Here is a 44,253-nt window from a genome sequence, read left to right as displayed (position 1 = left end):
ATTATCAGTTATACTAGTAGACATGGGTAAGGTCTCCTCTTCTTAGTTTTTGTCGTGATTAACTAAAGGGTAGGATAACCTTACCTTTCCTATTTATTCATCTTACACAGACTATTGTACGTCATCGACTTTAACTTAGCTTGGAAGCTGCCTTAATATCATACAGAAATCCCCCGCCTATCTTTTAGTGATGGGCGGGGGATTTCTGTATCAGGAGAGTGTATTTACTTATTCGCAAAAAATTCTTCTGCTTCTTCTAAATACTTCTCTTGATCAGGAGTTAAATCGTACTCCTCTTCAATTGCAGACACGGGACAAACTGCCTTGCATGCGCCGCAATCAATGCAAATATCAGGATCAATATAAAATTGCTTGATACCTTCTTCTATACAATCAACAGGGCAAACACTAACGCACTCCCCTGCTTTTTCACCTCTGCATGGATCAAGAATAACAAAAGCCATGGAAAGATAACCCCCTTACATGATAAACATGGTTCATCCTAAATGATAAGGGTTTTACAGAATGAAGTAAACTGTTTCAGCTCTATTTATGTGTATTTTTGATATATTTTATCGATTTTATATTTTCCTAGAGCCATATGAAAATGGAGATAGAAACGAAACTCTACCTCCATTTATCAAGTAAAACAAATCTATTTTATTTCGATGATTCCACTTTCTCCAGCTTTCATGTTTTCTTTTAGAAGTTCCACATACTGACCTTCTGCTAAATTAGTGAAAACAATTGGTGTGATAGTGGATGATGCATGCTCACCAATATAATCTAAATCAGCCTTTACCAGGGCTTGACCTGCTTTTACTTCTTCTCCTTCTTCCACAAGAATATCAAATCCTTCCCCTTTCAGGTTCACGGTATCAATTCCTATATGAATCAGGATTTCTTTACCGGCTTCGGATTGCAGGCCAATTGCATGCTTGGTAGGAAATACATTTATAATTTTTCCATTTACAGGGGCTACTACCAAACCATCTGTAGGCTCAATCGCAAAGCCATCTCCCATCATTTTCCCAGAAAATACTTGATCCGGAACTTCTGTAATTGGAAGTAACTTTCCGCTTAAAGGAGAAATAATCTCTTCAGCCATATCTGTAGGATGTTCTGTTTCCTGTACTTGTTCTGTTGTATTATTCAATTCCTGCTTATCTGTTGCTGGTCTTGGTGTCTTCCCAGATATAATATCTTGCATTTGTCCTTTAATAATTTCTGAGCGAGGTCCAAAGATTGCCTGAATATTATCGCCGACTTCTAAGACACCAGAAGCTCCCAGCTGCTTCAATTCGTCCTTATCTACGTCTTTAATCGAGTTTACAGAGACACGTAATCTGGTAATACAAGCATCTAGATGGGTAATATTTTCTTGTCCACCCATTGCTTCTAATACATGATATGCCAGATCGCTAGACTTTCCTTTTTCCTGACTGTCTTCTTCACTTGCTTCCTCACGACCTGGAGTCATCAAGTTAAACTTCTTAATAAAGAAGCGGAATAAGAAGTAGTACAGCACAGCAAAGATAAGCCCGAGTATAATCGTAATCCACCATGGTTCCTGGTTTGGCACTACTCCAAACAGCATAAAGTCAATCGCTCCACCAGAGAAGGTATAGCCGACATTTACGCTAAACCAAGTCATCAACACAAAGGAGAGTCCATCTAAAACAGCATGGATAAAGAATAAAAATGGTGATACAAATAAGAATGAGAACTCAAGCGGTTCTGTAATACCTGTTAAGAAAGAGGTTAATGCACCGGAAGCCAATAATCCGGCAACAAGTTTTTTTCTTTCCGGGCGTGCTGTATGATACATTGCAAGTGCTGCAGCAGGCAATCCAAACATCATAATTGGAAATTCTCCTGCCATAAAGTTACCTGCAGTAATCTCTACGCCATCTCTTAATTGTGCAAAGAAAATAGTCATATCTCCACGAATGATTTCCCCTGCAAGGTTGGTATAGGTACCAAATTCATACCAGAAAGGGGCATGGAAAATATGATGCAGTCCAAATGGAATGAGTAGACGTTTAACAAATCCAAATAAAAACACCGCAAAATACGTACCTTCTTCAATCAGCCAATACGAAGCACTGTTCATCACGCTTTGAATCGGCGGCCAGATAAACATTAATAAAAGGCCTGCAATAAAGGAAATACCTGCTGTCATAATCGGGACAAAGCGTTTTCCCGCAAAGAAACCTAAGAAGGATGGCATCTCAATATTATGAAATCGATTATAACTATAGGCGGCAATTAACCCGGCGATTATCCCGCCAAACACGCCTGTCTGCAAGGTTCCTATACCGAGCACACTTGCAAAACCAGGATCTTCCGAAATCATATCCGGTGTTACTTGCATAAATGAACCCATTACCTGATTCATAATTAAATAACCGACGAGTGCCGCAAGTCCGGCTGCTCCATCACCCGCCAAGCCTATCGCAACACCAATTGCAAAAATCAGTGGCAAGTTATCAAAAATAATTCCGCCAGCATCCTCCATTACTGTTGCAGTTAATTGAATCCAGTCTGCTTCAAGAAATGGAAGATAGCTAAGCATTGTGTCCTGCTGGGCAGCATTACCAAATGCAAGCAAAAGACCTGCTGCTGGTAAAAGCGCAACGGGCAGCATAAGAGCCTTACCAACTTTTTGGAGGACTCCAAATGCTTTCTTAAACATATAAAACACCTCTTTATTTGGCTAGCAGACAATAAAGAGATCCAATAAAAAAAGCATGAGCAAAGACAAGTAAATAGCTGCAGGTGCAGAATTTCTGTACCCTCTGCTATCAAAATGTCTCTCCTCATGCCTGATCGAATCAGTTACACGTTAAATAGTTAAATTATTATTTCTATTTTGATTTTGAGTGAACGTTTTCATATAGACGCTGCAAATGAATCGTCAAGTAGACAGATTCCGCATCAAAAATTGGTTTCTTTAAAGTCTGCTGCATAATTTTTATCAACTTCCATGCCAGATTATAACACACGGGATATTCTTCTTTCAATAGGGCTGCCATTTTTTTGGGTTCTTCTACCTTATCCCCGTTTAACACACGTTCGATAGCATAACGCAAATGACGAACAAAGCGCACATAATCCATCCCGTCTCTATCTAATTGAATACCGAGCCACTCTTCAATTACCTGCACTAAATTAGAAACAAGTCGTGAATACCGATTAATTTCATGTAATGCAGTGCCCTCCATTGCACTATGAATATGTAAAGCTATAAAACCAATCTCCCCTTCTGGTAACAGCACAGATAAAGAATGATTCATATAGTCTACAATTTCGGATGCAATTTCATATTCAAATGGATAGAGTACTTTTGTTTCTGACAAAAATGGATTACGAATTTCCAGCCCCTTCTGCAAGCGGGCAATTGCGAAAACAATATGGTCTGTTAAAGCAACCTGTGTATGCTCTGGAATAAACATATTTGTCCTGTTTTTAATCATTTCCATGGAGGTAACAATTGTTTGTAATGTATTATCATCGATATCATGAATGATTTTCTTATAATGTTCCTGTTCTTTTTTATCTCTTAAAACAAACAGTTTCTCTATCATTTCAGATTGAATAAGATCGTTTTTCTTTTTTCCGAATCCGATGCCTTTCCCGATAAGGATGACTTCTAGTTGATTATGATCTTTTGCAATGAGAACATTATTATTCAGTGATTTGATAACAGAAAAGGCGTCCATAGCTATCATCCCTTCTAACATTTACTGCACTTGTCCTTCTATTATATAGCACTTCACACAAACTGCAAAAGTTACACTTTAACGGGTTTTCAGCTGACAATTTGTTCTTCCATACTTCCAATAAAAGCAGACCCTCAGAAAGAAGTCCCCACCTTTCTTTAGGATGGGAACTTCGAGATTTTACTGATTTAATTTTAGTTTAAGAACGGTCCTTTAATTTTGCAAGAGCCTCTGCAAGCGCATTGTTTTTAAAATCATCTTGTTTTTTCATATATTTATTGACATCTTTTTTAGATACCTTTTGATTTTTTTCCTTCTCTTTTCTCTTTTGGAAAGTGGAGAGTTTTTCACGGTGACCGCAAGAGCACATAAACATTTGTCCTTCTCCCTCTCCACGGAGCTCTAAACGTTTATGACAATTGGGACAACGCGCATTGGTATATTTTGCGATATTCTTTTTACCGCCGCAGCTGCGGTCCTGACAAACAAGTTTTTTCCCGTGCTTGTTTTTAACTTCCAGCATCAGTTTTCCACATTTCGGACATTTTGTTCCTGTCATATTATCATGTTTAAATTTTTCTTCACTAGCTTTAATTTCTTGTACTGCCTGTTTGGTATAGGATTTTATTTCCTTTAAAAAGACTTCTTTCTTTAATTTACCATCAGCGATTTGCGCTAATTTTTGCTCCCATTCTGCGGTTAAAATTGGAGATCGGAGTTTTTCAGGTGCTAATTCTAATAGCTGTCTGCCAGTTGATGTCAGATAAATATATTTTCCTTTCAGCTCCATGTATTGGTTATTAAAAAGTTTTTCAATAATATCTGCACGCGTAGCAACTGTCCCAATGCCGCCAGACTGTTTGATTGTTTTTACAAGCTCTTGTTTATTCGTTTCCATATATTTGGTCGGGTTTTCCATTGCCTGCAAGAGACTTCCCTCTGTGAAACGTTCTGGAGGTGTTGTTTGCCCTTCCTTCAATGTATAGGTAAGCGACATTTCCTCCCCTTTCGTTACTTGAGGAACATTGGAACGAATGTCTTCTTCATCTTCTGCATGATGCTGATAAATTTCCTTCCAGCCTAAGGAAACTACTCGGTTTCCCTTTGCTTCAAACGTTTCTCCAGCTGCTTCTACTGTAATACTTGTCTGCTCGTATTCATACGGCTTAGAAAGAGCTCCTAAGAAACGCTGCACAATAAGCTGATAGATTTTCCGCTCTTGATTGGACAGCGCACTATAATCAACCGGTTCTTCCGTAGGGATAATGGCATGGTGGTCTGTTACTTTGCTGTTATCCACAATCGCTTTTGTAATACGTAAATCTTCTTTTAATATCTTATTGGCAGCTTTCGCATACTCATCCACACCACAAGCGTTGACGCGCTCTTTTAATGTAGATACCATATCCGTTGATAAATGCCTTGAGTCTGTTCTTGGATAGGTGACAAGCTTATGTTGTTCATATAATTTCTGCAAAACGGATAAGGTTTGCTTTCCGGAAAATTGATAAATACGGTTAGCATCTCGCTGTAAATCCGTTAAGTCATATAACGTCGGTGCGTGTTTTTTCTTATGCTTTTTATCGACATGGCTGACAAATGCTTTTTCCTTGGATACTTTTGCTTTTATTTTATCCGCTGTGTCTTTAGAAAAAATACGAGATTGATTCTTTTTATCCTTCCAGGTTACAGCAAAGCCACCCTTTGTTTTTCCCTGTAGCTGATAGTACGTCTTTGGCTTGAATTGGTTAATTTCTTGTTCACGCATCGCAATCATTTCAAGTGTTGGCGTCTGAACACGACCACTAGACAAAGACGCATTATGTTTGGTTGTTAATGCTCTTGTCGCATTTAATCCTACATACCAATCCGCTTCAGACCGCGCCACTGCAGACTGATAAAGATTCCAATACTGATTCCCAGGCTTTAAATTCCGAAAACCGTCCTTTATTGCTTTATCTGTAACAGAGCTGATCCATAGACGCTGAATTGGTTTCTTTACACGTGCTTTTTCAATAATCCATCTGGCAACGAGTTCTCCTTCTCTTCCTGCATCTGTGGCAATCACAATATCGCCCACGTCTTTTCGCAGCATTTGCTGCTTTACGGCTTGAAACTGCTTGCCAGTCTTTTTCATTACTACTAACTTCAAATGGTCAGGAAGCATCGGCAAATCTTCCATATTCCATGTCTTATATTTTGCGTCATAGGCCTCCGGATCTGCCAAGGTAACTAAATGGCCTAATGCCCAAGTTACAATATATTTTGTTCCCTCTTGATAGCCATTACCTTTTTTATGACACCCAAGAACTCTCGCTATATCCCTGCCTACAGACGGCTTTTCTGCTAATACCACTGTCTTACTCATTTATATCCCTCATTTAATCGATTTCTAGTCTGTTACTACTTTAACATATTTTCTTACAAAACGTTCGACATTACGTTCGGTTTCACCAAGACACACATCGCACCCATAAACATAGAATAACGTACACAAAAGTTATTGGAATGACATTGCTCCATGCTTTTAAGGAAGATCTTACTTGTACTTACTAGAAAGAGGATGTTACGTATGATATATACAGGTATGCTTTTACTCGTTATTGCAGTAAGTCTCGATGGATTTAGTGTAGGTATCACCTATGGAATGAGACAGATTAAAGTTCCCTTGCTCTCTTTATTTGTCATTATGTTTTGTTCCGGATTGATTGTCTTCCTGTCGATGGAAGTCGGGGACTTCTTGCGTTCTTTTATTTCTCCTCAAGGAGCCAGCATGCTTGGAGGAGGTATTCTGATCTTTTTAGGTTTCTTCTCCCTTTTTTCCATCTTTCGTTCAAAAGAATCGGAAACCGTAAAAAACAGGGAGCATTCCTCCTCCAGCTCCAATATTAAATTTAAGAATGTGAAAACGGTACTTTCGCGTCCTAAAGAAGCGGATTTAGATAAGTCTGGGATTATCTCTATTAATGAATCCATTCTATTAGGATTCGCACTGGCTCTGGATGCATTCGGCGCTGGGATTGGTGCTGCCATGCTCGGATATTCTCCGTTAATTACTGCTTTATTAACAGCTGGCATGAGCGGACTCTTTTTATACAGCGGAATCATGTTCGGGAATTATTTATGGAGAATACCGGCTTTACAGCGTTTATCCTTCTTGCCGGCCGTTTTCCTGATTACTTTAGGGTGCTGGAATATATTTAGCGGTTGATAAAACATTAAATGTTGCATGAGCGCAATCATTTTAATGAAAGAGAAAACAAATTCACCGTATAAACAGCTATATTATACGGTGAATTTTTCTCGTTAAATAATTTAAAACCTTTTTATTCAAAGAACCTAAAACTTCCTGTAAAGACAGATCCACTATGACAAACCAAATTTCCTTATCCTTTTTCATCTTTATACTATCTGACTGCCCTTAAGCGCCCATTCCATTCTACTCAATAGCATATTCCGGGTTAACTCCCCTGTTATATTAAATACCTGCAAATTGAATTGCGGTTCCTTCTGGTCTGAAAAATTTTTCCATTCCTCTGCTACGTACGCTAAATCAGCTGCCTTTATTAGAGCCACGTCTGTATCTTCTTCTGAAAATGCTTTTAACTTTTGAGCTTGCGCTACGGCATCTTTTGTATAATCATGTACTACAACCAAAAAAAGTGTGACCCTCCATTTATCTGAACGGATATATCTTAAAAACTGTTTAAAGTCTTTTTCAGGAAAAGTATACGGTTCTTCCGTACTTTTGTTGTCCCATAACATGACTTCTGTTGAACTAAATTGAACTTTCCCGTCAGCATGCCTTGTTCCTTCCATTTTCATTAAATCAAGACCCAATTTTAAATCAAATAAATATCGAGTAGCCTCTTCAAAATAATTATCTACCTGCACATCTTTTTCAATAATTTTATTAATACGAAGCGTTTTATAATCTCTTGCAGCTAATGACTCATAAAAATCATATAATCTTGCTCTTTCATCAGTTGGGTCAGAGGACATAGGAGTTGAGAGCGTTTCATAATAATCAATAATATTTTGGATTTTTTCTTTTTTGGTACCACTAATTTTCGCGCCTTCAAGGTTTCTTAAAATATCTGATAAATCTTTCGAACCAAATACCTTCAATGCTGTTGAGGGTAAAATATTATATTCTATAATCCGGTTAACCAATACTTCTTTTACACCACTTACACTAAAGTCTAGATGGTTTAAGATTTTTCTTAGCTGCGTAACATTGAGATCTGTTAACAGTGTTGCATAAACTTCATTTCTAAGTTCCCCGCCCATTTCATAACGTAAAATTCGGGCTATATCTTTAGGTATAATATAATAGGTTGTATCCTCCCTAAAACGAAGGATAAGTCCCCTTGTTTGTAAGTTTATCAATGAGCGACTAATCTGTTGGTGAGTATGCAAGTCATTACCTTTTCTCGGAAATCTGCCTATACGGCTTTCGAGTAAATAATGTTCTCTTTTGGAAAGATCTAATTCATTTCTTAACACATTCAAAATGTTTATTTCATGGGCATTCAGAGATTCATCTTTTATCCAAGCTTCTTCTAATACCGAACTGTAGATTCTCTTTGCATCCTTTGGAATGAATCGGTCAATATAATTATCATCCAACCCTTGTTTCAATATCTCTTTTTCCATATCTTCTACTTCTTTATAAAGTTCAGACTCACTTAAAAGATACCCTTCCTTCTCCATCAACGCCATTAAAATCATTTCATTAAGTAATGTCACATCCCGCGATTCATTGCTGAAATCTAAATAGCGTTTTACACGTTCTTTATTTTGAAATTCATCAATGTTTTTTAATATGACCTCTCTCATTCCCTCTTCCGTATCCATGTGTACATCCTTTAGAAAACTATCAACTATTCTTCCCAGGTAAAGCTTGGACATCTTTGGTAAAATATCTTGTAAGTACATTGATTTTCCAACCCCCACATTTAATATTATTTACAACGAAATCCAAAAACTCCACTTTATTAATCAAACCTTTGCAAAAACGGCCTTTCATTATACATAATCTTCTAAACATTTAGTTCATTTTTATAGAAATGCATTCCTCACGAAACATTTTGTAATGAGGAGATTTGAGGATTGAACATAATAGAGCTATTCTAGGTATAGTACAGAAAGTCATAATCATGACTTTGCATTTATAATTATCTAACAAGATGTAAATAAATTATTGGAATAAAAACAGCAAGGGGAATATAGTTAATGCAAACTTATAACTTGTTTTCGATGGGGATGAGTAACCGCAAAAGCTCTTCGGTGGGACGAGTAACCGCAGTCCCAGTCCCAGAGGAAAAACACGGATAACTCCTGGAGGAAAGCGTAGTGTTTTTCTAGAATTGCGATTTCTCGGCCCATCATAACCCGTCGCAGTGGTTGCCACCATCAATTTAAATCTAGTTTGTCAACTATTGATTTTGATGAAGAGCTATAATCTAAAACCTATTTATTCAAAGAACTTAAAATTTCCTGTAAAGACAGATCCGCCATCGAATTTAATTTTAAATGATAATTTTCAAAAGCTAAGGAAGCCGTAACTGGATTTGGGACAATAACTGTAGGAATATTTATTTCCTGTGCAGCAACAAGCCCATTTAAAGAATCCTCAAAAACAACCGCTTCATGAGGTTCAACCCCTAATTTTTCAAGAGCTTTTAAAAACAAGTCTGGTGCTGGTTTGACTTTCTCCACCATGTCCTTTGTTACGAAGAAGTCAAAATAAGAAAGCAGATTTAAATTTGTTAAATGGGTCGTTGCCCATGCGGTGTTGGAACTGGTTGCCAGAGCAATTTTTAGTCCCGCCTCTTTCGCATCTTTCAAATAATCTGAAACACCATCCCTGGCTTTTGCATTTTTTATATATCGGGTGTGGAGTTTGGCCGCTTCATTACGAATACCTTCTATATTCAGTTGACTTCCTAATTCCTTTTGCAAATAAAAATAAAGTTGTGTTTCATCCGATCCGACATACTTTACAAATTCCTCAAGCGGCAGATCAAATTGAAATTGGTCCCTCAGAACCTCTTTATAAGCATCAAACCAAGCCGTTTCTGTATCTAAAATAAGCCCGTCAAAATCAAAAATAACCGCTTTAATCATGGTTTTTCCCCTCCGATTTATAATCAAATTCGTTTTTACCCATCCTTAAGCAATAATATTTAATAAAATCGTAAGCGTAACTACACTAACAACCGTCGAGATAAACGTAATCGTTGATACCAGTTCTGGCTCCGTATCAAATTCAATGGCATACATTGTCGTTGTCGCTGCGGTCGGCATAGCTGAAATAATGATTAATACCGTTCCAATCAGCGGATCTACCGGAACAAGCCAGACGAACGTCGCTGTCAGGATTGGTGCCACAATCATCTTTAATGTAACGGAAGAAAGAACAACCTGCCAATCTATCTTCAACGCCGTTAATGAGCCTAACTGCATGCCGAGCATCACCATCATCACAGGAATTGCAGCATTCCCGACCATTTCTAAGGTAGAGTGTATATAATCTGGTATCGCAATGGGTTGCAGCGAAAATAAGAATGCTAGAATCGCTGCATAAGTTGTCGGCATTTTCAATACATTTTCCAGGGCTCTGCGTATTCCGCTTGTGCTTCTCGATGCATAATAAACACCGAAGAAATTATTCTGCAATGCTTGAATAACCATAATAAAAATGGCATATGGTGCAGCCGCACTGCCAATACTATACAAAACGACAGGAAGGCCATAGTTTCCTGAGTTCATAAAACCGGTTGAAAGAATCGCTGCACTTTCTTTATTCCCGTCCCAGCCAAAGATTTTCGCTAATATTTTATTAATAAATACCATTGCATAAAATAAGACAAACATGTAAATAAGAATAACTAAAAATCCTCGGTCAAACTCCGCATCATACAACGTGACAAATACAAGTGCCGGCGAAAGAATATATAAACAGACAGCAGACACGGATCTCACGTCTAAAACACGGATACGCTGCAAGATAAATCCAGCCGCAAATACAGCCATAATCGGCAAAATAACTTCAATAAACAGTAACATATGTAAATCACGCAGCTTTTTTCAATTAAATTAAGTGTATCATATTGTGTCAACTTTCTATCTATTTCCCAAAAGCCATTTTTAAATGGAAAGCGTAAGATAAAAGCTTGCTAACGTAGGAATTTGCCGTGGTCATTTTTATTAGAAACGCTGAACATCCTTAAAAGGTTGACATTTACGAAGAAATCATGCATACTAGAAAAGTTAATGAGTAACAGTTGTGATTTGGCATTCTGTAATGCTTTTTGAAAATGCTTATTCACACTGGCGCGACTAAGGGGTCGCAAGGATACAGCAGAAGGTTTGGGGCTGTATTGCTTAAGTTAGAAAAGTTTTTAGAAATTTTACCGCGGACAATTCCGTAAGCGTTATACGGATAAGACGGTTAGCATATCTAACTAACCGATTAAAATAAGCTAATAACCCAATTATTAGGGGAAGAATTGAGTTCTTCTCATGAAATGACGTTCAAAATAAAACTTTATTGAACTTCTGTTAAATTTTAATTATGATATCACGTGTTACTTTATTCATAAAGGGGTACTCTTTTAAGAGAGTATCCCTTTTCTAAATTATTTTGACTTTTGAAAGGAGTATTTTATATGCCGACAGATTTACCAATCGGTTCTATCATAACGATGACCGTTTTGCGAAAAATAGATACTGGATATGTGTTAACTGCTTATGGAGAGGAAGTTCTGCTGCATCATAATGAAACAGAAAAGCCATTAGAGCCAGAACAGTCTGTTGATGTTTTCCTTTATTTAAATAAAAAAGACCAAGTAAATGCTACTACATATTTGCCTTTTGTTACTACCGGATTGTATGACTGGGCGGAAGTTGTAGATGTAGTTCCCCATCTAGGTGTTTTTGTCAATATAGGCACGTCAAAGGATATTCTTGTCTCCAAAGATGCCTTGCCTTTATTCCAAGAAAGCTGGCCACATTCTGGAGATCGTCTGTATATTACTTTACAGTTAGATAAAAAGGGACGTCTTTTAGGTGTCCCAGCGTCTGAGAGTATTATCGCCAATAATGTTTTCGCAGCACCAGAACAGCTAAATCAGCAAACGGTCGTTGGCACAGTCTATTATACAAATAAAGAGGGTGCAGCTATCATAACAAGCGAAGGCTATCGCGGTTTTATTCATCGTACCGAAAGAAAAGAGGAACCTCGTATTGGACAGGTTGTTGAAGGACGAGTGATTGCTGTAAAGGAGGATGGCTCCATTAACGTTTCCTTGCGCCCATTAAAACAGGACAGTTTAACAGAAGATGCAAATGCTATTTTAAAGCATTTAAAGGAAAATGATGGCGTGATTCCTTTCCATGATAAGAGCGATCCGGAAGAAATTCGGGCAACATTTCAAATTAGTAAAGCAGCATTTAAACGTGCCTTAGGAACATTGCTGAAACAGGGGCAGGTAAAACAGGAAAATGAACAAATCATTAAAATAGATTAGCTAAAACTTATGTAAGAAAAAAGTAAAAGCAATGTCTGCGTATGAACAGGCATTGCTTTTACTTTTTATGCTTCTGCATTTTTGTAGGAGTCTAAAATTGCTGAGATAATGAATCCGATTGCAGCTGCAAACATACAAGCAATCCCGATTCCGCCAAATCCAGCCCCTCCAAAATCAACTTTTGGTGCGATTGGTGCTACAAGAATTAATAATATCCCCACAAGACCTAAGAATAGGTTTGGATAATAACCAGCATGGGATACTTTGGAAGTCATTTTAACTAGAAAAATACTGATTAGTGCTGTAATCGCTGTTAAAATAGCTCCAAATGTGATGACTGCTTCTACCATTTCTTCACCCCACCATTATTTAATTACGCTATTTTCAGTCTACAATCGAAATCTAAGAAAGTCAATATACATCCCACTGGCTCACTTAAGTAATTTTATAATTTGTTCACGTATTTTTCATTTTAAACGAGGACATTCTTACATCTTATAGAAAATAAACCACCAAATTGATAATAGAATCAAGGGAAGATTTCGTTATCTTTTGAATACTTTTTATCCTAAAAAACGTTATAATGATGAAGACGACTTCTTTCAGAGGATACCTGGATAAGTATGTTCTTTAGAGTAGTCATGACCAAATCCAATTTTTTAGGAGGTAAATCCATGCAAACATTTTCTGAATACGTTTATGAACGTCCAAACATGGCAGAAGTGAAAGAGACTTTTTATCAAAAATTGGAGCAATTTCAAAACGCAGCTTCGATCGATAAGGCAGTCGCTGCCATTGATGAAATTAATGCCATTCGAAACCGTCTTTCTACCATGTATAACCTTGTGTTTATCCGTGCTTCCATTGATACCCGTGATGAATTTTATCATAAAGAAAGAGACTTTTTTGATGAAAAATTACCAGAAATTCAAGAACTAGCTACATCTTTTTATAAAGAGCTATTGAAGTCTCCATTTGAATCGCAACTCCGGGATAAGTATGGTTCCCAATTATTTGATTTAGCAGCATGTGAGGTAAAAGCTTTTTCTAAGGAAATTATTCCACTGCTGCAGTTAGAAAATAAGTTAACATCTAATTATTCCAAATTAATTGCATCTGCGGATATCGAATTCCGGGGTAAATCCTATACTTTAGCACAACTTGGTCCTTTCGCAGAGGATCCGGATCGGCAAACTAGAAAAGAAGCATTGGAAGCTCGTCAAACCTTCTTTACGGAAAACAAAGAAAAACTGGATAGCCTCTATGATGATTTAGTAAAAACACGTCAGAAAATAGCTGAAAAGTTAGGCTATAAAAACTTTGTCGAGGTTGGTTATCTTCGTATGCAGCGAGTTGATTATAATGCCGAAATGGTTCAGCGTTTTCGGAAACAAGTAGAAGAAGTCATTGTACCAATTGCGACAAAACTTTATAAGAAACAAGAAAAACGAATTGGAGTTGATTCTCTAAAATTCTATGATGAGTCTTTTGTTTTCGCTTCAGGTAACGCAGCACCAAAAGGCAATCCAGATTGGATCATCGAAAATGGCAAGAAAATGTACGATGAATTATCCGCAGAAACCAGTGAATTTTTCCAGTTTATGCTAGACCGTAAGCTGCTTGATTTAGAGGCAAAGAAAGGAAAAGAAAGCGGCGGTTATTGCACGTATATTGAAGATTATCAGTCTCCATTTATTTTTTCTAATTTCAATGGAACGTCTGGAGATATTGACGTATTAACACACGAGGCAGGGCACGCCTTCCAAGCTTATTCCAGCCGTCATTTTTCTGTCCCAGAGTACTATTTTCCAACAAGCGAATCTGCAGAAATCCATTCAATGAGCATGGAATTCTTTACGTATCCTTGGATGGAAAATTTCTTTAAAGAGGACGTCGAAAAATATAAGTACGCTCATCTATCGGATGCTATTCAATTCCTTCCTTATGGGGTTGCTGTCGATGAATTTCAACATTTGGTCTATGAGAATCCAGACTGGACACCAGAAGAACGCAATCAAGCGTGGCGTCATTTAGAAAAGAAATACTTACCACACCGTGATTATGACGGCATAGAAGGCTTAGAATCAGGAGCTTTCTGGCAGAAGCAGGGGCATATCTATGAAGATCCCTTCTATTATATTGATTATACTCTTGCACAAGTTTGTGCCTTCCAGTTTTTGAAGAAATCACAGGAAAACCGGGAACAAGCATGGCAAGATTATATCGGCCTATGTAAACTCGGCGGTTCAAAGCCATTTCTGGAACTTGTTGAATCCGCTAAATTAAAATCACCTTTTGAAGAAGGAACGGTAGAATCAGCAGTCTCCTTCATCGAAGACTGGCTAGATAAAGTAGATGACCAAACACTTTGATATTAGCTGATAGATGATTGGGAGAAGTAGATTAAGATATGTTAATAGTTCAGCCTGGGGTTGGAGCGGAGTGGGCTCGGGGTGGAGCGGATTGAGCTCGGGTTGGAGCGGATTGAGCTCGGGTTGGAGCGGGTTTCGATTTTTTCGAGCGCTTCCTCCTGGATGTGGAGCGGATTTTTCTTCTTTCGAGCGCTTCAGCCTGGGGTTGGAGCGGATCGGTCTCATTTTGGAGCGGATTTTATTTCCCGAGCGGCTTAGCCTGGAGCTGGAGTTCTTCTTTTAAAATAGACTCCAGGTTATCTTTAACAAATTTTAAAACTAGCTCTTCATCTGTTAAAAAAAATCATTATTAGGTATACTAGTAGATATAGGTAAGGTCTCCTCTTCTTAGTTTTTGTAGTGATTAACTAAAGGGTAGGATAACCTTACCTTTCCTATTTATTCATCTTACACAGACTATTGTACGTCATCTTTTTTCTAGCGCTTTCCTTCCGGATCAGAGCGACTTTTCACTTTTCCGAGCGCTTCTACTTCGGATTGGAGCGAATTTCTCTTTTTTCGAGCGCTTCCCCTTTCTTCTTCCAACATCCCATCCTCTGCTAGGCTTTCTGAAAATAGTATGATAAAATAGCGTTAATTTTATTGGATTGAAGAAGGAGACTATCATGACTTATCGAGCACTATTTTTAGATATTGATGGAACGATTTTGCAACCGGATCATACTTACGCAGCTTCGACGAAAGAAGCCATTCAACAAGTAAAAGCAGCAGGTTTGGAAGTTTTTTTATGTACAGGCAGGCCTTTTGTGGATATTCAATATCTGACTTCAGATTTTGAAATTACATCTTCCATTACCTACAACGGAGCTTATGCTCTCTATCAAGACAATGTTATTTTTAATGCACCGATGAGGAAAGAAGACGTAGAAAATATGGTGGATATTGCGAATCAAAGTGAAAGCGAACTTGTCCTCTACACCACAGAGAATAATTACTTCACTTCATTAACAAGTCCACATGTTAAGCGTTTTAACGAGGTATTCGAACTCCATCAAAATAAACTATTTACATCGGATGTGGCGGATCAAATTGTTTCTGCTTCAGCTATAAATGTTGAAAAAGATCAAGTAAAAGACTTTGAAGTTACAGAGGATTTCCATCTCGCCAAAGTAAATGTTGCTCATGCCAGCGAATCCTACGATATTCTTCGGTCCTCTGTAAATAAAGGCGTGGCTATTCAACAAATGCTACATCATCTGGATATCGCTCCTTCTGAAGCAATTGCTTTTGGAGACGGGATGAATGACAAAGAAATGCTCAAGCTTGTTGGAACTGGCATTGCAATGGGAAATGCAGATCCAAGATTAGTGGAATATGCTGATTTTCAAACGACATCGGTAACGGAGTCAGGTATCTTTAATGGATTGAAAAAATTAGGTTTGGTAAAATAACGTATTTATAAACGAAAAAGCATGGGAACCTCCATGCTTTTTTGCTTATTTTATAGAGATATTCATTCACTCAGGCCGCATTTGCTCATATTCAGCCATAACTGCTTTTGTAATGGAATGATCTTTCTCCAATCCGCTAATTTCCACAAACGCTGCTTCTACTCCTGTTTCCTGAATCATTTCCTGGAGCTTCACAGCCTCTTCATCTGCTTTATTATGGAATTGTAAAGCAGATGCCATCGCTTTAGATAAGTACCTAGGGGCAGAGGATGTAAATTCAAAATACATTTTTGAAGGACGTACAAAGCGATCTTTTGGTCCAAGCTTGCGGATTGGACCTCTGGCTACCCGATTAACTTCATCAGAAATATGTGGATTTTGGAAGCGGCTGATGATTTTTTTTATATAGGCTGCGTGTGTTCCTTCATCAAATCCATAAGCTTCTACTAAAGCTTGCCCGGTCTCTTGTAATGTTCCATTTAACGCATCCAAAATTGCTTTATCCTGTAAAGATTCGACAATGGTGTCATAGCGATGATAGCTGCCTAAATATGCTGTTACTGCATGTCCTGTATTTACTGTGAACAACTTTCGTTCAATATATGGCCCGAGTTCATCTACATAGGTTATTCCTTTAATTTCAGGAATCTCTCCATGGATAAATGATTTCTCTACAACCCATTCATAATATGGTTCCACCGTGACATCCAACAGGTTCTTATTCGTTTGATTTGGTACAATTCTATCTACAGCAGCGTCCGGAAAACTAAACAAATCATCAAAGCCTTCCTGATTTAACTCGTCGATTTCTTGATAGACATATTCTTTTAATAAGGTACTGCCTCCAATCATATTTTCACAAGCAATAATCTGGAGGGGGGCTCGATTGGCATCGATTCTTTCAGCAAGTCCTTTTGCAATCGCTTTGGCGATGACTGGCAAGATATTCGGGCCGACCGCTGTTGTGATAATGTCGGCTTCCATGATTGCATTCGTTACAGCCTTAGGATCTTTGACACTATTGATACCTGAAATATGCTGTACGGTGATGGACTCAACGTTATCCGCTGCAAAATGAACCTGGTATGCTTTTTCTTGATTAATCGCACTAATAACCTCATCATTGACATCTACAAAGGTAACTTCATAGCCTGATTGATCTAATAAAAGACCGATAAAGCCTCTGCCGATGTTCCCTGCACCAAAATGAACAGCTTTCATTATCCATTCACCTCATTAAGAAGATCAATAATTTCCTCTTTTGATGATGCTTGTGTCAATTTCTCTACGTTCTCTTCTTCAGAGCAAATAATGGCAATTTGCGATAGAATTTCTAAGTGCTCATCCCCTTTTCCAGCAATACCAATTAGCAGCTTGACAATATTCCCGTCGCCAAAATCAACGCCATCTGGGACGGTTACGACAGAAAGACCCGTTTCTAAGACTTCATTTTTCGCATCTTCCGTGCCGTGTGGGATAGCTAATGAGTTCCCCATAAATGTCGATGCAATCTCTTCACGTTTCAGCATTTTATCAATGTATGAGTCTTTGACATATCCGTTATTTAATAAAATACCGCCGACATGACGAATTGCTTCCTCCTTGGATGAGACTTGTACACCTAATTCAATATTCTCTGTACTTAAAATTTCTTTTGCCATTATTATGCACTCCTTTGTAAAACTGTATATTAAAATGTAACGCTGCAGTTTCTTATACTGCAAATTCTGTCTCTCATCTCGAATTTTCCTCATTCGGCCAGACATCCAGACACTAATGGACGGTTTTCCATTTGATAAAACTTTTCATAAATAAATAATTGAAATTGTTTCGTCATAAATTGTTTGATCTCTTTTTCTGTTGCTTCTTGAAGTAATTGCAAATAACGATAATCTTGAATGATTAAACCGCTTAGATAACTTAAAATATCCAAAGCTTCTTTATACGCAGATTCTGGGGCCAGCATCATTAAAATACGTGTTACATCCATCTTCGTCCCGTCCATTCCTTGCAACGCTACCTTATTCGGTAATTGAAAAATAAGGAAGTTCGGACCTTTGATTGTATCTGACCTTGTATGAAATAGTGCAAGCCGCGAACCAGGAATTCCTAATCCGCCCTGTTCCTCTCTTTTTGTCAGTTTTTCTAGCAACACATTTTTATCCTCTGCGGTACCATTCAGCTGCAATTGATTACAAATTAACTCCAGAAAGCCAGTCTCTGTTTCTAACTCATATACTCTAAATCGATTTAAGACCTGTAAAATCACATCCGAATAGCGGTGCATCTCTTGAAGATTTACAAGGAAATCGCCTTCCATCATTTTATTGGTTTGAACAGATGATCTCGGCCGGGTCAAAGCAGCTTTTCTTAGTGCGGCCTTAACTTTTGCCGCTTCCTCTTCTGTTAGCATCGGTGAAATATGCACATAGCTTTGACCCAGATTCTCTAAGTGAACAGTGGAGACAACAACATCATATTCCAAAAGTTCTGCTTGATTTAAATCAAAAATAGATTGATGTTTTGCTATCTCTATTTCTGGAAATTTACGCTCCAACTTCGATGCCAGTATTTTGGATGTACCGATACCTGTAGAGCAAATAACAAGGACACGAAGCTCTCTGTGCTGTTCTGATTGGAGTATTGTTGCCGCAAAGTGCAGCACAATATAAGCAATTTCTTCCTCGGGAATCTTCAAATCCGGAAAAACAGTTGTCATACTCTCTTCAATCACTTCAAACAACTCAAGGTAATCACGCTTAATTTCCGCAAGCATCGGATTATGAATATTCATTTGCTGCTTTATACGATAGATAGCCGGTTTTAAATGGGTTGTTAAATCCGATAACAATTGATTATTTGCTGATAAATCAATATGGAGCTGCTCTGCTACCTTGCGAATAAGCTCTTTCGCCCGATGCGCCAAGTCCAAGCTCGTCTCCTCCAGCAAAAAGGACTGATTCTCTCTTAATTTCGCTCCCATTAAATGCATAGTAATGTAACCAATCTCATCCTCTGGAATATCTATTGAAAATGTGTCGCCCAGCTTTTTAATTAATCGGGCTGCTATTTGATACGCTTGTGTTCCCTGAATCTCTCGCATGTACGCTTCATCAAAATGAATCGTATCCCCTTTTTGCAGCCTTTCAATAGCAAGAGCTAAATGAACGACTAACCCGACGTAAGCGCTATCTGCCAGATGATAAGGAAGCTCTTCTCCAATTTCTTGAACTTGCTTCTCTATTTTTTCTAATTTTAACGGATCTACAAGTCTTAATAGCCGATCAGAAATGGTATCGTTTCTTGCCTTTTCTTCCTTATTTTTGCCTCGGATTTTCTCTACAAATTCAAATACATCAATATGCCGCGAAATTAAATTACTCAGCACGGCTCGTTTTCTTCCCTCATCACCTTGTATCTCCACGCCATACCCTTTTTTACGGATAAGTTCTAAACCGAATGAATGGATACGCTCCTCCATATCATCCAAATCCTGTGAAATAGTGGCTATTGTAACATTCAATTCACTGGCCAAGGTAAATAATTTAATGGGCTCACGGATCTGGATTAATGTATTTAATAAAATGGATTGTCTTTCCTCTTCTGATAATTCTACACCATCCAGTTGTGCGACCTTATTTTTTAACTGTTGCTTATTTTGTGCGTCCCCTTGAATCCTTATTCCAGAGCCTGCTTTTTTATGAAATGTCAAATGATACGTTGCTAATACATTTTCTAATTTTTTTAATTCACGGTGAATGGTTCTGGTACTAACGCTTAGTTTATCAGCTATTTGTTTTACTGTTTTCTCTTCCTCTGTCGATAGTAAAAAGCCTAGGATATGACGTTCACGACTAGTAAGATACATCCCCATTCACCTCCTTTAGTAAACAACAGCTTTCACTTAAATAGAGAAGGCTATTATCTTATATATACCTATACCAAATACATTAGTTTTTTAAACGTTCTACTAACTCATCATAATGCGGGCTATTTAAGAAATTATCTACGGAGATATGCTCAGCATCTGGACGTTTTGCTTGTGCACGTTCTGTTAATGCTTTTTGCGTAATAATGATATCTGCATCTTCGGGAATTTCGTTAATTGCTTTATTGGTCACATCGATATCAATGCCGCTCTTCTTAAACTTATTCTTTAAGAGCGAAGCACCCATCGCACTCGACCCCATTCCCGCATCACACGCAAAAATAATTTTATTAACTTCCGTCGCTTGTTGGGCAGGAGTTGTTTCTGCGCTCTTTTCTTCTACAAGTGAACTGCTTACACTGCTTCTCTTCCCTTTCATAGCTTCCATTTTTTCAGTAGAAGCCGCAAGATCCTCTTCTTTATTTTTTGAAGTTTTCAAGATAAAGGATGCGATAGCAAAGGAAACTGCAGTTGCTATAATAACACTTAGTATAACTCCAATATAACTGTTACCTGGCGTCATGGCCAAAACGGCGAAAATACTTCCAGGTGAAGCAGCTGCTCTCAGCCCTGCATCAAATAATTGCAGCGTGAAGATCCCAGACATCCCACCAAAAATCGCAGCGATAATTAATGTCGGCTTCATCAAAATGTAAGGGAAATAAATTTCATGGATCCCACCTAGAAATTGAATAATTGCTGCTCCTGGCGCAGATGATTTTGACACTCCTTTTCCAAAGATAGCAAAGGCAAGCAAAATTCCCAGACCCGGTCCTGGGTTCGCTTCCACGAGGAATAAGATTGATTTCCCTGTTTCTACCGCCTGATCCGCCCCAAGCGGTGTCAGTATCCCATGATTAATGGCGTTATTTAAAAACAGTGCTTTAGCGGGTTCAAGAATAATACTGGCTAATGGTAACAGGCCTGCAGTAATGATTGCTTCAACGCCTCTTGCCAAAGCATTTGTTAAACTGGAAACAAGTGGTCCAATTCCTGAAATAGCAATCATCGCAAGGATAGCTGCTAAAATTCCAGCAGAGAAATTATTATAAAGCATTTCAAAACCTTGACGAATTTTAGCTTGGAATAAATCATCAATTTTTTTCATAAGGTAACCAGCTAACGGCCCCATAATCATGGCACCAAGGAACATCGGCTGATCCGCACCGACAATAACCCCCATCGTTGCAGTGGCACCAACCACTCCTCCGCGAATATCATAGACAATTCGTCCACCAGTAAAACCAATTAGCAATGGTAACAAATACCGAATCATTGGATCGACTAATGCGGCCATGTTTTCATTTGGAATCCAGCCATCAGGAATAAATAATGCAGTAATAAGTCCCCAAGCGATAAATGCACCGATATTTGGCATAATCATGCCGCTCAAGTTACTGCCAAACTTTTGTATTTTTGCTCGGAATCCACTATTTTGTGGTGACATATGATTAAACCCCTTTCATTTTTCTATTTTCTGCTTACCCTCATTTTATTCTTCTCCCTATAGGAAAAACAACCTAATCAAAATGTAACTTTGTCATTGTAATGTTGCCAAAATAATATTTGCTTTTCATACATGTTCTTTTAGGAATCCTTCATGTATGAAGAAAGGTATCTAATAAAAAAAGAGACTTCTGCTAAACAAAGAAAATTACTTTTTCTTTAACAAAATGTCTCCTACTATTTTCATATCCTGTTTTTACATCTCACATTTAAAGGAAAAAGCCACCATACAGCATTGCTCCAGCGATAACAAAAGCAGGATGAACCTGTTTAATCTCAATTAAGTAAAAACTAACCAGAACAATGATGACTGTTTGCAAGAGGCCAATGCTTACATATGCTTCGGTCCAAAAATTCCATGCAATTACGCCAAGTAATACAGCAATAACAGGTTGAACAAATACCGTAAGCCTATGTACACGTGCAGACTTTTTATATTTAAGTAAAAATCCTCCTAATAAAATCATTAAAATTAAAGAAGGCGCAACCGTGGCAAAAACCCCAACAAAGGAACCTAGTACACCGCCTAACTCATAGCCGATATATCCTGCCATTTTTGTCGCAATCGGTCCTGGTAATGAATTTGCAAAAGCAAGCACTTCCCCAAACTCTTGAACAGACATCCAGCCGTAATTACCCACCACTTCATTTTCTACTAATGAAATGGATGCCGGACCACCGCCATAACCAAGGATACCAGGTATAAAGAAGGCAACAAAAATATCCCATAAAATCATCTGTGTTCACCTTCTTTTTCTTCTTTTTTAACAGGGAGAATTAATGCAATCAATAAAAGAGCTCCAATGACGATACCCGGATGAATATGCAAATAATTTAAGAGTACAAAAATAACAGCAAGCATAATAATCGCCGTCAACCACCCAAGTCCTTTTCCTGCCTTATATAAAAATTGCCAAGTCAGTACCGCCATCATCATGCCGACAACAGCAACGACTGCTGAAGTCATCCCTTTGACCCAATCAAATTCACGAACCTCAGATAATGTTCTTAATAAAATAATCACCATGATAACTGTTGGAAGAACTGAAGCGACTAATGCATTTATCATGCCCAGCCACCCGGATACACGATAGCCGATATATCCTGCCATTTTTGTTGCTATCGGTCCAGGAAGCGTATTACTAATTGCTAAAACGTCTATAAATTCTTCCTCATCCATCCACTTATATTTATCGACAGCTTCCTTTCGAACTAATGGAATCGAGGCTGGTCCACCACCAAAACCAAGCATTCCTACACGAAAGAAAGCAATAAAAATATCCCACTGCCTTTTCATTAAACCAAACAATCCTTCTCTGTTTCATTTTTTATACAATTCCAAAGCTATTTAGCTCAAACTGTATTTTTATATTATGCCCTTTTTATCTTAGAACAAAAGCACCGTTCCAAGTTTCAGAGCTCCAGTGCAGTCCCTCTCTTTCCCTATTTTAATAAATAGTACTTCAAGACACCGCCAGCTTCTATTCCATCCATACATTTCTTATAATATATATTCCTTTATTCTCTATTAGTCTATCATACTTATTCTATATTGTAAGTGAGTGGAAAGCGTTACGTATTTTCCAAATAAGGAGGATATACTCCCTCTGCTATGCTATCATCCAAGGCCTCTATAAAAAAGACCTTTCCTACCTGGTATGAGGAAAAGTCTCTTTAATAGATTTAATGACCAGCAAACAGAAGTCCCATTTGTGCCAATAAAGCACTGCAGATATAGGTTCCTGCAAATACAAATACAGCAACAATAGCAATTTTCCAAGATGTTTTTCGCAAATCAACAAGACGGTTTGCTACGGAAATCCCGGCAACAGTCAGGATCGGGGTCGTAATCGCAAGAAAGTCTACGGACTGAATTGCTTCAACGAAAAAATCGGAAATCAGACACAACGTTAAAGAGGTGATCGATACCCAGCCCAATATCGGAAAATCTCGGATGACCTTAATAGGAACCATTTTCATTAAATCAGCAATAATCACACCTAGAAAAGAAAATAACCACAGGATGCCTAAACCGATAAAGGTCATGGATGTAATTGGTGTCGAATCAGGATTTTTTAACAGTTTGATTTCCTGTGCAAATAATATAAAAGATACACTTAATAAAAGCACGAGCGCATAACGGATATAACGACGCATTGTTGGACTCATTTTTTGTCACCTCTAACGAAGAACTTGTACATAAACTGCTGTAACGGCGCAGCAAGAAATACCATCGTAAACGTACCTATGAAACTGGTTAACAATTGACTGGCGGAAGCATAGGCTAAAATCGTACTCTCCATTTCCGGGACCCTTGCTACGAGTGTTGCAGATGCAGCACTCATCATACTTCCAGAACCTACCCCGGATGCCATTGCAAGTGCTTCAACACGAATGCCGAAATCGAGCAAAACCGGTGCGAAAATACTAAAGAACATGGTACCAAATAATGTTCCAATCACATAAAGCGAGATGACTCCCCGCCCTTCTGGAGATTCTAGGGTGTACTTTTCGGAAATATAAGCGAGCTCGCCTTCCCGTCCTATTCCTAAAGTTGCCCCGATTGCTTCACGGCGCAAACCTATCAATATAGCAATAGGCAGTCCGATAAGAACTGTTCCTAGGTTACCAATCTCCTGAATGATAAATACCCAGCCGACCTGCAAAATTTCTTTAATCTGTGGAGCGACATCCGATCCATATCTAGCCATTAAAGGAAGCATAATAAAAATTAAATACTTACTCGCAAATTCAACATTCTTCTTACTATAGATCTTTTTCAAAATACCTTTTCGCAAGTATGGCAATCCAAGGAGCATCGCTATCGCAATGGCAAATACCAACGGAAGCATCGAAATTGTCATGGAACCAATCGTAAAGGATTGAATACCAATCAATTCAGCTGTTGCAATTACTGCTAAAACAAAAAGTAAAAAGTAAATAAAGTTTTTGACCATAATCTATTCCTCAATTCCTAAGTTAATGGGCTAATCAACAATTTCGTTAATTACCGAAAGATACTCCGAATAAGAACGCTTATATAATTTTTCCTTATTTATATTTCTATCTATGTTCTCCAATACTTCAGCAACGAATTGCGGGAAAATAGCATAGATAAATTCTGGATCAATATCAATAAAATCATCTCCATGAATTGTCCCAGTAAATCCACTGTAACCAATTTGAATACATGGAATCATATAAGACAAGTCACCAATATCCCCTGCTGCACTTATAAAGTTATTATTATATATTTCATCAATTTCTGAAAACTTATCAAAAACAGTTTGAACAAAGGTAGATAAATACCTATCTTGAATAAAAGGCAAATAGCCCATTTGTGTATGCGTCGTTACCTCCCCCTGTAAGGCAATTGCGCTCCCTTTTGCTGCATCATCTAGTTTCGAAGCAGCTTCTTTTAAATAATCTACTGTTTTTGTTCGGAGATCTGTTCCAACAGTAATTTGATTTGGAACAACATTAGTCGACATATCGGAACCCATTATAATTGGGTTCATGCGTACATGCTCCTTCTCTTCAAGTTGCTGCCTCATTAAACCGACTGCCGTGTTGAATACCGTTGACATGCTGTATGCGTTCTTGCTGGAAAACGGGTCAAACCCAGCATGTGCTGCTTTTCCTTTAAAGGTGTATTTTTTATATAAGAAACCAGCTAAATCGCAATTTATTTCTACTGTTCTTTTCTCAAATTCACCGCCGATTGCATGGACGCATATTCCTACGTCAATATCATCAAAAACGCCTAATTTCATTGCTTCCGGCTTTCCACCATAATGTGTAATCACACCTTGTTTCATCAACGAATCACGATAATCTAAATCTAAATATTCTTCTGCCGGAACAAAAATAAAGCTTATTTTATTCTTCCAGTTTTGATAGGATTTTGTTTTTGCATAATAACGATAGATAGCAAGTGCAATGGCTACTTGTGTATAGTGTCCACAGTTATGAGCAGCCCCTGTTTCTTTATCAGCATATATATGAGATGGAGCGTATACTGCATCAAGCTCTGCAATAAAAGCAATATGCGTGTCACCCGCTGCCGGTCCTAATGTTGTCTTAATTCCAGTGGTACTAAAATGCTCAATTTCAACATCTGGGTTGACTTCCTCCAAAAACTGAATGACATTCTCCTTTGTCCGATGCTCTTTGTAACCTAATTCCGGATGATAATAAATATCTTCTGCAAAGTCTTTTATGTACGGATATTGTTCTTTAAAAAACATCATTGCTCTTAAACGCTCCTTTTCAACGTACTAAAGTGTTAAAGCATGTCAATATCTTACCATTCGACAAATTTCACGTCAATACAGTTTTTTCTAATTTTTTTGATATTAACGCAAATTTTGATCTCTAGACAGAAAATAACGTAGGTGCCGGGATATATACCCAACTTCCTACGCCATTTTTACATCTATATTAACTTCATATCCTATTCACTAACTTAACTTTTATATCATACTTACGTAACCAATAATCAATCTGACAGGGATGCGCAATAATTTTGGACCTTGCATCAACTGACCATACCAGGGATCCTTAAATTCTTTCCCAGTCATCATCCTCTCCGGCAAACTATCCAGCCTCCCACTAGCCTACGCTATTTTGGACATATTCGTGACCAAAAAGGAGGTATTTTTGCGCAAACAAAAGACCACCTAAAACGATGGTCTTTCATTAACACTTATTTTTCTTTCATGCTGACTCCTTCTGGACTTCCGATAATTACGGAAGTTGCCATATTAATAAATAGTCCCGTTTCAACTACCCCAACGATTTTCTGTAACTTCTGGTCTAATTCAGCCGGATCCTTTATTTTTTCAAATGGACAATCAACAATATAGTTTCCATTGTCGGTCACAAGCGGTTTCCCTTCCTTTAATCGAAGTGCCGGAACACAGCCAAGCTTCTCTATTTCATATGCAGTTCGCTCCCAAGCAAATGGCAGGATTTCAACAGGTAAAGCATATGCGCCTAACTGCTCTACTAATTTGGACTGATCAACAATAATAATCAATTCTTTTGCAGCTTGGGCAATGATTTTTTCTCGAAATAAAGCTGCTCCTCCGCCTTTGATTAACTGGAAATCCGGATCCACCTCATCTGATCCGTCAATCGTCACATCCAGCTCCTTTGTTGTCGCAAAATCTGTAAGCGGAACACCAAATTCCTTTGCCCATTCCTCTGTCTGAATGGAGGATGGAATTCCTTCTATATGTATACCTTCTTTCTGGATTCTTTCCCCCAAAGCACGGACGAGCCAATATACCGTTGAACCGGAGCCTATGCCCACCTTCATTCCATCCTTAACTAATGATGCAGCCTTTTCACCGACAGCTTTTTTTAATTGATCTTGTGTGTTCATTATATTCCCCTCCAAATCATGGTTTTATTATAGCACGTGTTCAACGTTTGCAGTCCTGCGTAATTCAGATTGCAAGGTTCCCATTATGTATCCGCATCCATTATAGCGTAAATGAAGCGCTTTATAAATGGTTAGGTGAGTATCAAGCGGATAGATGAATTTCAAACAATTGAGGAAGTAAAACAATATTTGAAATAAATAAAGCACGGGATCTCCCGTGTTTTTTCATGTAAGTATACGATAAAGAACCCTATAAACAGCATGGTTAGATAGTTTTGGCCATGTCTAGTTTATAGGGTCCAGTTTAAAATAGTTTTTTGTTTAGATATTATATGAGAGACAACTGAAAAACCATAAGATTTTTAGTTGCTTTCAATGACAAGTCTCTTCATCTGATTAAGGTGTTACTGGTTCGTCCTGTGTTACGCCAACTTCATAACGATATAATTCTGAATCTTCTTGGCGAATATCCCAGTTTACTACACGTTTGTTAACTGGCACTAATTGTGAGCGGTAAACCGTCGGGAACACTGGTACCTGCTCTACCATATATTCCTGCCATTCACTATATACTTCTTTCCGGTATTCTAAATCCATCGCTTCTGGAGAAACTCCCTCTTCAAGAAGACGGGTATTTTCTTCATCTTCCCAACGAGTGTAGTTAAATATTACATTCGGTCCCCATAAACCAGTTGGATCAACGTCTGTTCCTACACTCCAAGCTCCTTGGTAAATATCAATATCCGGATCATCATTACCTTCATTTCCGACCCTGTCATAGAAATCATTAAATTCAATCAAACGACCATCTAGCTTTTCTACTTTGATACCAACTTGCTCCCAAGCCTGAATGTAGTAGTTTGCCAATGGTTCAGCCGTATCGCCGCCAGACATAGACGCAAAATTAAGCACTAATTCTTCGCCGTCCGGATTTTCGCGGATACCATCACCATCTACATCTTCATAACCAGCCTCATCTAAAATTTGATTTGCCTTATCTGGATCATAAGTTGGTGTTTCAATAGAGTCATCATGATAAATTTCATAGAAAGAAGGAATTAACGTTGTTGCATTCCAGCGTAGTCCATTATAAAACCGTTCTCCTACTGCATTATTATCTACTGCATACCACATTGCCCGGCGTAATTCAACATCGCCGACTTTAGAATTTTCTAAATCCATAGCAACTTTGTTATTCTCTTTATCCCATGTCCCCATTTTAAACCCGATATACGTATAAGATCTATCAATTCTTCCTAAAAACTCCACATTAGTCAGAGATTCTTCAACATCCGGGTATTGATCTGTTGGGAAAGAATGTACCATATCCACTTCACCAGTTTCAAGTGCCTGTGTAACTGTTTCAGGAGCGATTACTTTTAATGTCACCGAATCTAGATTAGGCTCACCTCTCCAGTAGTCTTCATTCTTTGTGTACGTTACAGACTCACCAGGAGTAATAGATTCTACTTTAAAAGGTCCAATGCCGATTGGATTCACACGTACTGCATCCGATGATGACATTTCAGCTACTGGAATATCCTCGAAAATATGCTTCGGTAATGCATATGTCCATATTCCTCCCGATAATAAAGAAGGAGTTGGTTGTTTAAAGGTCATTTTCAAAGTCTTCTCATCAATAATTTCTAATCCTTCAATACTATCCGCTTTACCATCATGATATTCTTCTACACCGACGATGGATGTGACATCTCCATAGCGAACCCCATCATAGTCCGGATCAGCGATTACTTCAATAGCAAACGCCCAATCCTCTGCAGTTACCGGTTCTCCATCATGCCAATTCACTTCATCCCGGATGGTAAAAGTAAATTCATTTCCTTCATCATTCATTTCCCAGGTAGCTGCACCATCTTGGGTATAAGTGAAAGTTTCATCCACACCCAAAAGCGCCTCATCAAACCAATCAATTACTTCCGAATCATATGCATCTGAATAAAAATTATAGTTCAATGTTCCAGCAAAAACTGTATCTGCGACAAGACCGAAGTTCAGATTACCGCCATCCATCGGTTCGCCTTCTTTTAACGGGCTGAAATCTGCTATATCATATATCTTACCATCTGCCTTCTCGGATTCAGATCCAGCGTCTTCACTTTCTCCATTTCCTTCATCACTTTTACTGTCGCCAGTATCATCAGAGCCGCTGCTACATGCTGCCAGCACAAGAAACAGCATCAGCATCATGATGAATAAAACCTTGTTAATAGTTGCTTTTCCCATCCTTATTACCTCCCCTTATAATATGTCTTTCTAACCGGCAAGGACTGCCGGTATATATACTCAACATCTACTCTGAATTAGCAGCAGATGAAAGTAATAAAATAGAGCGAAACTTTATTCAGCGTTTTTTTCATCCCCCACTGAATATTTGTTGAACAAATCAGGTCACTACTGGCTGATCTCTCATTTTTAATTTTTGAATCTTCTTTATTCTTGAAGTCGAGTCTTACAGCCAGTTGCACTGCGTTAAGCATTACCCACGCCGCTGCCGGGCATCAGCAGCTCTTCTTAATGCCTCCCCAACATTCCTCACAGAAAGCATCAATAATAAAATCAATATTGCTGCCGGTGCCCAAATCCACCAGCGAAATTCCAAAGTTTGAGGATTTCTGGCATAAGATAACAATGTGCCTAAGCTAGGGGTATCTTCCGGAAAACCGAATCCTAAAAAGGACAACCCTGATTCTAATCCAATATTTGATGCTAAATTTAATGTCATGGTTACAATAATTAATGATGTAATGTTTGGTAATACTTGTTTGAAAATGATATTAAAATTAGATGTTCCCAATGTTTTTGACGCCTGGGCATAATCTAGCTCTTTCTCCTGTAGCGCTTTTGAACGTATTAATCTGGCTATACCCATCCAGGAAAATGCCGCCATTATTAAAGAGAAACTGACAATACTATAATTGGAAGTCATAGATACAAAAACAATAATAATTAATAAGAACGGTAGAACCATAAAGAAATCAATGATACGCATCAGCGCATTGTCTACATGACCGCCGAAATATCCCGATACGACACCATAGGCTATTCCAAAAATTCCACTAATTAATGTAACTAAAATTCCAATTGCCAGGGAGTTACGTGTTCCAATAATCAATTGGCCGAATACATCCCGTCCTCCATAATCAGTTCCTAAAATAAATTGATCTGATGGCGGTGCATTAATTGCAAATAAATCTACAGTCACTATTTCAGCTTGGTCCAAAAACAAGGATAACCCAAATACAAACCCGGCGATTAATATCAAAAATATGAGCGAAATAAGTGCCAACTTGTCCCGTATTAATTCCCTCAAAAGAATACTAAGTGATGAAGGGCTCTTTTGCTCAACAATTTCAACTGTATCAGCTTCCATAAGTTATTCACCTCAGTTCCTGTCAAATTTCTATTTAATACGAATTCTTGGATCTACTATGCTTAAAATGATATCCGATAAAAGTGCGCCTAAAATACTCGCGGCGCCGAAAAGTAATACGAGAGATGTCACGACGCTAAAATCACGTTGCATTATTGATTCCAAGAAGAGAAGCCCCATTCCTGGATAGGAAAACACACTCTCTACAAATACTGTTCCTGATATTAACGAAGTGATTTCCCAGCCAAAGAAAGCAGCTATCGGCAATATGGAATTACGGAAAATATGCTTATTATACACACGATTTTCAGAAGCACCCTTTGCTCTTGCCGTAACAATAAAATCCTTTTGCTTCGTATCAACAATCTCACTTCTTAAATACTGAATAGTAGAAACCACGGATATTAAGGCAATAGATAAACCTGGTAGTAATGCATGATATAATTTGCTTATATAATATTCCATTGTTCCGGACTCTAACCCGGGAGCCACACTTCCACTCGTCGGAAACCATCCAAGCTGAAAACCAAATATCCAAAGCATGACAAGTGCAAAAATAAATATTGGGGTTGCAAAACCGAGATAGCTATAGCCTGTAATAACTGAGTCTAAAGGAGAATCATTATAGCGTCCGCTGACTATCCCCAAAGGAATTGCAATAATGTATGTAAATATTAGTGAAACGGCCGAAAGTAATATCGTGTTCATAACCCGTTCTGAAATTAGCGCAGTAACGTCCATTTTAAAACGGAACGACTGACCAAGATCACCTTGTACTAAACCACTTACCCAATCCGCATATTGTATATACCAGGGATTATTCAGACCCAAACGTTCCCGTTGCAAATCCAACGCTTCTGCAGTAATAGTCGGGTCTATTAGACCAGTTAGAGCGTCTCCCGGCATCATTTGCGCCATTATAAAAACGAGAACACTTAAAAAAACAAGTTGAGGAAATGTAATTAACAGTCTTCGAATTATAAATTTCCACATAAACGAATCAACCTTTCTCTGGCAAAGCAACTTTATGCGTATTAGAAATAGACTGAAGACCGAAAGCTAGCCCGTCACCATCGAAATAAGTATCATAGGACTCGCGGTATTCTTTTGCTACTTCTTGCCGAAATTTAAATTGCTTATCACGATTTTTAGGATCGATGTCTGGGATTGCTGCAATTAAACGTTTTGTGTAAATGTGCTGCGGATTTTCAAAAATATCCTTTGTACTGCCCTGCTCGACATATCTTCCCTTATACATAATGGAGATATTATCACACATATGTTTTACAACTCCTAAATCATGACTGATAAAGAGATAAGTTAGATTTAGTTCTTTTTGAATCTCCTGAAGAAAGTTCAGTACCTGTGCTTGCACGGATACATCCAATGCAGATACAGGCTCGTCTGCTATAATCAATTTTGGTTTTAAGGCAATAGCCCGTGCGACACCAATACGCTGCCTTTGCCCGCCAGAAAACTCATGAGGGTATTTGTAAATACTATCAGTACTGACATTAACAATGTCTAAAAGCTCTTGTACACGCTTCTTTTCCTCTTGCTTCGATAACTTTTCAAAGTTGCGCAACGGTTCGGCAACAATATCCAACACTCTTTTTCTCGGGTTTAGCGAGGAATAAGGGTCTTGAAAAATCATTTGTACGTCTTTTCGGAAATTTTTGTTTTTTGCTTTTTTATCCGTAATATCTTTACCCTCAAAGAAAATTTGTCCTGATGTCACTTCTTCTAATCCGATAATCGCCCGGCCCGTTGTCGATTTCCCAGAACCAGATTCACCTACCAGTCCATATGTCTTACCTTGTTCCAATTCAAAGGATACGCCATCAACTGCTTTTATATAGTCAACTGTTCGGTTAAATATGCCACCTTTAATTGGAAAGTATACTTGTAAATCCTTGACCTCAAGAAACGACATTTTCCTGTTCCTCCTTTTTATCCAGGAAGTAAAAATGCTTATGACATGTACATCTGACAAAGTGCCCAGACTCCACTTCATGTAAAGTTGGATTCTCCTCATGATAAGAAGCATCCACCCAAGGAATACGTTCTGCAAAACGACAGCCTGTTCTCGGGAGGTTTTTCAACGATGGTACAACGCCCTGAATCACATGAAGCCTGTCCTGTCCTTCTGTCGGTACCGAATTTAATAAGGATCTCGTATATGGATGAAGCGGATTTTCAAATAGTCTTTCTACGGTTGCAATTTCTACAATCTGACCAGCATACATAACAGCTACACGATCGGCCATTTCTGCAACTACACCTAAATCGTGGGTAATCAAAATAATTCCTGCATGGATTTTTTCTTTCAATTCACGGATTAAATCGAGAATTTGTGCTTGAATGGTTACATCCAAAGCAGTTGTTGGTTCATCGGCAATTAAAAGCTCAGGATCATTAGCTATCGCGATTGCAATAATAATACGCTGCCTCATTCCACCAGATAATTCATGGGGAAACTGCTCATAGACTCTTTCCGCTCTCGGAATGCCGACTAAATTAATCAGCTCTATAACCCGCTTTTTCCTGCCCTGCTGCCCAAGTCTCTTATTATGCAGAAACAAGGTCTCTTCAATTTGTCTGCCAATAGGCATTAATGGATTTAACGCAGTAAGCGGATCCTGGAAGATCATCGCCATCTCGTCTCCGCGTATTTTATTTAACTTTGATTTGGACATTTCGACAATATTACGGTTATTTAAGGAGATTTCTCCTTCTATCTTTGCTCTTGTGTGCAGTCGCATAATGGAAAACGCCAAAGCACTTTTTCCTGAGCCAGATTCTCCGACAATACCCAAAACTTCATTTTTATTTAGAGTAAGCGATACATCATCCACCGCTGCGTAATATTCATCCCCAATACGAAAAGATGTTGTTAGGTTTTTTATTTTTAAAAGTTCATTAGTCAAACCTACATCCCCCTATCCAATTGTTTTCTATCTCTAAGGTGCTATCAACGAAAATTAAAAATATAATTTAAAAACAGGTAACTAAAATTTTCATAATTTCTGAATATAATAACGGAACGCTACTAGTTCAATATAATATCGTATAATGCTATACTTCTTTTAAACGTGCTCTATGTATTAGATTATATAAAGAAAGGATTGTTGGTATTTTTCTGAAAATTTATCTTAAATAAAAAGCTAGATGATTACTTTAGCACAATAAAATTTATAATTTTCTTTTTCGCATCTCTAATGTTTCAAATTTATTTCAAAATACTAATCTCGAAACCTTATCGTAAACAAATCTTAATATACTTTGAAATTATAGTTGATAATATTAGTAAAATCAATAGGTTTTGACAAAAAATAAGATTGGCAATTATATGTACAATTGTCTATATGTTGTTAAAAACCTTTAAAATCAAGGGGTTATTCCAATAATTTACTACAATAAATATTTGAAATTATTTTTCATTTTAATTCTTTCTTTCATGTCGTCTTATCAAAAATATAAGTTTCTAGTTTCTTTGCTCACGGTTTATTAACAGTATTAAAATACGCTGCAAAGATACTTTTCCTTACTAGCAAAAAAACTTCATCCAGTAAAGGTATTCCCCTCACTGAATGAAGTTTCATTTTATCACAGCATGAGCGCCCGTAATTCCCCTTATTCGGTATTGCTAAATTTCTTAGGACAGGCAGGGGAAAACGGGCGCTTCATCTCCTGATTGGTTCAACTATGATATATCGGAAAAATCACCCGATATATCATAGTTTCACTTTATAAAGCGACGTATGATTTTACTTTTTTTGGTTTATACTTTTCGGATAACTCTTGAATTCGCTGCATGTTCCCGATATCGAGGTTTCCACCACTCACGATGACTCCGCAATGTCTAGAACGAAGCTGGTGATGATGTGCGAATAAGGCTGCCAGAGCAGCTGCCCCAGCTCCTTCCATCAATGTTTTATTCCGTTCAAGCATATAAATAATCGCTGCAGCAATTTGTTCATCACTTACTGTCAAAATATCATCTACATATTCTTGGATGATTGGCAATGTATGCTTTCCAGGTTCCTTTACGGCAATCCCTTCTGCAATCGTGTCGACATGCTTCCAAGTTTTCACTTGCTTGGTATGATAACTATCATAAATAGCTGCGGCTCCTTCAGCTTGCACACCAATCACACGAATGTTTCGATTGATATGTTTGGCTGCTACTGCAATTCCACTAATTAATCCGCCACCGCCAATTGGTACTAATATCGTATCCAAACGATCTTCTTGACGCAATAATTCCATTGCAATGGTACCTTGCCCAGCCATAATGTCATAATCATCAAATGGATGAATATAGGTTGCTCCCGTTTTCAGTTGATGCTCCAGTGATGCTTGATAAGCTTCTTGGAAACTCTCTCCTGTTAGAATAACCTCTGCACCGTAATTTCTCGTTGCATTTACCTTCGCAAGCGGTGTTCCTTCTGACATAAATATCGTTGCTCTTACGCCCAATTTCGAAGCAGCATGGGCAACTCCTTGAGCGTGGTTTCCAGCAGATGCCGTGAGTACACCATTTGCAAGTTCCCGCTCTGTCATTTGTGTCAGCTTGTAGCTTGCTCCCCGAAACTTAAATGCACCGGTTTTTTGCTGATTCTCCATCTTACAATACACATGTTTACCTACTAGCTCGTCTGTTGTATGCGATGTTAGCAGTGGTGTTTGATGAACAATTGGCTTTATTTTCTTCCATGCTTGATATACTTTTTCACCAGTTAAGCGATCCCCAAGTGAATCCACACTCCTTCAACCCTTCTGATTCTTTATAATTTTCTATCTATCTTTTAATTTTCTCATACTTTTCTGTATTTATCATCCTTAAGCACGTTTTTCTTCAAATGCACGAATCTTATCTTCTTCTAACAGCGTCAGTGCAATATCATCCCATCCATTCAGTAATTTTTCCTTATGGTAAGCTGGGATGTCGAATGAAACAACGTTGCCGTCTGCGTCTGTAATTTCTTGTTTTTCCAAATTAATATCTAGTGTTAAGCCCTGCTCTGCTTTTTTCATCCATTGCTGGACTTGCTCTTCATTCATTTTTATTAATAGTATGCCATTTTTTAACGAATTATTATAAAAAATATCTGCAAAGTCAGGCGCAATAATGACTTTAAACCCAAAGTCCTCTAGTGCCCATGGAGCATGCTCCCGAGATGATCCACATCCAAAATTATCGCCAGCTAATAAGACTGTAGCATTTTCATATTTTGGTTGATTTAAAACAAAATCATCACGTAAGTTTCCGTTATCATCAAAACGCCAATGTAAAAACACAAATTCTCCAAATCCTGTTCGTTCAATACGTTTTAAAAATTGCTTTGGAATAATCTGATCTGTATCTACGTTACTGCGGTTCAACGGAGCAGCAATTCCTTTATGCTGTTTAAATGGTTCCATGTCTGTTCCCCCTAACTTGGTACTCCTGCGTATTGTCTCACGTCTACAAAATGTCCTTCAATTGCCGCTGCAGCCGCCATTTCTGGACTAACCAAGTGTGTACGTGCTCCGTTCCCTTGTCTTCCTTCAAAGTTACGGTTTGAGGTAGATGCACATCTTCCGCCAGATGGAACAATATCATCATTCATTCCCAGGCACATACTGCAGCCTGAATTTCTCCACTCAAATCCAGCATCGATGAAAATTTTATCCAGTCCAATTTCTTCAGCTTGTTGTTTTACCAGAAATGATCCTGGTACGACAATCGCTTTTACACCTTCTTTTACCTTCTTGCCTTCTACAATTTTAGACGCTCTTTTTAAGTCGCTCAGGCGAGAATTGGTGCAGGAGCCGATAAAGACATGGTCAATTTCAATGGATGTTATCGGCTGATTTTCTTTTAAACCCATATAGCTTAACGCACGCTCTACTTCTTCAGGGTGCTCTGCTTCTTTAATGGTTGGTGTAGAAGCACTAACAGGTACACCCATTCCCGGATTTGTCCCCCACGTTACTTGCGGCTCAATTTCATCTGCATATATTGTAACTGTATGATCGTATTCTGCACCTTCGTCAGTAGCTAGGGCTAGCCATTCTTCTGCTAATGCATCAAATGCTTCACCTTTTGGAACCATTTCACGGCCGCGCAGGAATTCTACTGTCGTTTCGTCTGGACTAATCAGTCCGGCTCGTGCACCAGCTTCAATGGACATATTACAAATCGTCATTCTTTCTTCCATTGTCAATTTGCGAATAGCGTCTCCTGTATATTCCATCACATACCCAGTTCCAAAACGAACACCGAATTTCGCAATAATAGCAAGGATCAAATCCTTCGCTGTAACACCTAAGCCTAATTCACCGTCAACTTTTACGTTCAATGTTTTCGGTTTGTCTTGCCAAATCGTTTGTGTTGCTAACACGTGCTCTACTTCACTTGTTCCAATACCAAAGGCTAATGCTCCAAAAGCACCATGCGTGGATGTGTGACTATCTCCGCATACAATGGTTTTTCCTGGCTGTGTTAAACCTAATTGCGGTCCGATAACATGCACAATCCCCTGATCTGGGTGATACATATCTGCCAGCTTGACGCCAAAGTCTGCACAATTCTTTTTTAAAGCTTCCATTTGTTTCTTTGAAATTTCATCTTTTATATTTTCTCTATTAATAGTAGGAACGTTGTGATCCATTGTAGCAAAAGTAAGATCAGGACGTCTTACCTTCCGTCCATTCAATCTTAAACCTTCAAACGCCTGCGGAGACGTTACCTCATGAATAAGATGCTGATCAATATATAAAAGAGCAGGCTTTCCTTCCTCTTCTTTTACAACATGCTTATTCCAAATTTTTTCAAATACTGTCAAAGCCTTCCCCAATTGTTACACCTCCAAAACAATATCGCCGATACAAAAAGCCTTTAGCGGTGACTTTTTGAACATCTTCCTATACATAAGAGCTACAAATTGAATCAGAAATACATTTTGTCGTTAAATTCTCGATAACTGCTTCTGTTATTTCATCTGTATTCATTTGTTTGCCATTGATTATATTTAGATCTGATGTGTGGTAGCCTTGCTCCAAACAATCATTTACTGCTGCTTCAATCGCCTTTGCCTCTTCATGCATTCCAAGAGAATATTCAAGCATTAATGCAGTTGATAAAATCATTCCAATTGGATTCGCAATTCCTTTTCCAGCGATGTCAGGAGCTGAACCATGAACAGGTTCATACATTCCTAAACCATCTGTACGAACACTTGCTGACGGAAGCATTCCCAATGATCCAGTCAGTACAGATGCCTCATCACTTAAAATGTCGCCAAATAAGTTCTCCGTTACAATGACATCAAAATCACTTGGTTGCGTAATAATTTTCATTGCTGCTGCGTCTACTAATAAGTGCTCAACTTCCACATCTGGATAATCTGCTGCTTTTTCATTAACAATTTCTCTCCACACCCGGCTCGACTCTAGTACATTGGCTTTATCCACAGAAGTTAAACGCTTCTTGCGGATTCGTGCAGATTCGAAGCCTTTTTCCACAATTCGTTCAATTTCTTGTCTTGAATAGGCTAACGTATCTACCACGTTTTCTCCGTTATTTCGCCGTTCGCTAGGTTCGCCAAAATACAAACCACCCGTCAATTCACGAACAATCATCATATCTGAATCTTTAACAATCGCTTCTTTTAAAGGTGAAGCATGTAACAAAGGGGCGAATGTTTTCACTGGTCGCAGGTTAGCAAATAATCCTAAGCCTTTACGAATTCCCAGCAGCCCTTTCTCCGGTCTAAGTTCTGGCGGTTGATTATCCCATTTCGGACCTCCAACTGCGCCGAGTAAGACAGCATCTGCCTCTTCACAAGCTTTTAGTGTAGCGTCTGGCAGCGGTACACCATAACGGTCAAGAGCATCTCCACCAATAGCACATTCCTGAAGAATAAAATCATGATGGTATTCGCTAGCAATTGCTGCGAGTATTTTTTTAGCTGACTCCATAATCTCTTTGCCGATTCCATCCCCAGGTAACAGGACGATTTTCTTTTCCATTATTATTCCCCCTTCTTCTTACTCGTGCACGAGCTGTTTGATATTTGCTTTCTTTTGAATGTAGTAACGATTTATCGCTTGAATAAGCGCATTTGCTGAGGCCTGCAGTACATCTTGAGCAGTACCGCGTCCATTAATAATTTGTTCATTTATGTTGATTTGTACATGTGCCTCTGCTAAAGCGTCTTTTCCGCCGCCAACAGAGTTTAACTGGTAATCAGTCAATGTAATTTCTTCATCAATTAACGAATTAATCGTTTTATAAAGTGCTTCCACACTTCCGCTTCCTTGCTGCGTCGCTTCTACGTTTAACCCGTCTGGAGCTTTTAAAACGACTGTTGCAGAAGGTGTATCTTTTGTATCATAAGAGACACCGAATTGAATTAATTCGTATTTATCAATGGTTGAAGAATCTGTTTTGATTTCCACCACAATGGCATAAATATCATCGTCTGTTACTTCTTTTTTGTGATCGGTCAGCAGCTTAAATTGCAGGAATGCTTCCTTTAACTCTTCTTCTGTCAGTTCAATCCCAAATTTATTGACTTTGTCTTTAAAAGCATGTCTGCCAGAGTGCTTACCGAGAAACAACGTATTTGGTGTTACGCCGACCAGTGCCGGGGTGATAATTTCATAGGTCTCAGCATGTTTTAAGACACCATCTTGGTGAATGCCAGATTCATGTGAAAAAGCATTTCTGCCAACAATCGCTTTGTTTGCCTGAACATACATTCCTGTTAATTTTGCCACCAGATCACTTGTACGTTTTGTTTCATTGAATTTTAAGCTCGATTCATATGGAAAGTAATCGGAACGTACATAGAGCGCTAAAGCAACTTCTTCTAATGCAACATTCCCTGCGCGCTCTCCAATTCCATTAATGGCACCTTCTACTTGTGTCGCGCCATTTTGAATGGCAGCAAGTGTATTCGCTACTGCTAACCCTAAATCATTATGGCAATGACAAGAAAGTTCTACTTGATCAATATTCGGCACATTTTCTTTCATATAACGGAACATGCTCCCGTAATCTTCCGGTGTGGCGTATCCAACAGTGTCCGGTAGATTAATGACTGTAGCTCCGGCATCAATAACTTTTTCAATAATTTCTGCCAGAAAAGCTTTGTCAGAACGTGTCGCATCCTCTGCGGACCATTCGACATGATCAAATTTTTCCTTCGCGTAACGAACCATGCTTACAGCTGTTTCGACAACTTCCTCAGGAGTACTCTTTAATTTATATTTCATATGAATGGGAGATGTGGCAACAAACACGTGAATAGCCGGTTTGGCTGCATCTTTCACCGCTTCATATACTGCATCGATATCCGATTTGAGGGTACGCGCCAAACCAAGAACGGTTGACTTCGTTATGGTTTGTGCGATTGCCTGAACTGCTTCAAAATCTCCTTTGGAGGAGGCTGGAAATCCAGCCTCAATCCGATCCATTCCATATCTTTCAAGCTGCTTAGCAATTTGCAGTTTTTCCTCTTTATTTAAGTTAACCCCAGGCGATTGTTCGCCATCTCGAAGTGTTGTATCAAAGAAATTAATTTTTGACATGTACTTTCTCACCTTCTTCTGCGCCATCATTAATCGGTTTTTTAACGAATGGCATTAAGGCACGTAACTCTCTTCCTACAACTTCGATTTGATGTTGGTTTTCGCGGCGATTAATTGCATTAAACTGTGGACGTCCAGTTTGGTTTTCAGAGATCCAATCCTTCGCAAATTTACCAGTTTGGATATCAGAAAGAATATCTTTCATACGACCTTTTGTATCTTCATCGATAACGCGCGGACCAGATACAAAATCTCCCCATTGTGCAGTATCTGAGATAGAATAACGCATGTTTTCCAAACCACCTTCATAAAGCAGGTCTACGATTAGCTTCAATTCATGTAAACACTCAAAGTATGCCACTTCTGGTTGGTAGCCGGCTTCTGTTAACGTTTCGAATCCTGCCTTTACTAGTGCTGTAGCTCCACCACATAACACAGCTTGCTCTCCGAATAGATCTGTTTCTGTTTCTTCTTGGAAGCTTGTTTCTAGTACCCCGGCTCTTGCTGATCCGATACCGTAAGAATAAGCAAGTGCTACTTCTTTTGCTTTTCCAGTATAATTTTGTTCTACGCCGTATAATGCTGGTACGCCAGCTCCTTCTTCATACGTACGTCGCACGAGATGTCCAGGTCCTTTTGGTGCTACTAAGAAAACATCTACATTAGAAGGAGGTACGATTTGTGTAAAATGAATATTAAATCCATGTGCGAATGCTAATGCATTTCCTTCTTGTAAATTATCTTTAATGCTTTCTTGATATACTTGCGGCTGCAACTCGTCTGGAAGCAATACCATTACCAAATCAGCCTGAGCTGTTGCTTCTGCGACAGAATATACTTCGAAACCATCTGCTTCTGCCTTTTGTTGTGATTTTCCTGGACGTAAACCTACTACTACATCAAAACCAGAATCTCTTAAATTCATTGCGTGTGCATGACCTTGGGAACCATAGCCAATGATTGCGATCTTTTTATCTCTTAGTACCTCGTTATTGATGTCCTTGTTGTATAATACTTTTGCCATAATGTAATCTTCCTCTCATCTTTGTTTAGTTTTTATGTTTTTTAATACCTGTTCAAAAGAAATTTATTTATCCATGAGCTGAAATACTATTCAACTCACTGAAACCTTGTTCAGGTTGATAACCTCTTGGAAATGCTGTTAATCCTGTTTTTGTCAAATCTTTAATACCATATGGTCTGAGCAATGCAATCAACGCATCGACCTTCTCTGGTTTTCCAGTAACTTGTATCGTCAGACTGTCTTTACTGATATCTATCACATCTGCTCGAAATGCAGAGATTAACGTCATAATTTCTGCTCTTGTTTGATTGGTCGCGACAACTTTTACTAAAGCGAGCTCCCTTGTCACAATTGCTTTATCTGTGACATCCAAAACTTTGATCACATCAATTTGTTTGTTTAGCTGTTTTGTTAATTGTTCCAGCTTTTGCTTATCGGCAATTTCAACGACAAATGTCATTTTTGAAATACCTTTCACATCTGAAGCGCCGACAGAAATACTTTCAATATTAAACTGACGCCGGTGCAGCATACCGGTTATTCGATTTAACACCCCGCCACGATCTTGTACTGTGGCAATGATTATCCGTTTCATTTTGTCACCCCAATCATTTCATGCATTCCTTTCCCCGGTGCAATCATCGGGTATACACATGTGTTTCTTTCGATGCGGCAATCAATAACAACTGGGCCATCATACGAAAATGCTTCTTCAAGCGCTTCTGGAACATCTTTTTCTTCTGCTACGCGCATTCCCTTGACTCCATAACTTTCCGCTAATTTCACAAAATCTGGGTTTTCTGAAAACAAAGAGTGCGAGTAGCGTTCATCATAAAATGTTTCTTGCCATTGTCTTACCATTCCGAGTGCTTCATTATTTAAAATCACCACTTTTACTGGTAGGTTTTGAGATTTCAAGATAGATAGTTCTTGTAATGTCATTTGAAAACCACCGTCACCTACAACGGAAATAACTAAATCATCCGGTTTAGCGATTTGTGCCCCAATTGCAGCCGGGAAGCCAAATCCCATTGTGCCAAGGCCGCCAGAAGTTACCCAATTATTCGGGTTTTTAAAAGTATAGAATTGAGCTGCCCACATTTGATGCTGTCCTACATCTGTTGTCACAACAGCTTCTCCTTTTGACTTTTCATAGACTTGCTCTATTAACCATTGTGGACTAATCGGGGTTTCACCACGGTTATACCAAAGCGGGTATTTTTCTTTATTCCTTTTTAATTTATCTAACCAACTCGTATAATCTCCGCGTTTTACTTCTTGTTGCAGCAACACGTTCAATGCTTGCTTGGCATCAGCAACAATCGGAATGGTTGTTTTCACATTTTTCCCTATTTCAGCCGGATCAATGTCGATATGAGCCACTTTCGCATTTGGTGCAAAATGCTGCAGGTTTCCCGTTAAACGGTCGTCAAAGCGCGCTCCAATATTGATAAGTAAATCACTCTCGTAAATGGCTGTATTTGCTGCATATGTCCCATGCATTCCTCCCATTCCGAGCGCTAAGTTATCATTCCCTGGATAGCTCCCAATTCCCAGCAATGTCGTTACAACTGGAATCTCCCAATTATTAACGAATTGTTTCAATTCTTCTGTTGCTTCTGAAAATAATATTCCTGCCCCGGCAAGCAATACGGGTCTTTTCGCTTCACTCAGTGCCTCTGTAACTTTTGAGATTTGCATTGGGTTGGGATAAACTGTCGGCTGATATCCCGGCAAGTAAAAATCATCATCGTAATCATTGATGGTTACCGTTTCAGAAATACTTTTCGGAATATCAATAACAACCGGTCCCGGTCTTCCTGTTGTTGCAATATGAAATGCTTCATTCACAATTCGAGGCAAATCTGCAATATCATTGACTTGATAATTGTATTTTGTAATAGGTGTTGTGATCCCCATCACATCTGCTTCTTGAAAGGCATCTGTTCCAATAACTTGTTTGGCAACCTGCCCTGTGAAAACAACCAGTGGAATAGAATCCATCATAGCGTCTGTAATTCCTGTAATTAAGTTGGTTGCTCCTGGGCCTGAGGTCGCTATAACAACACCAGGTTTTCCGGATACCCTTGCATATCCTTCTGCTGCATGAATGGAGCCTTGCTCGTGCCGCGAAAGCACATGCTTGAAGGATGTGTTGTTTCGATGCAGCGCGTCATAAATTGGTAAAACAGCCCCTCCTGGATAACCAAATACAACTTCAACATCTGCTTTTTCTAATGCCTGAACTAACAAATCAGATCCTGTGACCAAATTACTCTTCACTTCTACCTCTTGATTTGCATTAACTTTCACAGCAATGCCCCCTCCTTTTTCTTAAGAAAAAATAACGTTCACCAAACTTTTGGTTGAAAGTCTACGTCGGGGTTGCGGTTACTCACCCCGTTAAAATTGTTGCGCTTTGCAAATAGAATCCTTTTGTATTCTACCATTTGCGAAAAGACTGACTTCTTTAATCACCTTTTCTTCTAGTCATTATGTGTAGGGGCGGTACTTCGTGAAAAGAATAAAAAAAGACCCTCTTCCCCCATGTACATGTATTACTATCATGTATGGGGCGAAAAGGATCTGCTTTTCACGGTACCACCCAGTTTTTGCAAAGTTCTCTCAAACTCTGCCTCAGTAGCTACTAGAGCTAAATTTGATAACAGGTGCATTTATAACCATGCACCTGGTCACATATAATTGGAGTATTCCTTTCCATGTGACACTCAGGGACGATGTCGGAATAAGTAGCAATTCTGGGCTTCCAGCAACCCCAGATCTCTGTAAAAGCTATATATCTTTTCCTTTTTTCCCGTCAACGTGTTAACCATATTCGTGAAGTCATAACTTCTTATCGTTTTGTGAAAAATGAATCAGTTAAGAAATATCTTATATTGCGAACAATCATATCTTGTTTCTGTATGATAGTCAATAGCATTTTGTAATTTTTTTAATAATTCTATTTAGTCTGATTTTATGTATGCGTTTACATTGCTGACAGGGTTTGCCCTCTCGTTTTACATTACAATTTGATAATAATTGCATTTTTCGTAATGTTAGATGTTAGAGATTATTTGAGTTTGTATAGGAGTTTGGTAACTTAATAGGTTTGTTGGGGGGATTCGGGATGGGGATTGCTGGAGTTTAGAGCCGTTTGAGGCTGGAGTGGAGCGGTTTGAGGCTAAGGTGGAGCGGGTTGGGACTGGGTTGGAGCGCTTTGACTGAGTTTGGGATGACGTACAATAGTCTGTGTAAGCTGAATAAATAGGAAAGGTAAGGTTATCCTACCCATTAGTTAATCATCACAAAAACTAAGAAGAGGAGACCTTACCTATGTCTACTAGTATAACTGATAAT

37 protein-coding genes are annotated in these 44,253 nt (G+C 38.6%); 5 read left to right on the top strand and 32 right to left on the bottom strand.

Annotation, left to right across the window (positions count from 1 at the left end; translation table 11 throughout):
- Window positions 1-224 precede the first annotated feature (224 nt).
- The 4 genes from KI343_RS16985 to KI343_RS16970 form a co-directional block, all read right to left on the bottom strand.
- Window positions 225-464, bottom strand: a complete 240-nt coding sequence (locus KI343_RS16985; protein WP_040978779.1) for a ferredoxin family protein — start codon at window positions 462-464, stop codon at window positions 225-227.
- 191 nt (window positions 465-655) lie between these two features.
- On the bottom strand, window positions 656-2,695 hold the full coding sequence (ptsG, locus tag KI343_RS16980; protein ID WP_212927608.1) for a glucose-specific PTS transporter subunit IIBC: 2,040 nt from the start codon (window positions 2,693-2,695) through the stop codon (window positions 656-658).
- A 172-nt stretch (window positions 2,696-2,867) separates the two neighbouring features.
- Window positions 2,868-3,722, bottom strand: coding sequence for a glucose PTS transporter transcription antiterminator GlcT (glcT, locus tag KI343_RS16975; RefSeq protein WP_212927611.1), 855 nt, complete (start codon window positions 3,720-3,722; stop codon window positions 2,868-2,870).
- 199 nt (window positions 3,723-3,921) lie between these two features.
- Window positions 3,922-6,090, bottom strand: coding sequence for a DNA topoisomerase III (locus KI343_RS16970; protein ID WP_212927607.1), 2,169 nt, complete (start codon window positions 6,088-6,090; stop codon window positions 3,922-3,924).
- A 204-nt stretch (window positions 6,091-6,294) separates the two neighbouring features.
- Between KI343_RS16970 and ytaF the strand changes: the two genes are divergently transcribed.
- Entirely contained in the window at window positions 6,295-6,933 is a 639-nt protein-coding gene (gene ytaF / locus KI343_RS16965) for a sporulation membrane protein YtaF (protein WP_212927606.1), read from the top strand.
- A 191-nt stretch (window positions 6,934-7,124) separates the two neighbouring features.
- Here ytaF and KI343_RS16960 read toward each other — a convergent pair whose 3' ends face one another.
- From KI343_RS16960 to KI343_RS16950, 3 genes are all read right to left on the bottom strand, one after another.
- Window positions 7,125-8,660 carry an SAP domain-containing protein gene (locus tag KI343_RS16960; RefSeq protein WP_212927605.1) on the bottom strand — a complete coding sequence of 512 codons (1,536 nt, stop codon included), beginning with the start codon at window positions 8,658-8,660 and terminating at the stop codon, window positions 7,125-7,127.
- A 534-nt stretch (window positions 8,661-9,194) separates the two neighbouring features.
- Window positions 9,195-9,851 (bottom strand): HAD family hydrolase, encoded by a 657-nt coding sequence (locus tag KI343_RS16955; RefSeq protein ID WP_374705449.1) that lies wholly within the window; start codon window positions 9,849-9,851, stop codon window positions 9,195-9,197.
- Between the two features lie 45 nt (window positions 9,852-9,896).
- Window positions 9,897-10,793, bottom strand: coding sequence for an AEC family transporter (locus KI343_RS16950; protein ID WP_212927604.1), 897 nt, complete (start codon window positions 10,791-10,793; stop codon window positions 9,897-9,899).
- Window positions 10,794-11,395: 602 nt separating this feature from the next.
- Between KI343_RS16950 and KI343_RS16945 the strand changes: the two genes are divergently transcribed.
- Window positions 11,396-12,256, top strand: a complete 861-nt coding sequence (locus tag KI343_RS16945; protein ID WP_212927603.1) for a CvfB family protein — start codon at window positions 11,396-11,398, stop codon at window positions 12,254-12,256.
- 65 nt (window positions 12,257-12,321) lie between these two features.
- Here KI343_RS16945 and KI343_RS16940 read toward each other — a convergent pair whose 3' ends face one another.
- Complete coding sequence (locus tag KI343_RS16940) at window positions 12,322-12,606, bottom strand: hypothetical protein (protein WP_212927602.1); 285 nt, start codon at window positions 12,604-12,606, stop codon at window positions 12,322-12,324.
- A 324-nt stretch (window positions 12,607-12,930) separates the two neighbouring features.
- Here KI343_RS16940 and KI343_RS16935 point away from each other — a divergent pair, with 324 nt between their 5' ends.
- The 3 genes from KI343_RS16935 to KI343_RS16925 all read left to right on the top strand — a co-directional run bounded on the left by KI343_RS16935 (window position 12,931) and on the right by KI343_RS16925 (window position 16,079).
- Complete coding sequence (locus KI343_RS16935; RefSeq protein ID WP_212927601.1) at window positions 12,931-14,628, top strand: M3 family oligoendopeptidase; 1,698 nt, start codon at window positions 12,931-12,933, stop codon at window positions 14,626-14,628.
- 81 nt (window positions 14,629-14,709) lie between these two features.
- Window positions 14,710-14,886 carry a hypothetical protein gene (locus KI343_RS16930; RefSeq protein WP_212927600.1) on the top strand — a complete coding sequence of 59 codons (177 nt, stop codon included), beginning with the start codon at window positions 14,710-14,712 and terminating at the stop codon, window positions 14,884-14,886.
- A gap of 407 nt (window positions 14,887-15,293) precedes the next feature.
- The gene (locus tag KI343_RS16925) at window positions 15,294-16,079 is read left to right on the top strand and encodes an HAD family hydrolase (protein ID WP_212927599.1); all 786 of its coding nucleotides are present in this window, start codon (window positions 15,294-15,296) and stop codon (window positions 16,077-16,079) included.
- Between the two features lie 66 nt (window positions 16,080-16,145).
- On the opposite strand, the gene KI343_RS16920 is transcribed toward KI343_RS16925, so the two are convergent.
- From KI343_RS16920 to ilvB, 24 genes are all read right to left on the bottom strand, one after another.
- Entirely contained in the window at window positions 16,146-17,300 is a 1,155-nt protein-coding gene (locus KI343_RS16920) for a mannitol-1-phosphate 5-dehydrogenase (RefSeq protein ID WP_212927598.1), read from the bottom strand.
- Entirely contained in the window at window positions 17,300-17,740 is a 441-nt protein-coding gene (locus KI343_RS16915) for a PTS mannitol transporter subunit IIA (RefSeq protein ID WP_212927597.1), read from the bottom strand. Before KI343_RS16915 ends, KI343_RS16920 begins: the two co-directional genes overlap by 1 nt.
- An 89-nt stretch (window positions 17,741-17,829) precedes the next feature.
- Complete coding sequence (locus tag KI343_RS16910; RefSeq protein WP_212927596.1) at window positions 17,830-19,947, bottom strand: BglG family transcription antiterminator; 2,118 nt, start codon at window positions 19,945-19,947, stop codon at window positions 17,830-17,832.
- An 82-nt stretch (window positions 19,948-20,029) separates the two neighbouring features.
- A complete protein-coding gene (locus KI343_RS16905; RefSeq protein WP_212927595.1) occupies window positions 20,030-21,454 on the bottom strand; it encodes a PTS mannitol transporter subunit IIBC in 1,425 nt (474 codons plus the stop codon).
- 268 nt (window positions 21,455-21,722) lie between these two features.
- Window positions 21,723-22,250 (bottom strand): chromate transporter, encoded by a 528-nt coding sequence (locus KI343_RS16900; RefSeq protein WP_212927594.1) that lies wholly within the window; start codon window positions 22,248-22,250, stop codon window positions 21,723-21,725.
- Entirely contained in the window at window positions 22,247-22,810 is a 564-nt protein-coding gene (locus KI343_RS16895; RefSeq protein ID WP_212927593.1) for a chromate transporter, read from the bottom strand. The genes KI343_RS16900 and KI343_RS16895 overlap by 4 nt, the downstream gene beginning before the upstream one ends.
- Window positions 22,811-23,196: 386 nt before the next feature.
- Complete coding sequence (locus KI343_RS16890; RefSeq protein ID WP_212927592.1) at window positions 23,197-23,682, bottom strand: DUF751 domain-containing protein; 486 nt, start codon at window positions 23,680-23,682, stop codon at window positions 23,197-23,199.
- Window positions 23,679-24,470: a DUF3100 domain-containing protein gene (locus KI343_RS16885; protein WP_212927591.1), complete on the bottom strand. Its 792-nt coding sequence runs from the start codon at window positions 24,468-24,470 to the stop codon at window positions 23,679-23,681. The genes KI343_RS16890 and KI343_RS16885 overlap by 4 nt, the downstream gene beginning before the upstream one ends.
- A gap of 30 nt (window positions 24,471-24,500) precedes the next feature.
- Window positions 24,501-25,760, bottom strand: a complete 1,260-nt coding sequence (locus KI343_RS16880; protein ID WP_212927609.1) for a M20/M25/M40 family metallo-hydrolase — start codon at window positions 25,758-25,760, stop codon at window positions 24,501-24,503.
- A gap of 225 nt (window positions 25,761-25,985) precedes the next feature.
- A complete protein-coding gene (locus tag KI343_RS20390; RefSeq protein ID WP_280530148.1) occupies window positions 25,986-26,108 on the bottom strand; it encodes a hypothetical protein in 123 nt (40 codons plus the stop codon).
- A 110-nt stretch (window positions 26,109-26,218) separates the two neighbouring features.
- On the bottom strand, window positions 26,219-26,899 hold the full coding sequence (gene rpiA / locus KI343_RS16875; protein WP_212927590.1) for a ribose-5-phosphate isomerase RpiA: 681 nt from the start codon (window positions 26,897-26,899) through the stop codon (window positions 26,219-26,221).
- A 396-nt stretch (window positions 26,900-27,295) separates the two neighbouring features.
- Entirely contained in the window at window positions 27,296-29,143 is a 1,848-nt protein-coding gene (gene opp4A, locus KI343_RS16870; protein ID WP_212927589.1) for an oligopeptide ABC transporter substrate-binding protein, read from the bottom strand.
- A gap of 253 nt (window positions 29,144-29,396) precedes the next feature.
- Window positions 29,397-30,290 (bottom strand): ABC transporter permease, encoded by an 894-nt coding sequence (locus KI343_RS16865; RefSeq protein WP_212927588.1) that lies wholly within the window; start codon window positions 30,288-30,290, stop codon window positions 29,397-29,399.
- Between the two features lie 30 nt (window positions 30,291-30,320).
- The gene (gene opp4B / locus KI343_RS16860; RefSeq protein WP_212927587.1) at window positions 30,321-31,283 is read right to left on the bottom strand and encodes an oligopeptide ABC transporter permease; all 963 of its coding nucleotides are present in this window, start codon (window positions 31,281-31,283) and stop codon (window positions 30,321-30,323) included.
- Window positions 31,284-31,290: 7 nt separating this feature from the next.
- Window positions 31,291-32,223 carry an ABC transporter ATP-binding protein gene (locus tag KI343_RS16855; RefSeq protein WP_212927586.1) on the bottom strand — a complete coding sequence of 311 codons (933 nt, stop codon included), beginning with the start codon at window positions 32,221-32,223 and terminating at the stop codon, window positions 31,291-31,293.
- Window positions 32,210-33,217, bottom strand: a complete 1,008-nt coding sequence (locus KI343_RS16850) for an ABC transporter ATP-binding protein (RefSeq protein ID WP_212927585.1) — start codon at window positions 33,215-33,217, stop codon at window positions 32,210-32,212. Before KI343_RS16850 ends, KI343_RS16855 begins: the two co-directional genes overlap by 14 nt.
- 820 nt (window positions 33,218-34,037) lie before the next feature.
- A complete protein-coding gene (ilvA, locus tag KI343_RS16845; protein WP_212927584.1) occupies window positions 34,038-35,054 on the bottom strand; it encodes a threonine ammonia-lyase in 1,017 nt (338 codons plus the stop codon).
- A gap of 78 nt (window positions 35,055-35,132) precedes the next feature.
- A complete protein-coding gene (gene leuD / locus KI343_RS16840) occupies window positions 35,133-35,714 on the bottom strand; it encodes a 3-isopropylmalate dehydratase small subunit (protein ID WP_212927583.1) in 582 nt (193 codons plus the stop codon).
- An 11-nt stretch (window positions 35,715-35,725) separates the two neighbouring features.
- A complete protein-coding gene (gene leuC / locus KI343_RS16835; RefSeq protein ID WP_212927582.1) occupies window positions 35,726-37,132 on the bottom strand; it encodes a 3-isopropylmalate dehydratase large subunit in 1,407 nt (468 codons plus the stop codon).
- Between the two features lie 67 nt (window positions 37,133-37,199).
- On the bottom strand, window positions 37,200-38,306 hold the full coding sequence (leuB, locus tag KI343_RS16830; RefSeq protein WP_212927581.1) for a 3-isopropylmalate dehydrogenase: 1,107 nt from the start codon (window positions 38,304-38,306) through the stop codon (window positions 37,200-37,202).
- Window positions 38,307-38,324: 18 nt separating this feature from the next.
- Window positions 38,325-39,869: a 2-isopropylmalate synthase gene (locus KI343_RS16825; protein WP_212927580.1), complete on the bottom strand. Its 1,545-nt coding sequence runs from the start codon at window positions 39,867-39,869 to the stop codon at window positions 38,325-38,327.
- On the bottom strand, window positions 39,856-40,893 hold the full coding sequence (gene ilvC, locus KI343_RS16820) for a ketol-acid reductoisomerase (RefSeq protein ID WP_212927579.1): 1,038 nt from the start codon (window positions 40,891-40,893) through the stop codon (window positions 39,856-39,858). Before ilvC ends, KI343_RS16825 begins: the two co-directional genes overlap by 14 nt.
- Before the next feature lie 67 nt (window positions 40,894-40,960).
- Window positions 40,961-41,488 (bottom strand): acetolactate synthase small subunit, encoded by a 528-nt coding sequence (gene ilvN, locus KI343_RS16815; protein WP_212927578.1) that lies wholly within the window; start codon window positions 41,486-41,488, stop codon window positions 40,961-40,963.
- The gene (ilvB, locus tag KI343_RS16810; protein ID WP_212927577.1) at window positions 41,485-43,206 is read right to left on the bottom strand and encodes an acetolactate synthase large subunit; all 1,722 of its coding nucleotides are present in this window, start codon (window positions 43,204-43,206) and stop codon (window positions 41,485-41,487) included. The genes ilvN and ilvB overlap by 4 nt, the downstream gene beginning before the upstream one ends.
- Window positions 43,207-44,253: the final 1,047 nt, after the last annotated feature.

The sequence above is a fragment of the Oceanobacillus sp. J11TS1 genome (genome assembly GCF_018333215.1).
Taxonomy (GTDB): Bacteria; Bacillota; Bacilli; order Bacillales; family Amphibacillaceae; genus Oceanobacillus.
This window is presented reverse-complemented; position numbering and strand designations above follow the sequence as displayed.

What these genes read in the sequence shown, in the direction of transcription:
- KI343_RS16985 (WP_040978779.1), bottom strand. Translation starts at nt 464, where the DNA reads ATGGCTTTTGTTATTCTTGATCCATGCAGAGGTGAAAAAGCAGGGGAG.
- ptsG (WP_212927608.1), bottom strand. Translation starts at nt 2,695, where the DNA reads ATGTTTAAGAAAGCATTTGGAGTCCTCCAAAAAGTTGGTAAGGCTCTT.
- glcT (WP_212927611.1), bottom strand. Translation starts at nt 3,722, where the DNA reads ATGGACGCCTTTTCTGTTATCAAATCACTGAATAATAATGTTCTCATT.
- KI343_RS16970 (WP_212927607.1), bottom strand. Translation starts at nt 6,090, where the DNA reads ATGAGTAAGACAGTGGTATTAGCAGAAAAGCCGTCTGTAGGCAGGGAT.
- ytaF (WP_212927606.1), top strand. Translation starts at nt 6,295, where the DNA reads ATGATATATACAGGTATGCTTTTACTCGTTATTGCAGTAAGTCTCGAT.
- KI343_RS16960 (WP_212927605.1), bottom strand. Translation starts at nt 8,660, where the DNA reads ATGTACTTACAAGATATTTTACCAAAGATGTCCAAGCTTTACCTGGGA.
- KI343_RS16955 (WP_374705449.1), bottom strand. Translation starts at nt 9,851, where the DNA reads ATGATTAAAGCGGTTATTTTTGATTTTGACGGGCTTATTTTAGATACA.
- KI343_RS16950 (WP_212927604.1), bottom strand. Translation starts at nt 10,793, where the DNA reads ATGTTACTGTTTATTGAAGTTATTTTGCCGATTATGGCTGTATTTGCG.
- KI343_RS16945 (WP_212927603.1), top strand. Translation starts at nt 11,396, where the DNA reads ATGCCGACAGATTTACCAATCGGTTCTATCATAACGATGACCGTTTTG.
- KI343_RS16940 (WP_212927602.1), bottom strand. Translation starts at nt 12,606, where the DNA reads ATGGTAGAAGCAGTCATCACATTTGGAGCTATTTTAACAGCGATTACA.
- KI343_RS16935 (WP_212927601.1), top strand. Translation starts at nt 12,931, where the DNA reads ATGCAAACATTTTCTGAATACGTTTATGAACGTCCAAACATGGCAGAA.
- KI343_RS16925 (WP_212927599.1), top strand. Translation starts at nt 15,294, where the DNA reads ATGACTTATCGAGCACTATTTTTAGATATTGATGGAACGATTTTGCAA.
- KI343_RS16920 (WP_212927598.1), bottom strand. Translation starts at nt 17,300, where the DNA reads ATGAAAGCTGTTCATTTTGGTGCAGGGAACATCGGCAGAGGCTTTATC.
- KI343_RS16915 (WP_212927597.1), bottom strand. Translation starts at nt 17,740, where the DNA reads ATGGCAAAAGAAATTTTAAGTACAGAGAATATTGAATTAGGTGTACAA.
- KI343_RS16910 (WP_212927596.1), bottom strand. Translation starts at nt 19,947, where the DNA reads ATGTATCTTACTAGTCGTGAACGTCATATCCTAGGCTTTTTACTATCG.
- KI343_RS16905 (WP_212927595.1), bottom strand. Translation starts at nt 21,454, where the DNA reads ATGTCACCACAAAATAGTGGATTCCGAGCAAAAATACAAAAGTTTGGC.
- KI343_RS16900 (WP_212927594.1), bottom strand. Translation starts at nt 22,250, where the DNA reads ATGATTTTATGGGATATTTTTGTTGCCTTCTTTATACCTGGTATCCTT.
- KI343_RS16895 (WP_212927593.1), bottom strand. Translation starts at nt 22,810, where the DNA reads ATGAAAAGGCAGTGGGATATTTTTATTGCTTTCTTTCGTGTAGGAATG.
- KI343_RS16890 (WP_212927592.1), bottom strand. Translation starts at nt 23,682, where the DNA reads ATGAGTCCAACAATGCGTCGTTATATCCGTTATGCGCTCGTGCTTTTA.
- KI343_RS16885 (WP_212927591.1), bottom strand. Translation starts at nt 24,470, where the DNA reads ATGGTCAAAAACTTTATTTACTTTTTACTTTTTGTTTTAGCAGTAATT.
- KI343_RS16880 (WP_212927609.1), bottom strand. Translation starts at nt 25,760, where the DNA reads ATGTTTTTTAAAGAACAATATCCGTACATAAAAGACTTTGCAGAAGAT.
- rpiA (WP_212927590.1), bottom strand. Translation starts at nt 26,899, where the DNA reads ATGAACACACAAGATCAATTAAAAAAAGCTGTCGGTGAAAAGGCTGCA.
- opp4A (WP_212927589.1), bottom strand. Translation starts at nt 29,143, where the DNA reads ATGGGAAAAGCAACTATTAACAAGGTTTTATTCATCATGATGCTGATG.
- KI343_RS16865 (WP_212927588.1), bottom strand. Translation starts at nt 30,290, where the DNA reads ATGGAAGCTGATACAGTTGAAATTGTTGAGCAAAAGAGCCCTTCATCA.
- opp4B (WP_212927587.1), bottom strand. Translation starts at nt 31,283, where the DNA reads ATGTGGAAATTTATAATTCGAAGACTGTTAATTACATTTCCTCAACTT.
- KI343_RS16855 (WP_212927586.1), bottom strand. Translation starts at nt 32,223, where the DNA reads ATGTCGTTTCTTGAGGTCAAGGATTTACAAGTATACTTTCCAATTAAA.
- leuD (WP_212927583.1), bottom strand. Translation starts at nt 35,714, where the DNA reads ATGGAACCATTTAAACAGCATAAAGGAATTGCTGCTCCGTTGAACCGC.
- leuB (WP_212927581.1), bottom strand. Translation starts at nt 38,306, where the DNA reads ATGGAAAAGAAAATCGTCCTGTTACCTGGGGATGGAATCGGCAAAGAG.
- KI343_RS16825 (WP_212927580.1), bottom strand. Translation starts at nt 39,869, where the DNA reads ATGTCAAAAATTAATTTCTTTGATACAACACTTCGAGATGGCGAACAA.
- ilvC (WP_212927579.1), bottom strand. Translation starts at nt 40,893, where the DNA reads ATGGCAAAAGTATTATACAACAAGGACATCAATAACGAGGTACTAAGA.
- ilvN (WP_212927578.1), bottom strand. Translation starts at nt 41,488, where the DNA reads ATGAAACGGATAATCATTGCCACAGTACAAGATCGTGGCGGGGTGTTA.